The sequence below is a fragment of the Achromobacter sp. UMC46 genome, assembly GCF_014170335.1.
GTDB lineage: Bacteria > Pseudomonadota > Gammaproteobacteria > Burkholderiales > Burkholderiaceae_B > Achromobacter.
Genome location: NZ_LZZS01000037.1, coordinates 1 through 57,671 on the forward strand (window position 1 = coordinate 1; position 57,671 = coordinate 57,671).

Annotated in this window: 49 protein-coding genes, 1 tRNA gene and 3 pseudogenes (1 of these 53 running past the window's edge); 41 read left to right on the plus strand and 12 right to left on the minus strand. The window is 63.7% G+C overall.

Going from position 1 to position 57,671, the window contains the following annotated elements; all coding sequences use genetic code 11:
- The coding region (locus A9973_RS27015) for an IS3 family transposase (protein ID WP_183014007.1) at positions 1–215 on the plus strand (215 nt) is incomplete at its 5' end.
- A gap of 77 nt (positions 216–292) precedes the next feature.
- Here A9973_RS27015 and A9973_RS27020 read toward each other — a convergent pair.
- Complete coding sequence (locus tag A9973_RS27020) at positions 293–3,187, minus strand: valine--tRNA ligase (RefSeq protein ID WP_183016707.1); 2,895 nt, start codon at positions 3,185–3,187, stop codon at positions 293–295.
- Between the two features lie 404 nt (positions 3,188–3,591).
- Here A9973_RS27020 and ndk point away from each other — a divergent pair, with 404 nt between their 5' ends.
- The 20 genes and pseudogenes from ndk (at position 3,592) to A9973_RS27120 (ending at position 25,625) form a co-directional block, all read left to right on the plus strand.
- Positions 3,592–4,017 carry a nucleoside-diphosphate kinase gene (gene ndk, locus A9973_RS27025; RefSeq protein WP_054427443.1) on the plus strand — a complete coding sequence of 142 codons (426 nt, stop codon included), beginning with the start codon at positions 3,592–3,594 and terminating at the stop codon, positions 4,015–4,017.
- 44 nt (positions 4,018–4,061) lie between these two features.
- Entirely contained in the window at positions 4,062–5,216 is a 1,155-nt protein-coding gene (gene rlmN, locus A9973_RS27030) for a 23S rRNA (adenine(2503)-C(2))-methyltransferase RlmN (RefSeq protein WP_046803686.1), read from the plus strand.
- Positions 5,213–5,707, plus strand: a complete 495-nt coding sequence (locus A9973_RS27035) for a helix-turn-helix transcriptional regulator (protein WP_183016708.1) — start codon at positions 5,213–5,215, stop codon at positions 5,705–5,707. Before rlmN ends, A9973_RS27035 begins: the two co-directional genes overlap by 4 nt.
- A gap of 13 nt (positions 5,708–5,720) precedes the next feature.
- Positions 5,721–7,007: a flavodoxin-dependent (E)-4-hydroxy-3-methylbut-2-enyl-diphosphate synthase gene (gene ispG, locus A9973_RS27040; RefSeq protein WP_183016709.1), complete on the plus strand. Its 1,287-nt coding sequence runs from the start codon at positions 5,721–5,723 to the stop codon at positions 7,005–7,007.
- Between the two features lie 55 nt (positions 7,008–7,062).
- Positions 7,063–8,349 (plus strand): histidine--tRNA ligase, encoded by a 1,287-nt coding sequence (gene hisS, locus A9973_RS27045; RefSeq protein WP_183016744.1) that lies wholly within the window; start codon positions 7,063–7,065, stop codon positions 8,347–8,349.
- 3 nt (positions 8,350–8,352) lie between these two features.
- The gene (locus A9973_RS27050; RefSeq protein WP_183016710.1) at positions 8,353–8,991 is read left to right on the plus strand and encodes a tetratricopeptide repeat protein; all 639 of its coding nucleotides are present in this window, start codon (positions 8,353–8,355) and stop codon (positions 8,989–8,991) included.
- A 5-nt stretch (positions 8,992–8,996) separates the two neighbouring features.
- Positions 8,997–10,154 carry an outer membrane protein assembly factor BamB gene (gene bamB, locus A9973_RS27055; RefSeq protein ID WP_183016711.1) on the plus strand — a complete coding sequence of 386 codons (1,158 nt, stop codon included), beginning with the start codon at positions 8,997–8,999 and terminating at the stop codon, positions 10,152–10,154.
- A 25-nt stretch (positions 10,155–10,179) separates the two neighbouring features.
- A complete protein-coding gene (der, locus tag A9973_RS27060; protein WP_183016712.1) occupies positions 10,180–11,532 on the plus strand; it encodes a ribosome biogenesis GTPase Der in 1,353 nt (450 codons plus the stop codon).
- 3 nt (positions 11,533–11,535) lie between these two features.
- The gene (hisC, locus tag A9973_RS27065) at positions 11,536–12,609 is read left to right on the plus strand and encodes a histidinol-phosphate transaminase (RefSeq protein WP_183016713.1); all 1,074 of its coding nucleotides are present in this window, start codon (positions 11,536–11,538) and stop codon (positions 12,607–12,609) included.
- 158 nt (positions 12,610–12,767) lie between these two features.
- Positions 12,768–13,004 carry an RNA chaperone Hfq gene (hfq, locus tag A9973_RS27070; protein ID WP_006218585.1) on the plus strand — a complete coding sequence of 79 codons (237 nt, stop codon included), beginning with the start codon at positions 12,768–12,770 and terminating at the stop codon, positions 13,002–13,004.
- A gap of 81 nt (positions 13,005–13,085) precedes the next feature.
- Positions 13,086–14,195 (plus strand): annotated as a pseudogene (gene hflX, locus A9973_RS27075) (GTPase HflX); the annotation flags it as partial.
- The gene (gene hflK / locus A9973_RS27080; protein ID WP_183016715.1) at positions 14,161–15,465 is read left to right on the plus strand and encodes an FtsH protease activity modulator HflK; all 1,305 of its coding nucleotides are present in this window, start codon (positions 14,161–14,163) and stop codon (positions 15,463–15,465) included. The pseudogene hflX and the gene hflK, both read left to right, overlap by 35 nt.
- Positions 15,466–15,483: 18 nt before the next feature.
- Entirely contained in the window at positions 15,484–16,386 is a 903-nt protein-coding gene (gene hflC / locus A9973_RS27085) for a protease modulator HflC (protein WP_105559771.1), read from the plus strand.
- A 264-nt stretch (positions 16,387–16,650) separates the two neighbouring features.
- The gene (locus tag A9973_RS27090) at positions 16,651–17,808 is read left to right on the plus strand and encodes an ATP phosphoribosyltransferase regulatory subunit (protein ID WP_183016716.1); all 1,158 of its coding nucleotides are present in this window, start codon (positions 16,651–16,653) and stop codon (positions 17,806–17,808) included.
- A gap of 76 nt (positions 17,809–17,884) precedes the next feature.
- Complete coding sequence (locus tag A9973_RS27095; protein WP_006218590.1) at positions 17,885–19,180, plus strand: adenylosuccinate synthase; 1,296 nt, start codon at positions 17,885–17,887, stop codon at positions 19,178–19,180.
- An 83-nt stretch (positions 19,181–19,263) separates the two neighbouring features.
- Positions 19,264–19,806 carry a phosphoribosyltransferase gene (locus tag A9973_RS27100; protein WP_183016717.1) on the plus strand — a complete coding sequence of 181 codons (543 nt, stop codon included), beginning with the start codon at positions 19,264–19,266 and terminating at the stop codon, positions 19,804–19,806.
- 443 nt (positions 19,807–20,249) lie between these two features.
- Positions 20,250–20,462 (plus strand): 30S ribosomal protein S21, encoded by a 213-nt coding sequence (gene rpsU, locus A9973_RS27105; protein WP_006218592.1) that lies wholly within the window; start codon positions 20,250–20,252, stop codon positions 20,460–20,462.
- Positions 20,463–20,481: 19 nt separating this feature from the next.
- Complete coding sequence (gene dnaG / locus A9973_RS27110) at positions 20,482–22,539, plus strand: DNA primase (RefSeq protein WP_183016718.1); 2,058 nt, start codon at positions 20,482–20,484, stop codon at positions 22,537–22,539.
- Between the two features lie 731 nt (positions 22,540–23,270).
- On the plus strand, positions 23,271–25,538 hold the full coding sequence (rpoD, locus tag A9973_RS27115) for an RNA polymerase sigma factor RpoD (RefSeq protein ID WP_183016719.1): 2,268 nt from the start codon (positions 23,271–23,273) through the stop codon (positions 25,536–25,538).
- A gap of 8 nt (positions 25,539–25,546) precedes the next feature.
- Positions 25,547–25,625: transfer RNA gene (locus A9973_RS27120), tRNA-Ile, on the plus strand.
- A 56-nt stretch (positions 25,626–25,681) separates the two neighbouring features.
- On the opposite strand, the gene A9973_RS31400 is transcribed toward A9973_RS27120, so the two are convergent.
- The 3 genes from A9973_RS31400 to A9973_RS27130 form a co-directional block, all read right to left on the minus strand.
- Entirely contained in the window at positions 25,682–25,891 is a 210-nt protein-coding gene (locus tag A9973_RS31400) for a tyrosine-type recombinase/integrase (protein WP_370539543.1), read from the minus strand.
- Positions 25,884–26,255, minus strand: coding sequence for a hypothetical protein (locus A9973_RS31280; protein WP_255469310.1), 372 nt, complete (start codon positions 26,253–26,255; stop codon positions 25,884–25,886). Before A9973_RS31280 ends, A9973_RS31400 begins: the two co-directional genes overlap by 8 nt.
- Before the next feature lie 406 nt (positions 26,256–26,661).
- A complete protein-coding gene (locus A9973_RS27130) occupies positions 26,662–28,875 on the minus strand; it encodes an autotransporter outer membrane beta-barrel domain-containing protein (RefSeq protein ID WP_183016745.1) in 2,214 nt (737 codons plus the stop codon).
- A gap of 1,259 nt (positions 28,876–30,134) precedes the next feature.
- Here A9973_RS27130 and A9973_RS27135 point away from each other — a divergent pair.
- Together A9973_RS27135 and A9973_RS27140 are read left to right on the plus strand one after the other, a co-directional pair.
- A complete protein-coding gene (locus A9973_RS27135; protein ID WP_183016720.1) occupies positions 30,135–30,566 on the plus strand; it encodes a VOC family protein in 432 nt (143 codons plus the stop codon).
- Between the two features lie 72 nt (positions 30,567–30,638).
- Positions 30,639–30,808 (plus strand): annotated as a pseudogene (locus tag A9973_RS27140) (IS3 family transposase); the annotation flags it as partial.
- A gap of 427 nt (positions 30,809–31,235) precedes the next feature.
- Here the strand turns inward: A9973_RS27140 and A9973_RS27145 are convergent.
- Positions 31,236–31,529 carry a hypothetical protein gene (locus A9973_RS27145; RefSeq protein WP_183016721.1) on the minus strand — a complete coding sequence of 98 codons (294 nt, stop codon included), beginning with the start codon at positions 31,527–31,529 and terminating at the stop codon, positions 31,236–31,238.
- A 48-nt stretch (positions 31,530–31,577) separates the two neighbouring features.
- A complete protein-coding gene (locus A9973_RS27150) occupies positions 31,578–32,240 on the minus strand; it encodes an SOS response-associated peptidase (RefSeq protein ID WP_183016746.1) in 663 nt (220 codons plus the stop codon).
- A 130-nt stretch (positions 32,241–32,370) separates the two neighbouring features.
- Between A9973_RS27150 and mdtD the strand changes: the two genes are divergently transcribed.
- From mdtD to A9973_RS31285, 11 genes and pseudogenes are all read left to right on the plus strand, one after another.
- Positions 32,371–33,765, plus strand: coding sequence for a multidrug transporter subunit MdtD (gene mdtD / locus A9973_RS27155; protein ID WP_183016722.1), 1,395 nt, complete (start codon positions 32,371–32,373; stop codon positions 33,763–33,765).
- 377 nt (positions 33,766–34,142) lie between these two features.
- The gene (locus A9973_RS27160; RefSeq protein ID WP_105559780.1) at positions 34,143–34,409 is read left to right on the plus strand and encodes a hypothetical protein; all 267 of its coding nucleotides are present in this window, start codon (positions 34,143–34,145) and stop codon (positions 34,407–34,409) included.
- Positions 34,406–35,815 carry a pilus assembly protein TadG-related protein gene (locus A9973_RS27165; protein ID WP_370539544.1) on the plus strand — a complete coding sequence of 470 codons (1,410 nt, stop codon included), beginning with the start codon at positions 34,406–34,408 and terminating at the stop codon, positions 35,813–35,815. Before A9973_RS27160 ends, A9973_RS27165 begins: the two co-directional genes overlap by 4 nt.
- Positions 35,812–36,447: a TadE/TadG family type IV pilus assembly protein gene (locus A9973_RS27170; protein ID WP_183016723.1), complete on the plus strand. Its 636-nt coding sequence runs from the start codon at positions 35,812–35,814 to the stop codon at positions 36,445–36,447. Before A9973_RS27165 ends, A9973_RS27170 begins: the two co-directional genes overlap by 4 nt.
- A gap of 41 nt (positions 36,448–36,488) precedes the next feature.
- The gene (locus A9973_RS27175; RefSeq protein ID WP_255469311.1) at positions 36,489–37,223 is read left to right on the plus strand and encodes a hypothetical protein; all 735 of its coding nucleotides are present in this window, start codon (positions 36,489–36,491) and stop codon (positions 37,221–37,223) included.
- A complete protein-coding gene (gene cpaB / locus A9973_RS27180; RefSeq protein ID WP_183016725.1) occupies positions 37,220–38,071 on the plus strand; it encodes a Flp pilus assembly protein CpaB in 852 nt (283 codons plus the stop codon). The genes A9973_RS27175 and cpaB overlap by 4 nt, the downstream gene beginning before the upstream one ends.
- A complete protein-coding gene (locus A9973_RS27185; RefSeq protein WP_183016726.1) occupies positions 38,068–39,432 on the plus strand; it encodes a type II and III secretion system protein family protein in 1,365 nt (454 codons plus the stop codon). The genes cpaB and A9973_RS27185 overlap by 4 nt, the downstream gene beginning before the upstream one ends.
- A 4-nt stretch (positions 39,433–39,436) precedes the next feature.
- Positions 39,437–41,125: an ATPase, T2SS/T4P/T4SS family gene (locus A9973_RS27190; RefSeq protein WP_255469312.1), complete on the plus strand. Its 1,689-nt coding sequence runs from the start codon at positions 39,437–39,439 to the stop codon at positions 41,123–41,125.
- Complete coding sequence (locus A9973_RS27195; protein ID WP_183016727.1) at positions 41,122–41,967, plus strand: type II secretion system F family protein; 846 nt, start codon at positions 41,122–41,124, stop codon at positions 41,965–41,967. Before A9973_RS27190 ends, A9973_RS27195 begins: the two co-directional genes overlap by 4 nt.
- 47 nt (positions 41,968–42,014) lie before the next feature.
- Positions 42,015–42,884: a type II secretion system F family protein gene (locus A9973_RS27200; RefSeq protein WP_183016728.1), complete on the plus strand. Its 870-nt coding sequence runs from the start codon at positions 42,015–42,017 to the stop codon at positions 42,882–42,884.
- 65 nt (positions 42,885–42,949) lie between these two features.
- A pseudogene (locus A9973_RS31285) lies at positions 42,950–43,114 on the plus strand (DUF192 domain-containing protein); the annotation flags it as partial.
- A 6-nt stretch (positions 43,115–43,120) separates the two neighbouring features.
- Here A9973_RS31285 and A9973_RS31290 read toward each other — a convergent pair.
- Both A9973_RS31290 and A9973_RS27210 read right to left on the minus strand, forming a co-directional pair.
- On the minus strand, positions 43,121–43,924 hold the full coding sequence (locus A9973_RS31290; protein WP_255469313.1) for a BPSS1780 family membrane protein: 804 nt from the start codon (positions 43,922–43,924) through the stop codon (positions 43,121–43,123).
- A 63-nt stretch (positions 43,925–43,987) separates the two neighbouring features.
- Positions 43,988–44,956, minus strand: a complete 969-nt coding sequence (locus tag A9973_RS27210) for a homoserine kinase (RefSeq protein ID WP_183016730.1) — start codon at positions 44,954–44,956, stop codon at positions 43,988–43,990.
- A gap of 184 nt (positions 44,957–45,140) precedes the next feature.
- Here A9973_RS27210 and dusA point away from each other — a divergent pair, with 184 nt between their 5' ends.
- The gene (gene dusA, locus A9973_RS27215) at positions 45,141–46,157 is read left to right on the plus strand and encodes a tRNA dihydrouridine(20/20a) synthase DusA (protein ID WP_183016731.1); all 1,017 of its coding nucleotides are present in this window, start codon (positions 45,141–45,143) and stop codon (positions 46,155–46,157) included.
- A 55-nt stretch (positions 46,158–46,212) separates the two neighbouring features.
- On the opposite strand, the gene A9973_RS27220 is transcribed toward dusA, so the two are convergent.
- Positions 46,213–46,671: a CBS domain-containing protein gene (locus tag A9973_RS27220; RefSeq protein ID WP_183016732.1), complete on the minus strand. Its 459-nt coding sequence runs from the start codon at positions 46,669–46,671 to the stop codon at positions 46,213–46,215.
- Between the two features lie 37 nt (positions 46,672–46,708).
- The gene (locus tag A9973_RS27225) at positions 46,709–48,022 is read right to left on the minus strand and encodes a YihY family inner membrane protein (protein WP_183016733.1); all 1,314 of its coding nucleotides are present in this window, start codon (positions 48,020–48,022) and stop codon (positions 46,709–46,711) included.
- A 17-nt stretch (positions 48,023–48,039) separates the two neighbouring features.
- On the opposite strand from A9973_RS27225, the gene A9973_RS27230 reads away from it, so the two are divergent.
- The 3 genes from A9973_RS27230 (at position 48,040) to A9973_RS27240 (ending at position 50,829) form a co-directional block, all read left to right on the plus strand.
- Positions 48,040–48,411, plus strand: coding sequence for a DUF2069 domain-containing protein (locus tag A9973_RS27230; protein ID WP_183016734.1), 372 nt, complete (start codon positions 48,040–48,042; stop codon positions 48,409–48,411).
- Positions 48,408–49,895: a YdiU family protein gene (locus A9973_RS27235; protein WP_183016735.1), complete on the plus strand. Its 1,488-nt coding sequence runs from the start codon at positions 48,408–48,410 to the stop codon at positions 49,893–49,895. Before A9973_RS27230 ends, A9973_RS27235 begins: the two co-directional genes overlap by 4 nt.
- 214 nt (positions 49,896–50,109) lie before the next feature.
- Positions 50,110–50,829: a response regulator transcription factor gene (locus A9973_RS27240; protein WP_105559797.1), complete on the plus strand. Its 720-nt coding sequence runs from the start codon at positions 50,110–50,112 to the stop codon at positions 50,827–50,829.
- A gap of 26 nt (positions 50,830–50,855) precedes the next feature.
- On the opposite strand, the gene A9973_RS27245 is transcribed toward A9973_RS27240, so the two are convergent.
- Complete coding sequence (locus A9973_RS27245) at positions 50,856–52,337, minus strand: sensor histidine kinase KdpD (RefSeq protein ID WP_255469314.1); 1,482 nt, start codon at positions 52,335–52,337, stop codon at positions 50,856–50,858.
- 89 nt (positions 52,338–52,426) lie between these two features.
- A complete protein-coding gene (locus A9973_RS27250; protein WP_183016737.1) occupies positions 52,427–54,319 on the minus strand; it encodes an EAL domain-containing protein in 1,893 nt (630 codons plus the stop codon).
- 608 nt (positions 54,320–54,927) lie between these two features.
- Here A9973_RS27250 and A9973_RS27255 point away from each other — a divergent pair.
- The 3 genes in view from A9973_RS27255 to A9973_RS27265 are tightly spaced (at most 44 nt apart) and all read left to right on the plus strand, a layout consistent with a single transcriptional unit that may run on beyond the window.
- Complete coding sequence (locus A9973_RS27255) at positions 54,928–56,310, plus strand: GGDEF domain-containing phosphodiesterase (protein ID WP_183016738.1); 1,383 nt, start codon at positions 54,928–54,930, stop codon at positions 56,308–56,310.
- A 36-nt stretch (positions 56,311–56,346) separates the two neighbouring features.
- A complete protein-coding gene (aroC, locus tag A9973_RS27260; RefSeq protein WP_183016739.1) occupies positions 56,347–57,414 on the plus strand; it encodes a chorismate synthase in 1,068 nt (355 codons plus the stop codon).
- A gap of 44 nt (positions 57,415–57,458) precedes the next feature.
- Positions 57,459–57,671: the 5' portion of a M48 family metallopeptidase gene (locus A9973_RS27265; protein ID WP_183016740.1), read on the plus strand. Its footprint extends 615 nt past the window's final position; only the first 213 of its 828 coding nucleotides appear in the window; its start codon is at positions 57,459–57,461; the stop codon falls past the right edge of the window.

The following is a 57,671-nucleotide window of genomic DNA, read 5'->3' on the forward strand; positions in this document are numbered from 1 at the left end:
TGTCACGCAAGGGAAACTGCTTGGACAATGCCGCCATGGAGAGCTTCTTCGGGACGTTGAAGGCCGAGTTCTTCCACCTGAACCGCTTCGAGAGCATCGACCAGTTGCAGGTGGGCATCAGGCAGTACATCCGTTACTACAATCACGACCGCATCAAGCTCAAGCTAAAAGGCCTGAGCCCGGTGCAATACCGAGCTCAGGCCTTCGGGCTTTAGCTTCTGACCGTCCAACTTCTGGGGGTCAGTTCAAACCAGTTCCGGGGTTTCTTGTTTCAGCAGGGCTGGGCAGCCGTTCAGTCGCCCAGCTTGGCGCGCTGTTCGCGCACCTTCTGCAGGGTTTCGCCGAACTGCGCCATGCGCGCCTTTTCCTGCTCGACGACCGCCGCCGGGGCGCGTTCGACGAAGCTGGCGTTCGACAGCTTGCCGTTGGCCTTGGCGATCTCGCCTTCCAGGCGCGCGATCTCCTTGTCCAGGCGAATGCGCTCGGCCGCCACATCGATCTCGACGTGCAGCATCAGACGGCTGGCGCCCACCACCTGGACCGGCGCGCCGGCGTCCGGCAAGACGTCCAGCACGTCGACCTGACTCAGCTTGGCCAGCGCGGCCAGGTACGGCGCGTTGCGCTTGAGCGTGGGCGCATCGCCCTGGGCGCACAGCGGCACCTTCAGGGCGGGCGACAGGTTCATTTCGCCGCGCAGCGCGCGCACCGCTTCCACCTGGGCCTTGAGCTCGGCCACGTCGGCCTCGGCCGCGACATCCACCGCGTCCGGGTTGGCTTGCGGGTAGGGCTGGACGCTGACGCTGTCGGCCACGCCTTCCTTGCGCTTGCCCGCCACGACGGACACCTTCTGCCAGAGCTCTTCAGTGATGAACGGAATGACCGGGTGGGCCAGGCGCAGCACGCATTCCAGCACGCGGATCAGCGTGCGGCGCGTGCCCAGCTGCTGGGCGGGCGTGCCGGTCTGGATTTGCACCTTGGCCAGTTCCAGGTACCAATCGCAGTACTCGTCCCACACGTAGCGGTACAGCGCATTGGCGATGTTGTCGAAACGGTAGTCGGCGAACCCGCGCGCCACATCGGCTTCCAGCGTCTGCATCTGGCTGATGATCCAGCGGTCGACGAACGAGGTCTCGCCGGCGTCTGGGCCAGTCAGGTCATGGCCTTCGGTGTTCATCAGCACGAAGCGCGTGGCGTTCCACAGCTTGTTGCAGAAGTTGCGGTAGCCCTCGCAGCGCTTCAGGTCAAAGTTGATGTTGCGGCCCAGCGTGGCGTAGGCGGCCATCGTGAAGCGAAGCGCGTCGGTGCCGAACGCGGGGATGCCGTCCGGATACTGGCGGCGCGTGGCCTTTTCGATGGCGCCGGCCTGCTTGGGGTTCATCAGGCCATAGGTGCGCTTCGCGACGAGGCCGTCCAGGTCGATGCCGTCGATCAGGTCGACGGGGTCCAACGTGTTGCCCTTGGACTTGCTCATCTTCTGGCCGTCGGCGTCGCGGATCAGGCCGTGCACGTAGACGTGCTTGAACGGGATCTGGCCGGTCATGTGCGTGGTCAGCATGACCATGCGGGCGACCCAGAAGAAGATGATGTCGAAGCCTGTGACCAGCACGCTGGAGGGCAGGTAGCGTTGCAGGTCCGGCGTGTTTTCCGGCCAGCCCAGCGTGGTGAAGGGCACGAGGCCCGACGAGAACCAGGTGTCCAGCACGTCTGGATCGCGCTTGAGCTCGCCCGTGACGCCCGCGGCGCGGGCCTGTTCGATGGCGCCCGCTTCGTCGTGCGCGACGAAGATCTGGCCGTCTTCCGAATACCAGGCCGGGATCTGGTGGCCCCACCACAGCTGGCGCGAGATGCACCAGTCCTGGATGTTGTTCAGCCACTGGTTGTAGATGGTGGTCCAGTTGTCCGGATAGAACTTGATGCGGCCGTCGGCCACCACTTCCAGCGCGACTTCGGTGATGCTCTTGCCCGGATTCAGGGTGCCTTCCGGGGCCGGCTTGCTCATCGCCACAAACCACTGGTCCGTCAGCATGGGCTCCAGCACGACGCCGGTGCGGTCGCCCTTGGGTTGCATCATCTTGTGCGGTTCGATCTTGACCAGATAGCCTTCGGCATCCAGTTGGGCGACAACGGCCTTGCGGGCTTCGTAGCGCTCCAGGCCCTGGAACTGCTTGGGGCCGTTTTCGTTGATGTGCGCGTCCAGCGTGAAGATCACGATCAGGGGCAGATCGTGGCGCATCGCGCAGGCGTAGTCGTTGAAGTCGTGCGCGCCGGTGATCTTCACGCAGCCCGTGCCGAAAGCGGGGTCGACGAAATCATCCGCGATGATGGGGATGTTGCGGTCGCACAGCGGCAGCTCGACTTCCTTGCCGATCAGGTGCTGATAGCGCGGATCTTCGGGGTGCACGCACAGCGCGCCGTCGGCCAGCATCGTTTCCGGGCGGGTCGTGGCGATGGTCATGCCGCGCAAGGTGACGGTCTGGCCGTCCTTGTCGACGATGGTCTGCGGGCCGTCGACGAAGGGGTAGAGAATGTGCCACATGTGGCCATCGGTCTCTTCGGACTGCACTTCCAGGTCGGACACGGCGGTCAGCAGCTTCGGGTCCCAATTGACCAGGCGCTTGCCGCGGTAGATCAGTCCCTGTTTATGCAGGCGTACGAAGGTCTCCACCACGCCGCGCGACATGCGGTCGTCCATGGTGAAGTATTCACGGGGCCAGTCGGCCGACGCGCCCAGGCGGCGCACCTGCTCGGTGATGGCATTGCCCGACTTTTCCTTCCATTCCCAGACTTTTTCCACGAATTTCTCGCGGCCGAGGTCGTGGCGGGAAACCTTCTGGGCGTCCAGCTGTCTCTCAACAACGATCTGGGTGGCGATCCCGGCGTGGTCGGTGCCGGGGATGAACACGGTGTCGTCGCCCGCCATGCGGCGGTAGCGCACCAGGCCGTCCATGATGGTCTGGTTGAACGCGTGGCCCATGTGTAGGGTGCCCGTCACGTTGGGCGGCGGGAACTGGATCACATACGGCTGGCTTTCCGTCCCCGTTTTTACGTGCTGGCCCGCCGCGAAGTAGCCGCGCTTGTCCCACTCGGCGTACCAGCGGGATTCCAGTTCGGAAGGTTCGAAGCTCTTGGAGAGTTCCGGGATGTCGCTCGCGGGATTCGCGGCGTTCGGGGGAGCGGCTTGAGTCATTACAGGGTTCCGGCAAACAGGGCGCCCGGCGTAGGGATACGGGCAGCAAACCGCTCATTTTAAGATGTAATGCGGTCTTCTCAGCGTGTTAGAATACCGGGTTACTGTAAACCTTTTAGAAGTCCCTGAATTCATTAAGGATTCCTTCGGAAATGCGCACGGAAAAGTCCGCGTTTCAGAAATCCGAAGCAGAATTGAGGGCGGTCCGATCGGTAGGCAGTGTCGAATCCCTGCCTTGGCCATGTGGTTCAGGACGGCCCGGAGCGTTCAGTAGAACTGTTCAAACAATCCGGACCGCCTGTGCGCCAATCGCGCGATGACACTTCAAGGGTGACACCGACAAGTGCAGAGCCACGCCAGGCAATTCATCAGAAACCAGTCAGAAATCAGCTTTCGGAGTTCCTATGTCCATCCAACGCACCCTCTCGATCATCAAGCCCGACGCCGTCGCCAAGAACGTCATCGGCCAGATCGTCGGCCGCTTCGAGCAAGCCGGCCTGAAGGTCATCGCCGCCCGCCTGGCCCAGCTGTCGCGCGCCGACGCCGAGCGCTTCTACGCCGTGCACTCGGAACGCCCCTTCTTCAAGGACCTGGTTGATTTCATGATCTCGGGCCCGGTCTTCGTGCAAGTGCTGGAAGGCGAAGAAGCCATCCTGAAGAACCGCGACCTGATGGGCGCCACCGACCCGAAGAAGGCTGCCCCCGGCACCATCCGCGCCGACTTCGCCGACAGCATCGACGCCAACGCCGTCCACGGCTCCGACGCTCCGGAAACGGCTGCCGTCGAAATCGCTTTCTTCTTCCCCGAAATCAACATCCACAGCCGTTGATTTTCCCGGAAGCACTGTTTTAGTTTTTTAGCGTTACCCAGGTCATGGAATCCGTCGAACGAATCAATTTGCTGGGGCTGGATGGCTCCGCCCTGTCCGAACTTGTCGGGCAGTGGGGCGGTAAGCCTTTTCGCGCCCGTCAGCTGCAGCGCTGGATGCACCAGCGCGGCGCCGATTCGTTCGACGCCATGACCGACCTGGCCCGCGAATTCCGCAGCCAGCTCGCGTCGAATTGCCGCATCGAAGCCTTGCCCGTCAATATCGAGCAACGCTCGACCGACGGCACGCGCAAGTGGCTGTTTGATGTGGGGCAGGGCAATGCCATCGAAACCGTCTTCATCCCCGAAGACGACCGCGGCACCCTGTGCATTTCCAGCCAGGCCGGCTGCGTGGTGAATTGCCGCTTTTGCTCGACCGGGCACCAGGGCTTCAACCGCAACCTGAAAACCAGCGAAATCATTGGCCAGCTGTGGTGGGCCAAGCGGGTGCTGGAAGCCGACATCGGCACCGCCCGCCTGGAAAGCGCCAAAGCCACCGAAGACACGCGCGTCATCAGCAACGTGGTGATGATGGGCATGGGCGAACCCCTGCTCAACTACGACCAGGTTCTGCCGGCGCTGCGCCTGATGCTGGACGACAACGCCTACGGCTTGTCCCGCCGCCGCGTCACGGTGTCCACGTCGGGCGTCGTCCCCATGATGGACCGCCTGTCGCAGGACTGTCCGGTGGCGCTGGCCGTCTCGCTGCATGCGCCGAACGACGCGCTGCGCGACGAGCTGGTGCCGCTGAACAAGAAGTACCCGCTGAAAGAGTTGCTGGCGGCTTGCGAACGCTATCTGGCGTTTGCCCCGCGCGACTTCATCACGTTTGAATATTGCATGCTGGACGGCATCAACGATACCGACCAGCACGCCAAGGAACTGATCCAAATTGCACGCCAGCTGCGCTGCAAGCTCAATCTGATTCCGTTCAACCCCTTCCCCGAGTCGGGCCTGAAACGCTCCAACTCAGCACGCGTCAAGGTGTTCGCGCAGCGTCTGATGGACGCGGGCATCATCACGACCGTGCGCAAGACCCGGGGTGACGACATCGATGCAGCTTGTGGTCAACTGGCCGGAGAAGTGCGGGACCGCACTCGGATTACCGAGCGCAACGCCGCACAGCGCCAGACCATACCAATTAAACAGGTGCATGCATGACGCAGGATTTCGCTTCTGCAGTTTCTGAAACGCCCGCCAGCGCTGCGGGCAACGTGGGCTCGGCATTGCGGTCGCTGCGCCAGTCCAAAGGCTGGTCGCTCGACGAAGTGTCCAGCCGCATCAAGTTTTCCACGAAGCAGATCGAAGCCCTTGAAAACGAAGCGTGGGCGGACTTGCCCACGGGCGTTTCCCTGCGCGGCCTGGTCCGCAACTATGCGCGCCTGCTGGGCGCGGATTCGCAAGCCATCGTCGATTCGCTGGATCCTAAGGCCCGCGTCACCGGTCCGGTGAAGCTGAGCCCGGGCGCCCTGCATTCGGCGCATTCCATCCCCCAGTCCAGCGCCGACGACGACCGTTCGTCGTCAACCTCCTGGGGCTGGCTCATCGCCATTGTGCTGGTGCTCGTCGCCGGCGTGGCGTATGCCTTCTGGCAAGGCTGGTTGCCGCAGCATTGGCTGCCGTTCGACTGGCTGCAGAAGCCGACCAAGTAACCCGGTTCCACCGATGCAAGATTCCTCTCTGCCTTGCCAGGATGCGCCGCCTCCCTCCGTGGGGGCAGCGATGCGCCGCGCCACGCGTTCGGTGGCGGTGAAGTGGGGCGACCGTGTCGTGATGGTGGGCGGCGACGCCCCGGTCGTGGTGCAGTCCATGACCAACACCGACACCGCGGACGCCATCGCCACGGCGATCCAGGTCAAAGAGCTGGCGTTGGCCGGCTCCGAGCTGGTCCGCATCACGGTGAATACGCCCGAGGCGGCCCGCGAAGTGGTCGCCATCCGCGAACAGCTCGACCGCATGGGCATGAACGTGCCGCTGGTGGGCGATTTCCACTACAACGGGCACAAGCTGCTGACGCAGTTCCCCGAGTGCGCGCAGGCGCTGTCCAAGTACCGGATCAACCCCGGCAACATGGGCGGCGGCAAGCGGCGCGATGATAATTTCGCGCAAATGATCGACGTGGCGTGCCGCTACGACAAGCCGGTGCGCATCGGCGTGAACTGGGGCAGCCTGGACCACGAACTGATGGCGCGCAAGATGGACGAAAACAGCCGCCGCGCGCAGCCCTGGGAAGCTCAGGCCGTGATGCGCGACGCGCTGGTCGTGTCGGCCATCACCAACGCGCAGCGCGCTGAAGAACTCGGCTTGCGCCGCGACGCCATCATCCTGTCTTGCAAGGTCAGCCATGTGCAGGACCTGATCACGGTCTACCGCGACCTGTCCGCCCGTTGCGACTATCCCCTGCACCTGGGCCTGACCGAAGCCGGCATGGGCAGCAAGGGCATCGTGGCATCCACCGCGGCGCTGGCGGTGCTGCTGCAGCAGGGCATCGGCGACACCATCCGTATCTCGCTCACGCCGGAACCCGGCGGCGACCGCAGCCGCGAAGCCATCGTGGCGCAGGAAATCCTGCAGACGATGGGCCTGCGCGCGTTCACGCCGATGGTGGTGGCGTGCCCCGGTTGCGGCCGCACCAGCAGCACGTTCTTCCAGGAGCTTGCTGATAGCATCCAGTCCTACCTGCGCCGCCAGATGCCGGTCTGGAAAGCACAGTACCCGGGCGTCGAAAGCATGAACGTCGCGGTCATGGGCTGTGTGGTCAATGGGCCGGGCGAAAGCCGTCATGCCGATATCGGAATCAGTCTGCCGGGAACGGGCGAAGTGCCCGCGGCGCCGGTATTCGTGGACGGCGAGCGCACGGTTACGCTCAAAGGCGACCACATCGCCGAAGAGTTCCAGGCCATCGTCGAAGACTACGTGGCGCGCCGTTATGGTGCGCTCGCCTCTCATTAAAAGAAAGGGTGTAGCCGCGGGCGCGCCAGCAGGCGCGTGACGCGGCATGATCAAGATGACTCAAGCTTTCCAGAAAGTGGCCGCCATACGCGGCATGAATGACGTGTTGCCCGGGCCGAGCGCCCGCTGGGAACAGTTCGAGGAAATCGTGCGCGGCTGGCTGCGCGGCTATGGCTACCGCAATGTGCGCACGCCCGTGCTTGAGCATACGCGCCTGTTCACGCGCGGCATCGGTGAAGTGACCGACATCGTCGAAAAAGAGATGTACACCTTCACCGACGCGTTGAACGGCGAATCGCTGACGATGCGTCCCGAAATGACGGCCGGCATCGTGCGCGCCTCCATTGAGCACAACATGCTCTATGACCGTCCGCAGCGCGTCTACTCGATCGGTCCCGTGTTCCGCCACGAGCGCCCGCAACGCGGCCGTTATCGCCAATTCCATCAGATCGACGTCGAAGCCCTGGGCTTTGCCGGCCCCGACGTGGACGCCGAGCTGATCGTCATGCTGGCCCGCCTGTGGAAGCTGCTGGGGCTGAAGGACGTGCGCCTGGAACTGAACTCGCTGGGCCAGCCCGCCGAGCGCGCCGCGCACCGCGCCGCCCTGATCGAGCACCTGGAAAAGCACCGCGACATCCTGGACGAAGACGGCCAGCGCCGCCTCTACACCAACCCGCTGCGCGTGCTGGACACCAAGAACCCCGCCATGCAGGAAATGGCCGACAGCGCGCCGCGCCTGTTCGATTTCCTGGGCGAGGAATCTCGCGCGCACTTCGACGGCGTGTGCCAGCGCCTGACGGACGCCGGCATCGAATACAGCCTGAATCCGCGCCTGGTGCGCGGCCTTGACTACTACAACCTGACGGTGTTCGAGTGGGTCACCGACCGCCTGGGCTCCCAGGGCACGGTCTGCGGCGGTGGTCGCTACGACGGCCTGGTCGAACTGCTGGGTGGCAAGCACGCGCCCGCGGTCGGCTTCGCGATCGGCATGGAGCGCCTGCTGGACTTGTGGGAACAGAGCGTGCAGCTGGACGCGCCGGCCGAATGCGACGTCTATGTCGTGCACCAGGGCGAAGAGGCCCAGCGCCTGGCCGCCCGGGTCGGCGAAGACCTGCGCGACGCCGGCCTGTCGGTGATCGTCCATGCCGGTTCCGCGGGTTTCAAGTCCCAATTCAAGCGCGCTGATGCCAGCGGCGCCAAGGTTGCGGTTATTCTTGGCGCCGATGAAGTCGCGTCGCAGACCGCCAGCGTCAAATATTTGCGCGCGGATGCCCAGGGCGACGCCGCTCAGCAGCAGGTCCCGCTGACGGACCTGGCTGCGGTACTGAACAACAAGGGTTAAGGCATGGCATACGATCTCGAAGAACAGGAAAAACTGGACGCAATCAAGGCGTGGTGGGCCCGTTACGGCACGCTGATCGTCACGCTGTTTGCCGTCGTGGCGCTGGCCTGGGGCGGCTGGTGGGGCTGGAAGGCCTATGAATCGCACCGCGCCAATCAGGCCATGGGCTACTTCGAAGCGCTGGAAGACGCGGCCCGCCTGGGCGGCGCCGATTCCGCGGTGCGCATCAAGACGGCTGCCGCCACGCTGCGCGAACAGTACCCGGCCACCGGCTACGCCGCGCGCGGTGCGCTGGTCGCGGCGCAGGCGCTGCAAGCCCAGAAGGACGAAGCCGGCGCCCGCGAGCAGCTGGAATGGCTGGCCGCGCAAGGCAAGAACCCGTCCATGCAATCGGTGGCGCGCCTGCGCCTGGCCGGCATGCTGCTGGATCAGAAGCAATACGACGCTGCGCTTGCGCAATTGAACAACCCGCCGGCCGCCTTCGCCGCCTTGTACGCGGACCGCCGTGGCGATATCCTCGCTGCGCAAGGCAAGCGCGACGAGGCGCGTGCGGCATGGCAAAGCGCCATTGATGGCCTGGGCACGGCAAATCCGATGACCCAGGTTGTGCAGTTGAAATTGGATGCCTTGAGCGGAGCGTGACTGTAATGCGTAAATTTGCACCTGGTCGTACGTGGCGTGGCGCCGTTTGCCTGGCAAGCTTGCTTGCGCTGGGCGGATGCGGCTTGTTTTCCCACGATGACGGCCGTTACGATCCCGCCCCGCTGACCGAGTACAAGGCTGGCATGTCCGTGCATCAGGTCTGGTCGACGTCGATCGGCAGCGGTTCCGGCCTGGGCTTCGCGCCCACGGTGCTGGGCAGCGCCGTCTACGCCGCCACGCCGGATGGTTCGGTGGGCAAGTTCGACCTGCAAAGCGGCCGTCCCCTCTGGAAGGCCAAGACCGACGGCAAGCTGTCGGCCGGTGCCGGCAGCGACGGCACCACCACCGCGGTCGCCTCGCCCGATGGCGACGTGATCGCCTTCGACGACAATGGCAAGGTGAAGTGGAAGGTCCGCGCCACCAGCGACGTCACGATCCCGCCCGTGGTGGGCTATGGCATCGTTGTCGTGCGCAGCGGCGACTACCGCATCCAGGCGTTCGACGCCAACAGCGGCGAACGCGTCTGGAACGTGCAGCGTCCGGGTCCGTCGCTGGCATTGCGCAGCGTGTCGCAGATGGTGCTGGCCGAAGGCTTGGTCATCACCGGTCTGCCGGGCGGCAAGCTGATGGCCATCGCCTCCGACAGCGGCAACGTGCAGTGGGAAGGCACCGTGGCCACACCGAAGGGCGCAAGCGACCTCGAGCGCCTGACCGACGTCGTCGGCGTTCCGCGCATCGCGGGAAATCTCCTTTGCGCCGTCGCCTATCAAGGGCGTATCGTCTGCTTTGACGTCACTGCGGGCGGCCGCCCGTTGTGGGCCAAGGACTTCTCCAGCGTCAGCGGCGTGACGCTGGACGAGCGTTTCGCCTATTCGGCGGACCAGAACAGCGTCGTCAGCGCGTTTGCGCTGGATAGCGGCGGCAATGTCTGGAAGCAGGCGGCGCTGAAGAACCGCCAAGTCACCGCACCGGCTATGCTGGGGGGTGCGCTCGCAGTAGGCGACCTGGAAGGCTACTTGCACTTCCTGTCGCGTAGTGACGGCAGCCTGATGGCGCGGCTGTCCGTGGGTGGAGGCGCCGTCGTTTCGCCGCCGCAAACCACCCCCCAAGGTGTGCTGGTCCAGACGGGCAATGGCAATCTCGTCATGATCGGCGCCAACTAAAACCTATAGAACAAAGCCTTACACCGTGTCTTTCAAGCCTGTCGTTGCCCTGGTCGGTCGCCCCAATGTGGGGAAGTCGACCCTTTTCAACCGCCTGACGCGATCGCGTGCCGCATTGGTGGCCGATTTTTCCGGCCTGACCCGCGATCGCCATTACGGTGAGGGCAGGGTAGGCGAGATCCCGTTCATCGCTATCGATACCGGCGGTTTCGAGCCCGTCGCCAAGGACGGCATCCTGCTGGAGATGGCCCGCCAGACCCGGCAGGCCATCGCCGAAGCGGACGTGGTGGTGTTCCTGGTGGACGCCCGCGCCGGCCTCAACGCGCACGATCACGAAATCGCCCAATTGCTGCGCAAATCCGGCCAGCAGCGCGTGCTGCTGGCGGTGAACAAGGCGGAAGGCATGGGCCTGGGCCCGGCCATCTCCGAGTTCCACGAACTGGGGTTGGGCCAGCCTTATCCGATTTCGGCGGCGCACGGCGATGGCATCGTCGACCTGATCGAACTGGCGCTGAAAGACCTGGCCGAACCGCCTGCCGAAGAAGAGGTCGTCGAGGACGGCGAGCACGACCACCGCATCAAGCTGGCGATCGTGGGCCGCCCGAACGTCGGCAAGTCGACGCTCATCAACACGTTGATGGGTGAAGAGCGCGTGATTGCGTTCGACTTGCCCGGCACCACGCGCGACGCCATCGAAATCGATTTCGACCGCGATGGCCGCCGCTACACGCTGATCGACACCGCCGGCCTGCGCAAGCGCGGCAAGGTGTTCGAAGCTGTCGAGAAGTTTTCCGTCATCAAGACGCTGCAGGCCATCGAGGCCAGCAACGTCGTGCTGCTGATGCTGGATGCGCACACCGAGATTTCCGAGCAGGACGCCCACATCGCGGGCTTCGTGCTGGAAACCGGCCGCGCCGTCGTGGTTGCCATCAACAAGTGGGACGGCCTGGACGGCGAGGCAAAGGAACGCATCGAACGCGAATTCCAGCGCAAGCTGCGTTTCCTGTCGTTTGCCCGCATGCACACCATTTCGGCGTTGCGCGGGCAGGGCATCAAGCCGCTCTTGAAGTCCATCAATATGGCCCACGCCGCAGCGTTCGCCAAGTTGTCCACGCCCAAGCTGACCCGTGAACTGCAAGCCGCCATCGAGCAGCAGCAGCCGCCGCGCAAGGGCATCTTCCGTCCCAAGATGCGTTATGCGCACCAGGGCGGGCAAAACCCGCCGCTGGTCGTCATCCACGGCAACGCGCTGGACGCCATCCCGGATTCGTACCGCCGCTATCTGGAGACGCGTTTCCGCAACGCGTTCGATCTTGCCGGCACGCCGTTGCGCATCGAGTTCAAGTCTTCGCACAACCCCTACGCGCAGGAAAGTTGATCCATGAGCCGTTTCTGGAGTCCCGTGGTCGGGACGCTCAGTCCCTATGTCCCGGGCGAGCAGCCCAAGCTTCAGAACCTGATCAAGCTGAACACCAACGAGCACCCCTACGGGCCGTCGCCCAAGGTGCTCGACGCCATACGGGCGGCCTGCGACGACACGCTCAAGCTATACCCAGACCCGTCCTCGGACCGCCTTCGCCAGACGATCGCCAGCACGCTGGGCGTGCAGCCGGGCCAGGTGTTCGTGGGCAACGGTTCGGACGAGGTGCTGGCGCACGTCTTCCTGGCCTTGCTCAAGCATGAGCGTCCGCTGCGCTTCCCGGACATCACTTACAGCTTCTACCCCGTCTATTGCGGCCTGTACGGCATCGAATACGAAACCGTGCCGCTGACGGCAGACTTCCGCATCGACGTGGAAGACTACCTGCCTCGGGCAGACGTCCAGGCGGGCGCCATCATTTTCCCGAATCCCAATGCGCCCACCGGCCGCGCGCTGAGTCTGGCCGAGGTCGAGCGCATCGTCGCCGGTAACCCCGACGCGGTCGTGGTGGTCGACGAAGCCTACGTTGACTTCGGCGGGGAATCGGCGGTGGGGCTGGTTGCGCGCTACGACAACCTGCTCGTCGTGCAGACGCTGTCCAAGTCGCGTTCGCTGGCGGGGCTGCGTGTCGGCTTCGCTGTCGGCAGCGCCGCGCTCATCGACGGGCTGGACCGCGTAAAGAACAGTTTCAACTCCTACCCCATCGATCGCCTGGCATCGGCCGGCGCAGTGGCGGCATTGGAAGATACAGAGTACTTTGAGAAGACTCGCCACGCCGTGATCGAAACCCGGTCGCGGATGACGGCGGGCCTGGAGTCGCTGGGTTTCGAAGTGCTGCCGTCGGCCGCGAATTTCGTGTTCGCGCGGCACCCCTCCAAAGACGCTTCGGGTCTGGCCGCCGCTTTGCGCGAGCGCAGCATCATCGTGCGTCATTTCCGTCATGCGCGCATCGATCAGTTTCTCCGCATTACCGTGGGCACGGACGAGCAGGTAGACCTGCTTCTGAAGGGGCTCGCGGAGGTCCTGCAAGCGTGACGGTCAGGGGCTTTTCAGCTTGAAAACTCTGGTGTCACTTTTGCTTCCTGGCCAAGTAGCACGGGCCGGGAAAACCCTGTAGAGTACGTATTTCGGTGTGCTCCACCAGTACAAAAAAGCACATCATCACTCAATAACAAACAAATGGAGCCTGGCCAATGAGCAATAAAGGGCAAACTCTGCAAGATCCGTTCCTGAACACGCTGCGCAAGGATCATGTGCCCGTGTCGATCTACTTGGTGAACGGTATCAAGCTTCAAGGGCAAATCGAATCTTTTGATCAGTACGTGGTGCTGTTGCGCAACACGGTTACGCAAATGGTCTACAAGCATGCCATTTCCACCGTTGTTCCCGCCCGTGCCGTGAATTTCCAGGTGGAAGTCCCTGCTGAGTAATCTCGCTCCAGCTGTACCTTTTTTTGCCCGCCAGACGGATGACGTCGGCGGGCATTTTCGCTTTGGCTCCAATATGGTGCATGTATGCGCGCTCTGATTATCAGCGTGGATCTGGGTGATCCGGACTTCACGGCCCACGCCGAAGAATTTGCCATGCTGGCCAAGGGCGCGGGCGCGGAAGTCGTCGGCACCCTGACCGCACGGCGCGACCGGCCCGACGCCAAGTTCTTCATCGGCTCCGGCAAGGCAGACGAAGGCGTCGCGATGGCGCAAGCCTTGCTGGCCGATATCGTCCTGTTCGATCAGCCCTTGTCGCCTGCTCAGCAGCGCAACCTGGAGCGCGTCTTCAACTTGCGCGTGGTGGACCGCGTCGCGCTCATCCTGGACATCTTCGCGCTGCGCGCGAAGAGCCACGAGGGCAAGTTGCAGGTCGAGCTGGCGCAGTTGCAGCATCTGTCCACGCGCCTGACGCGCATGTGGAGCCACTTGGAGCGTCAGCGCGGTGGTATCGGGATGCGCGGCCCCGGTGAATCCCAGCTTGAAATGGACCGCCGCATGATCGGCGCCAAGGTCAAGACGCTGCGCGAGCGCCTGGATCGCGTTGAGCGCCAGCGTGTGACGCAGCGCCGCGCGCGCGCCCGCGGCGGTGTGCTGTCGGTTTCGCTCGTGGGTTACACCAACGCCGGCAAGTCCACGTTATTCAACGCGCTGACGCGCGCGGACACCTACGCCGCCGACCAGCTCTTCGCCACCCTGGACACGACCACCCGCCGCATCTGGATCGAAGGTTCGGGGAACGTTGTGATATCGGACACGGTCGGATTCATTCGCGACCTGCCTCACGACCTGATCGCCGCGTTCCGGGCGACCCTGGAAGAGACGGTGCATGCGGATCTGTTGCTGCATGTGGTTGATGCAGCCAGTCCGCAGCGTGACGAGCAGATTTTCGAAGTCAACAAAGTCCTCGCTGAAATCGGTGCCTCCGCCGTCCCCACCATCCTGGTATACAACAAGATTGACCAGGCTGGATTGGAACCCCGGGCGGAGCGCGATGCACATGGTACGATTGCGCGAGTATTTGTAAGCGCCTCCGAGCGCGCCGGTCTGGATGCGTTGCGCGGGGCAATTGCGGAGACCGGACAGATTGTGGGAAACAATGCCGCGAATTATCAAACTCTTCAATCTGAATGACCCCGGTTGGGGTCGTGGGAACAACAATGGCTCCGAGCCGCCGCCGAAGCGGCCTCAAGGCAATGGAGACGGCCCTCCCGACCTGGACGAGGTCTGGCGCGATTTCAATAATCGCATCGGATCCCTGTTCGGTCGCAAGGGCGGTGGCGGTGGCAACAACCGCCCCGGCAACCGTGGCGGCATGACCCCGCCTTCGCCTCGTGGCGCGCGCATCGGCCTGGGCGTCATCGCTCTGGTCGCTGTGGGCATCTGGGCGGCCAGCGGCTTCTACATCGTGCAGGAAGGCCAGGTCGCGGTCGTGACCCAGTTCGGCAAATACAAGAGCACGTCGCAGGCCGGTTTCCAATGGCGCCTGCCGTACCCGATTCAAAGCCAGGAAATCGTCAACGTGTCGCAGCTGCGCACGTTCGAAGTCGGTTTCCGCGGCGGTTCGCGCAACAAGGTGCTGCCTGAAGCGCTGATGCTCACGACGGACGAGAACATCGTCGATATGCAGTTCGTCGTCCAGTATCGTCTGCGGGCCGACGGCGCGCCGGACTATCTCTTCATGACGCGCGATCCGGACGAATCCGTCCGCCAGGCCTCTGAAACGGCCATGCGCGAAGTTGTGGGCAAGCAATCGATGGACTTCGTGCTGTACGAAGGCCGTACGATGGTCGCCACGCAAGTGCAGGCGCTGATGCAACAGATCCTGGACCGCTACCAGAGCGGCGTCCAGGTCAGCACGGTCGCCATCCAGAACGTGCAGCCGCCCGAGCAGGTGCAAGCCGCCTTCGACGACGCCGTCAAGGCAGGTCAAGACCGCGAGCGCCAGATCAACGAAGGCCAGGCCTACGCCAACCAGGTCGTGCCGCTGGCCAGTGGCCAGGCTTCGCGCATGACTGAACAGGCCGAAGGCTACAAGGCCAAGGTCGTGGGCGACGCGCAAGGTAATACGTCGCGCTTCACCAGCATCCTGGGTGAATACGAGAAGGCGCCGCAAGTCATGCGCCAGCGCATGTACCTGGAAAGCATGCAGGACATCTTCACGCGCGCCAGCAAGGTCATGGTCGACACCAAGAGCAACAACAACATGTTGTACCTGCCCTTGGACAAGATCATGCATCTGGCCGCTCAAGACGGCAGCAAGTCCACTGTCGGCAACCCGGGTTCGCCTGCGTTGATCAGTCCGCCGGTCCAGCCGCCGTTGCGTAGCGGTGCGGTTCCGGTGCCTCAGTCTTCCGGCAGCAGCAATAGCAACACGCTGCCCCGCGACCGTACGTCGCGCTAACCCGGAGGAGTCCTGATCATGCAACGTTTTATGCCCATCCTGGTCGGCCTGCTCATCGTGCTGGCCGCCCTGTCTTCCTGCGTCTTCGTCGTGCGCGAGCGCGACTACGCCCTGGTGTTCTCGCTGGGTGAAGTACGCAAGACCATCAGTGAACCCGGCCTGTACTTCAAGGCCCCGCCGCCGTTCCAGAACGTCGTGACGCTCGACAAGCGCGTTCTGACCATCGAAACCAACGAAGCCGAACGCATCCAGACTTCTGAAAAGAAGAACCTGCTGATCGATTCCTACGTCAAGTGGCGTATTGCGGATCCCCGTCAATACTACGTCTCGACGGGCGGCAACGAGCGCGTGGCGCAAGAGCGCCTGCAAGCGCTGATCCGCGACGCGCTGAACGCATCGGTCAACGTGCGCACGGTGCGCGACGTGGTGTCGACCGAACGCGACAAGATCATGGCCGAGATCCTGACGAACGTGGCCAAGCGCGCCGAGCCCCTGGGCGTGCAGATCGTCGACGTGCGTCTGCGCCGAATCGAGTTCGCGCCGGAAATTTCGGAATCGGTGTATCGCCGCATGGAGGCGGAGCGTACACGCGTCGCCAACGAGCTGCGTTCCATCGGTGCCGCCGAAGGCGAGAAGATCCGCGCCGAGGCCGACCGCCAACGCGAAGTGATCGTGGCCCAGGCCTATGCCAAGGCCCAAGGCATCATGGGTGAAGGCGATGCCGCGGCTGCTTCGATCTACGCGCAGGCCTACGGCAAGAACCCGCAGTTCTACACGTACTACAAGAGCCTGGAAGCCTACCGCGCTTCGTTCTCGAAGCCGGGCGACGTGCTGGTGGTCGACCCCAGCTCCAGTTTCTTCCAGTTCATGAAGGACCCGGCTGGCGCAGCGCTGGCGCCGGTCACCGTGCCGGCCAAGTAAGGCGGCGCGCGTAGCGGAACAGAAAGCCCCTTGGAAATCCAAGGGGCTTTTTACTGGCGCGGCGTCCGGCGGAACGGGGTGCCGCAGCAATGGGGGACAGCTTCGTTCGCCGGTAATCCCGGCTGGCGCTGCCCGCTGACTCATGTACAATACCCCGTAAGCTAGAAAACATTCCGCAGCGGCTGAGCGGGCTTACGCCCCCTCAGCCGCTTTTTCGTTTGGGCGACGCCCACGCATCACTTGGCGTTCTTCAGGTAAACATTCATGGGTAACTGGTTGCTGCCCGAGAGCCTTGCCGACGTACTTCCGGCAGAGGCCCGGCGCATCGAGGAACTGCGCCGCGAACTTCTCGATCTGTACCGTACTTACGGCTTCGAGCTGGTCGCGCCGCCCCTGGTCGAATACATCGATTCATTGCTGTCCGGCACCGGTAGCGATCTGGATCTGCGCACTTGCAAGCTGGTCGACCAGTTGACCGGACGCACGCTGGGCGTGCGGGCGGACATGACTCCTCAGGTCACGCGCATTGATGCGCACTTGTTGAACCGCGCCGGCGTGACCCGCCTGTGCTATTGCGGCAACGTGCTGCACGCCCGCCCGGCGGACTTGCTGTCCAGCCGCGAGCTGTTGCAGATCGGCGCCGAGATCTACGGTCATGCCGGTTTCGAAGCCGATCTGGAAATCATCCAGCTCGTGCTGGAAACGGTGGCGATCGCCGGGGTGCGCAACCCCCGTCTGGACTTGTGCCATTCGGGCGTGGTTCGCGCCATCCTGGAGTCGGACCCGGCTGCCATGGCGGTGTCGCAGGAAATCATCCGCTTGCTGCGCGAGAAAGACGTGCCGGGCCTGGGTGAGCTGGCCCAGCGCGCGCCGGGCATGCGGGACGAGACGCTGAAGGCGTTGCAGTTGCTGCCGAACCTGTATGGCGGCCCGGAAGTGCTGAAGGCGGCGCGTCGCGATCTGCCTTTGCTGCCGGGTGTCGCCGTTGCGCTGGATGCCTTGCAGGTGGTGGTGGATGCGATGCCGAATGTCGCGTTCAGTGTCGATCTGGCCGATGTGGGGGGCTATGGCTACCACTCCGGCGTGAAGTTCGCGCTGTATGCGGAAGGCTGGCATGACGCGCTGGTCAGCGGTGGCCGCTATGACGACGTCAGTCGGGCCTTTGGCCGGGCGCGTCCGGCTACCGGCTTCAGTCTGGATTTACGCAAACTGGCGGCAGGTTTGCCGCCAGCGGAACGGGCGCGTGCGGTTCGCGCGCCTTGGGGGCAGGCCCCCGCTCTGACCGAGGCGGTTCGCCGCCTGCGCCGGTCAGGGGAGATTGTCGTTCAGGTATTGCCCGGTCACGAGCAGGATCAGGACGAATTCGTTTGCGATCGCGAGCTGGCGCTGCAAGATGGCGCCTGGACGGTCAGAACGCTGTGACTAACTCCCTCTTGGAAACAAGAGGGCCGCGGGGAGATTTCCGGATTTCCCGAGAAACTCGATATTGATTCGTAACATGAGCAAGAACGTAGTCGTAATCGGCACTCAATGGGGTGACGAGGGCAAAGGCAAGATCGTCGATTGGCTGGCGGAATCCGTCCAAGGCGTGGTCCGCTTCCAAGGCGGTCACAATGCCGGCCATACGCTGTGGATCAACGGCAAGAAGACAATTCTTCGCCTGATCCCGTCCGGCATCATGCATCCCGGCGTCACCTGCTTTATCGGCAACGGCGTTGTGCTGTCCCCGGAAGCCCTGCTCAAGGAAATCGAAGAGCTGGAGGCGGCTGGCCTGGATGTGCGCTCGCGCCTGCAGATTTCCGAAATCTGCCCGCTGATCCTGCCGTACCACGTGGCCATCGACAAGGCGCGCGAAGCGCGCAAGGGCGAAGGCAAGATCGGTACGACCGGTCGTGGCATCGGCCCGGCCTACGAGGATAAGGTTGCCCGCCGCGCGTTGCGCGTGCAGGACCTGTTCAATCCTTCGCTGTTCGACGAGAAGCTCGCCGAAGTGCTGGATTACCACAACTTCGTGCTGACCAAGTACCTGGGCGCCGAAGCGGTTTCCGCCAACGAAGTGCGTGATCAGGCCATGGCCCTGGCTCCCGCCATCGCACCGATGGTCAAGGACGTGTCCAGCAACCTGTACGCCATGCAGCAAGAAGGCAAGCGCATCCTGTTCGAAGGCGCGCAGGGCGCATTGCTGGATGTGGACCATGGCACGTACCCGTTCGTCACCAGCAGCAATTGCGTGGCTGGTGCGGCGTCGGCTGGCGCTGGCGTGGGTCCGCAGCAGCTGGACTACGTCCTGGGCATCACCAAGGCCTACACGACCCGCGTCGGTTCGGGCCCGTTCCCGACTGAGCTGGTCGACGAGATCGGTACCCGCCTGGCCACGATCGGCAAGGAATTCGGTTCGGTCACCGGCCGTCCGCGTCGTTGCGGCTGGTTCGATGGCGCCGCGCTGAAGCGCTCGGTTCGTCTGAACGGCATTTCCGGCCTTTGCATCACCAAGCTGGACGTGCTGGACGGCCTGGAAACCATCCAGTTGGGCGTCGGTTACCGCGTCAACGGTGAATTCCGCGACGTGCTGCCGTATGGCGCCCACGCCGTTGCCCAAGCGCAACCGGTGCTGGAAGAGCTGCCGGGCTGGTCGGAATCCACCGTCGGCATCACCGAGTACGACAAGCTGCCCGAGGCGGCCCGTCGCTACCTGGAGCGCGTTGCCGAAGTCTGCGGCGTGCCGATCGACCTCGTGTCGACCGGTCCCGACCGCAATGAAACCATTGTCCTGCGTCATCCCCTGAAGGGCTGACATCGGGTTAATATTCCAAAGGCCGCCGCCGGTCTCATACCGGCGGCGGCCTTTTCGTATCTTTAAGCAGGAGATGCTTGCCTATGAGCACGCCGACCAATGATGACAGCCATCTGTGGGTGACGTGGGACGATTACAACCGCTTGATCGAACGCCTTACCTTGCAGGTGCATCAATCGGGATGGAAGTTCGACAAGATTCTTTGTCTGGCGCGCGGCGGTATGCGCGTCGGTGACGTAATGTCCCGTATTTTCGATGTGCCGCTGGGTATCCTGGCCACGAGCAGCTACCGCGAGGCGGCCGGCACGAAGCAAGGCGACATGGATATCGCCCAGTTCATCACCATCACGCGCGGCACGTTGTCCGGGCGGGTGTTGCTGGTGGACGACATGGTCGATACCGGCAAGACCTTCAGCAAGGTCTATGACCACCTGAAGAGCCAGTTCGCCGATATCACCGAACTGCGCAGCGCCGTGCTGTGGTGGAAGGGGCATTCCCAGGCGACGCCCGACTACTACGTCGACAAGCTGCCGACGAACCCCTGGATCCACCAGCCGTTCGAAGACTACGACAGCCTGCGCCCGCATCAACTCGAAGCCTGGATCCGCAAGGGTTTCAAGAGCTGAATCCGGTTGCCGGTCAGGGGAGGGGCGCAGGGCGGCTTCCTGGCGCCAAGTGTCCCTCCTAGTAGTCAAGATGGTCATGACCATGCTAGAATCGCTGGTTATCGCTAAACCGAACTTGGCTTGTTACTCTTTGGGTAGTCTTTGGGTAACGGAAACAGCCAGCGGAAATCCGGGTAGTGGATAAGAAATGGAAAAACAGAAGGGCCCGCGCATCGCGCGTGCCAGCCTGCTTTTCTAGCTCTGGTCCTAGTTCCGGGTTGCGCTCCAAGGTTCCTCGTTTCCGCGGTACTTTCCTTTGTGTTGTGGTTGCGTGCCTGGTCTGCCAGCGCATGCCCATGGGGCGAAGGGATGTTTTCGCGGACCTGGACCCGCGGCAGCGTTGCTGGTAAGCAAGCCAGGTTTGTCATCAACTTTTGTTACCCTACAAGCAGGCCAATCACTTTATGCCTATCGTTCGACTGAAGGAAAACGAACCGTTTGAAGCCGCTCTGCGCCGCTTCAAGCGCACCATCGAAAAGACCGGTTTGCTCACCGAGCTGCGTTCGCGCGAGTTCTATGAGAAGCCCACGGCAGAGCGCAAGCGCAAGCATGCCGCCGCTGTGAAGCGTCACTACAAGCGCATCCGTAGCCAACAACTGCCCCCGCGCCTGTATTGATTTTTGATTCCCGAATCTATTGATTCCAGAATCATTCATCCAGGATCTACTCGCCCGAGTCGACGTTGTCGACGTAGTCGGGCGATACGTGCAGTTGCGAAAGGGTGGGGCCAACTTGCTTGGCCTGTGCCCCTTTCATAACGAAAAAAGTCCGTCGTTCACTGTCAGCCCCACCAAGCAGTTCTACCACTGCTTCGGCTGTGGAGCACATGGCAGCGCCATCACTTTCCTGATGGAACACACGGGCACCAGTTTCCCCGAAGCCGTGCGTACGCTCGCGGCTTCGGCGGGAATGACGGTCCCCGAAGAAAATCGCAGTCCACGCCAGCAGCAGGAATCCGCGCGCCGTAAAGCCGAGGAATCCCGCCATACGCAGGTGCTGGATGCCGCTCAAGCACACTATCTGAAGCAGTTGCGCGCATCGCCCGCGGCGATCCGCTATCTGAAGCAGCGCGGCCTGACCGGCGAAATCGCGGCGCATTTCGGTTTGGGGTGGTCGGGTACCGACCGCCACGGCCTGTCGCAGGTTTTTCCCAATTATGACGACCCCACGCTGGTGGAGTCGGGGCTTGTCATCGAGTCCGAAGACGGCCGTCGCTATGACCGTTTCCGCGAGCGCGTCATGTTTCCCATCCGCAACGTGCGGGGAAGCCTGATCGGGTTCGGCGGACGCATCATTGGCAAAGGCGAGCCCAAGTACCTGAATTCCCCCGAAACTCCCCTGTTCTCGAAGGGCCACGAGCTCTACGGACTGTGGGAGGCGCGCCAGTCCATCCGCCAGGAAGGTCAGGTGATCGTGGTCGAAGGCTATATGGACGTCGTCGGCCTGGCGCAGCAAGGCATCGCCAACGCGGTGGCCACGCTGGGCACGGCCACCACGCCCGACCACGTGAAGAAGCTGCTGCGCACCAGCGACAAGGTGATTTTCAGTTTTGACGGCGACGGGGCCGGCCGGCGCGCCGCCTGGCGTGCGTTGCAGGCTTGCCTGCCGGTGCTGCGGGACGATATTGCGATCCGTTTCCTGTTCCTGCCGACCGAGCACGACCCGGATTCCTATGTGCGCGAATTGGGCGCCGAAGCCTTCCGCGCCTGTCTGGCCGATGCGGTGGCGCTGTCGCGCTTCCTGCTGGACGAACTGGCATCGCGGCACAACATGAACGAGGCCGAAGGGCGCGCCAGTTGCCTGCATGAAGCCAAGCCGTTGCTGGCGTCGATTCCCGAGTGCGCGCTGCGTGTGCAGATCGAGCGGGAAATGGCCAAGCTGGTGCAGTTGACCCCTGAAGAAATGGCGCAGATCCTGGCGCAACAGCCTGCCAAGCCCTTTGCGCCTGCAGCGGCGCCCAAGGCGGCAGGCGAAGCGGCCGGGTCCGCTGGGCCGGATCATGACGGCGGCCACCCGGATACGGGCTATGACTTTGCCGGGCACGATTTTCACGACATTCCTGCCGAAGAGCCCGATTTCGCCGACTACGGCCAATTTCCGTCGCAAGGCGGCGGGGAGTTCTCGGGCGGTGGCGGCCAGCGCGCTGGCGGCAAGCCGGAATGGAAGGGCAAGAGCGACTGGAAAGCCAAGGGCGACTGGAAGGGCGGCGGCAAAGGCAACTGGAAGGGGCGCCGCGACAACGATGTCGGGGGCTTCGAAGGCCGCCGCACGATGCCCTCATTGGCCAAGCGCTTGCTTGGGTTGTTGCTGGCGCATCCCGAACTGGTGGACTCCATGGGAGACCAGCAGCTTGAAGTCATCGACCATGGCCCCCATCTAGGATTGGTAAGGGACTTGATCATGCTGGCGCAATCCAGCGGCGCGCGCCATGTGGGCGCCTTGCTGGAAGCTGCCGAGCCTGATTCGGACCTGGCGACGGTATTGAAGGGTTTGCGAGCAGACATCTTGTCGCAGGAAGACCTTCCCGACCCGCAGACCGAGTGGGATGATGCGTTGCGGCGCATCGAATTCGACTCGGCCAAGCTGGAAATGGCCAAGTTGGCGGCCGCCGGATTGGCCTCGGACGACGCGCGCAAGCGCTATCTGGAGCTTTCGAGCCGCATGGTCACGTTGAAAGGTGCCGGGATACGCTAAATGCGCTAAAATCAAAGGTTGTCCGCTTGCCGAGGGGCGCTTTGCGGGCCAGTATGCCCCATTGATGCGTTTTCAGTTGATTGTTGCTTAATTCTTCCTGAATATGCTGATAGTCCTGGCGCGAAGTAGGGTAATGCAGGGCGGACGTGAAGGGTAGCGAAGTGGGTCGGACAGCCGATTGTGGAATCTATTCCTGCGGCCTGAATCTAACCCAGTATCAGCGGTGATGTTTGAAAACGCAATGTGTTGGAAGACGCTTTGCGGTTGAAGATTTTTGAAGATGTGTAGTGCCATTTGACCCGCAGAAATTATCAGGTCCGCGCGTCAAAATTGTTACATAGTTAATTAATATAGCTGATAGCTGAGCGGTGAATCAGGCAGTTCAACGGCGTGTCGTTTCGCGTAGCGTGAGTGGTCTGGGTGCTGTGTCTACATAAGCTGCTAGGGGCAAGTCTCCATAAGCAAGCAAAGCCTATTTATAGGCAGGCAGCCCCCCCAAACGCCCGAAATCCGCTGCGGAATGAGGTCATGCACGTCAGGCGCCCCAACGGTATTGCACCGCAACGGCGTCAAGCGGGCTCGCAAGAGCTGGCGCTGCGAACAACGCAGCCGCATGGACTCTGCCGATTCACCAGTTTTACCCGTATTTTGCGCTGCGCTGGGCCGCCGTCCAGGGCGGCTTTATGCGGTGCAACATGCCCAAACGGGTTGCGACGACCACGGAAGCGACTATGACCAAATCCACCGGCAAATCCTCCTCTGCAATTGATGCGGCTGAACTCAAGGCCCCTGCGGCCAAGCGCGCCGTAAGCATGGCGGCGGAAAAAGCGCCCGCCAAAACGGCGGTGAAGGTCGCCAAGCCCGCTGCCAAGACGGCTGCCAAGAAGGCAACCAAGACGGCTGCGGCTGACAAGCCCGAGAAAGTGACGAAGGCTCGCGTCAAGAAGGCCGAAGACAAGCTTGCCGACTTGGTCGGCACCGCGCGTCCGGCAGTCCCCAGCGGCCGCCGTCCGGGCCGCCCCGCGAAGAATGCGAACAACGATTCCGATGGTTTCGACGACACGATGGACGGCGAAGGCGAAGTCCTGCCCGATCTGAAGCCGCCCAAGCGCGGCGGCAAGCGCGGCAAGGCAGATGCCAAGGATCTGATCGCCCGTGGCCCCGTGACGCCGGAAGAATACGAAGCGCGCCGCAACCGCCTGAAGCAGCTGATCAAGCTGGGCAAGGACCGCGGCTACCTGACCTACGGCGAAATCAACGACCATCTGCCTGACGACCTGGTCGACGCCGAAGCCATTGACGGCATCATCAGCACGTTCAGCGACATGGGCATCGCGGTCTATGACCAGGCCCCCGACGCCGAAACGCTGCTGATGAGCGAAAACGCGCCGGTTGCGTCCAACGACGACGACGTCGAAGACGAAGCCGAAGCCGCGCTGACCACCGTCGACTCCGATTTCGGCCGCACCACCGACCCCGTGCGCATGTACATGCGCGAAATGGGTTCGGTCGAGCTGCTGACCCGCGAAGGCGAAATCGAGATCGCCAAGCGCATCGAAGACGGCCTGAAGCACATGGTCATGGCCATTTCGGCCTGCCCGACCACGATCAACGAGATCCTGGCCCACATCCTGCGCGTGCGGGAAGGCCAGGCGCAGATCGACGAAGTGGTCGACGGCCTGGTTGATCCGGAAGACGGCGAAGAATATGCCGGCGCCGGCGTGACCGCCGACGAAGACGAAAGCGACGATGGCCCCGCCGGCGGCATGTCCAGCAAGCAGCTGGAAGACTTGCGCGTCAAAGCGCTGGCCAAGTTCGACGAAGTCAGCAAGCAGTTCGACAAGATGCGCCTGTCGTACGAGAAGGACGGCTACAAGTCGGACATCTACGTGCGCGCTCAGGAATCCATCCAGAACGAACTGATGGGCATCCGCTTCACGGCCAAGATGGTCGAAAAGCTGGCCGATACGCTGCGCAACCAGGTCGAAGAAGTGCGCCAGCTTGAACGCGCTGTCCTGCATACGTGTGTGGACCGTGCCGGCATGCCGCGCACGCACTTCATCAAGGTCTTCCCGGGCAACGAAACCAACCTGCAGTGGGTGATGGACGAAGTCGCCGCTGGCCATCCGTACGCCGAGACGCTGGAACGCCAGATTCCCGCCGTGCAGGAATTGCAGCAAAAGCTGATCGACCTGCAAACGCGCGTCGTGCTGCCGCTGAAGGACCTGAAGGACGTCAACAAGCGCATGGCCACTGGCGAAGCCAAGGCCCGCAAGGCCAAGCGCGAAATGACCGAGGCCAACCTGCGCCTGGTGATCTCGATTGCCAAGAAGTACACGAATCGGGGCCTGCAGTTCCTGGACCTGATCCAGGAAGGCAACATCGGCTTGATGAAGGCCGTGGACAAGTTCGAATACCGCCGTGGCTACAAGTTCTCGACGTACGCCACGTGGTGGATCCGTCAGGCCATCACGCGTTCGATCGCCGACCAGGCGCGCACCATCCGTATTCCGGTTCACATGATCGAAACGATCAACAAGATGAACCGGATCAGCCGTCAGATCCTGCAGGAAACCGGCGCCGAGCCGGATCCCGCGACCCTGGCGCAGAAAATGGATATGCCGGAAGACAAGATCCGCAAGATCCTGAAGATCGCGAAGGAACCGATCTCCATGGAAACGCCGATCGGTGACGACGATGACTCGCACCTGGGCGATTTCATCGAAGACACGTCCACCCTGGCGCCTTCGGATGCGGCGCTGCACGGCTCCATGCGTGATGTGGTCAAGGAAGTGCTAGACTCTCTCACCCCGCGTGAAGCCAAGGTTCTGCGTATGCGTTTCGGCATCGAAATGAGCACCGACCAGACCCTGGAAGAAGTGGGCAAGCAATTCGACGTCACGCGTGAGCGCATTCGCCAAATAGAGGCTAAAGCGCTGCGCAAGCTGCGTCACCCCAGCCGGGCCGACAAGCTGAAGAGCTTCCTGGAAGGGCAGTAACGTTTCCTGGGCCTCTAGCTCATGCTTGGTTAGAGCAGCGGACTCATAATCCGTTGGTGCCGAGTTCGACTCTCGGGGGGCCTACCAATAGATATGCGGGTCTTGGAGCAATCCAAGGCCCGCTTTCTTTTCCGCAATTCCGATTACCGAGTGGGCGCGGCTTTGTCGCCCTTGCGTCGCCTTACGTACTTCTCGGTGGTTGTGACCGAGCCATGCCCGAGCTGCTTCTGGGCCTGCCGAATGTCCCCGGTCGACTCGGTCTTGTCGGTGCCCGCCTTGGCGCGTAGGTCTCGGAATTGGAAGCCTGCTTTGGGCACGCCCGCCGCCTTTCTGGCCTTGATCCGCTTAATCACCTGAGCCCGGCCGTTGGCCCGCCAGGTAGGCGAGGTCCATCGCGTCCTGCAGCGGCTCGTCAGCGGCTACATGCACGCGCCCATAGGTGTCGTCCTCGACGTAGGTATCGCGCCCACGCTCCTTGTTCTTGCGCACGCCCTGAGCCGGGTTCGGCGCATCGGTCAGGCCTATTTCTCGGGCGTAGTTGAAAATGGCGCTGAACAGCGCAATTTCCCGGTTGGCGCGAACGTGGTCGGCGTCGGGCGGAACCGGGCGGCCCTTCTCGCGGAACCAGTCCGCTGACTTCGCCATGCGCCAGCGGATGTAGCGCGTCACGTGCACGGGCTTGATCTGCTCCATATGCACCGGCGGCTTGCCGCCCATTTACCCGTGGGAGGTCAGCCGCAGCTTGCTGAGAGGCCGGGTCACTCCGATCCAGGCACAGCGCCTGCCGATACCCCGCACGCGGGGCATGAGCCGAGGCTGTTAACCATTCGAAATTTCTGATGGTGCTAGGTGGTTCGAGATGGGGGGAGACTATTGAGGCGATTCAGGGCTCAGTCTCGCGATGACAAGGTCATGCCCAGAGCGGTGTACCCAGCGTTGAGAAAGCGCTGGTGCATTGGGGAGACAGGGGGATAACCAGGGAGCGGAATGCTCCCTGGAGAAGTCGTGGGCAATCAGGCCCTGGACGGAACCTATGGTGTCACGCTGTCGGACCAGAACTCAAAGTTGATCCGTGTCGTCTCGGAGGCGGCGCCCCGTGTCGGTTGGTGGACGCCCGCCAGGCTCAGAACACCCAGCGCAGATTGACCGAGGCCGTCTGATCTCGATTGCCGCCGCCAAACTGCCCGGCATAAGCCAGACCCAGGGTGGTGCTACGCGAAATCAGCGTATCGAAGCCTGCCTCCACCAGGGCCGCGTCGCGCGCGATGGGTGCGCCCGTAACGGTGAAGGATTCGCCGGCATCGAACGCGAGGCGGCTTTCGGGACGCACATCGCCAAAGGCATGGCGCCAGCTCAGGCCGCCCGACACGGTTCCCTCCAAGGAGCCCAGAGTCAATTCCTGGGTGGCACGTAGGCCTAGTGTGGTGGTCGTGGTGTTGTTGCGCGTCGAATCACCCGACAGCGCGACGCTGCCGCCGGATTCGCTGAAGCTACGGGTGCGCTGACCGGCCCAGGCCAGGCCGGCGTAGGGTTCGAGGGTGAGACCGCGTGCGGCCCCGAAAGCGTAGCCTACTTCGCTGAACAACTGCGTGGTGTTGGCGCCGTAGTTTGCATCCAGGGTTTGATTCAGGCCTCCGGCATTGATGCTGCGTTCGGTGTCGATGTCGTGCCAGGTGTACGAAGCGCCTGCCATCACGTTGAGCTGGCCTGCACCCAGCGCGATGGCATTGCCGCCATAGAACACGGCGCTGTAGCTCGACACATCGGCCTTGCTGGCCAGGTCATCGACGCGCTGCTTCGAGTCGGTGTAGCCCAGCGCGCCGCCCAGGCGCCAGCCATTGCCCACGCCGTGGTCGGCGCCCACGAATACGCCGCCGGTGTGCTGGCGCACGGCCGACGTGTCGCCTGTGGCGCCGATGCGCTGCCAGTTGCCCACGATCTGAGCCCAGGCCGGGCGGGCCAGGGACGAGGGCAGGGTCGCCACCGAGGGTGCCGCGTCGCTTGCGCCGGTGGCCGCTGTGGGTGCGCCCGGGGCGAGGCCGGCATTCAGATTGCTGCGCAACCGGTTGAGCGGTAAGTTGCGCACGGTGGACGACAGATTCCACAGACCCGAACTCACACCCGCATGCATCTCGCCAGAAAGGCCTGCGAAAAAGTCCTGCGGCGCGCCTTGCGGCAGGCCGATGGCGGCATCGTAGACGCCGTGACCGGCGCCCAGGGTTTCAGCGGCGTCCGCGACTGCACGGGCGTTGCGGCCGCTCACTAGATCGGCGAAGCGGATCTTGGCAGGCGGGATGCTGGGTGGCGTGACGGCCGGGGCTTCAGGGGTGACGGGCGGCGTGACCGGAGACGACGCGCGCGCGAGCGTCAGGGTTACGTCGCGGTCATCCGCGGAGTAACTGAGCGTGGGCGTCAGGTAGGCAAGGTTGCTGGTGACGCCGGTGAACTGGGTGCCAGTCAAGGTGCTATCGGCGTGGAGGATGATCTGGCTGAACGTCTCGCTGTAGGTGCCCGGCGCCGCCTGAACCTCGACCCTGGCCTGATTGACCACGGCGTTGCCGGTGACGTCGAGGCGGTCGAAGGCGGCCGGGGTGGCTCGGACGAGGAACACACCGCCCGAGCCGAGCGATACCGAGCCGTTGACGACGGCGGTTCCCGTGCTGCCGGTGCCGATCTGCAGTCGGTTGTCGGTGCCGATGAAGATCACGTTGCCGGTGGTGGTCGACGTCGGATGCAGTGTGAGAGTATTGCCTTGACCGTTGATCAGCACCGCTTCGCGGCGGGTGACGCCGTCGCTATCCAAACCGCCTCCAATGGTGCCGGTCTGGATGATGCTGCCGAAATTGCCGCTCACGCGCACGCCAATGCCACCGAAGCTCAGTCTGGCACTGAGGCCGGCATTGCCGCCATGCATCGTGCCGGTGTTGGTTACGGTGGCGCCGTTGCTGGTCACGATCAGGCCAGTGCCGCCGGAACCGCCGGATCCTATGGTTGTCACTCCCGCTACGCCATCAAGCACCATGCCCGGGGAACCGCCACCGCCGCCCCAGATGATCCCGCTATTGGTGAAGATAATGTTGGCGCCCGTCAATTCGGCACCAGTGCCCCCATTACCACCCCGCATCGACGCCGGGTAGGCGGAGCCGGCGGGGGAGCCAAGATTCCAATTGATGGTTCCCCCCGCGCCGCCGCCACCACCGACGATCACGCCGGCATTGGAACTGTCCGAGCCGTGGGAAAAGGTCCCGCCTTTGCCGCCATCACCGCCAATGGCTTCCGCAGTTGGGTTGCTGTGGACGGCAAGGTCCCCACCGTACCCGCCCCCGCCGCCAATCATGATGCCGCCTGCTCCAACGGTGAGGAGTCCAGCAGGGCCGCTCTCGGCGCCGTTAGTGCCCGAGGTGGACACATCGGAACGCGAGGGCCCGTTTGTACCGGGCAAGCCACTAAACGTACCGCTCGCGGCCGGCTGGAACCATGAGCCGCCATTGCCGATGCCGACGGAGCCCACGTAAGAACTCCCTCCGTCCGCGCCGCCACCTTGGCCGGCCGCGTAGCTCGTCAGTGGAAGATGGATCAACGAGGCCGCGAGTAGCGTGAGTGTTAATTGGGTCGGTTTTGAAGGGGGCATTGTGAGAAGGAATAGGTTGAGAATGGACTGTGTTGCGTCGCGTTCAGAGAGGGGGGGGGTGAACTTGGTGGTGCAAATATTATCGACAATAAGTAACTCATGCTAATAAAAAGTTCCGACCCCCACGACAAGGTGGAACTCATTCGGTGCAGAGCCGCATAACTAACTCAAAAGCGTCGATCCTTGTCACGCCTAGCTAATCCTCTGCGTACGGAAGGCGTATCGGCAGCAGCAATGGTTCCAAACGGTCCGCAGCAGTAGGCAGTACAGGTAACAAAACGTGATTTAAATTTCTTAATGGAAATGGCTAACGTGATCTTCCAGACCGTCGGCTTCGGCCAGCGCTGACTCGCAACGCTGGCCGAAACCCGCTTTTCAGCGGTTCGGGTGCCGGGATTCCAACCGGCATGACCATTTCTGTTCTTGGCTGTCTGCGCCTCACCCTATTGACCGTGAACCGCGCTATGGCGGACTGGATACGGCGGAATGCCGCGCAGAGCCGCGGCCTTGCCCGTGGGTGCGATTGGGCCGGACGAACACCCCACATAGGCGGGTGGCTGTCATCGCGGGCCACGGGGAACCCTTCGGCACTGATCTGTCGCTGGTGCTCGGCCAACTGATCGCGGGCTGTTGCGGTCGCCGCCTCGCTGGCCTGGGGCGCGGCAAATGCCAGCTCCAGCCAATAGCCCTTCGCGAACATTTCGGCATCGCCCGCCTGCACGCCCTTCGCGCGCAGCTTGGACAGCATGGTGCGCAAGGCTGTTCATTCGCGTTCGGCTGTTTCCAAGCCGGATCCGTTGTCGAAGGGGGCGCCACGGAACGACTATGCCGAGGCGAATACCTGGGCCTGCTCCATAATGGCGTCGATTTGCTGCTCTGCCTCTTGGGGGCATAGGATTGGTTCATTAATAGTCTTTGTATGATTCCCGACGCTAAAAGCAATTTCAAAGGGAAGGGGAGAGAACGTGGAAAATGGTCGTGCGCAGCTGGTTCCCGAATTGCTCGTCACCGATGTTTCGGCCAGCCTAAAGTTCTGGACTGAGCTCTGCGGCTTTTCAGTCATGTACAGCCGCAAGGAAGATGGATTTTTCTATCTTGATTTGGCGGGGGCGCAGGTGATGCTTGTAGAAGTGCGTGGCGAAAACGGTTGGATAACCGCGCCGCTCAACATGCCGCTCGGTCGGGGCATCAACTTCGAGATCAAGGTGGACGCTGTGCAACCAACCATAGCGGCCCTAGCAAGTGCGGATTGGCCGCTATTTCGGCCAGTAGCTGAGCAGTGGTACCGAAGCGATGCTGTGGAAATCGGCGTTCGCGAATTCCTGGTACAGGATCCTGACGGCTACCTCCTGCGCTTTTCCGCGCAGATCGGTCAACGGCCGTACCAGGGTGCCTAATCGTGTGCTGCCGCCTGGGCGGCGTTGTGCTGCTCGGTCATACTGACACTCTAATAGAGGTAGGGTGCGATTCGCACGGTAGAGCAGTTACGCAAAGAGAACGAATACCTGCGCGCCGAGGTAGCGTACCTAAAAAAATTGAAGGCCTTGCTTCAGGCCAAAGAGCAAACCGCGCAGAAAAAGCGCGGATAGTGCATGAGTTGAGGCAAGGCCACGATCTGACACTGTTGTTGCGGTTCGCGGAGATGCGAGCCACTGCTCGGCGGCCATTGATCTTCAGTCTCTGCGAAAACAAGTTCTTAAATTTGGTGCGTTTGTCGCGTCGAGGTCACGGCAGGCCCGTTACTCATATCAGGGATGAAATTCAGAGAGTGGCTTCGCCGAACGAGGACTGGCACGACGTTTCCACGGGGCATGGGGCGCAGGTCAATGCCGCTTTAAATCTGTGAACTGCAGCCGGGCTACGGAAGGGCATCATTGCGAACACTTACATTGCTGTTACGACTGAGCGGCTAGGATTCCGAGATTCGAAAATTGGAGGCCGATCATGAACAGCGAAAAACCGTCTCCCGAGCCGAACAAGCGGCGCTGGCCGTTCGGGTATGGCGAGGAACGATATAGCGGGTAACCGCTGACGCTTCAATGAATGCCAGCCCAGCCTGGCGGTGCCTAGCGTGGCGCCATCCCCTTTCTTAATCTGTCCGGTGCTTCCATCAGCGATGTCGCCATCCCGTCCCGTTCCTGGACACAGGGCTCTTCCCGCAAGCCTTTCATGAAGTCGTCGTAGAGCTCGCCGGTCAGGCCGGCTGGCCGCTTCAAGTCGGCGGATAGTTGGTAGGCGCGCAGCAGCACGGACCGTAGCCGTTTGACCTCCCATAGCAATGAGATGACGTCGGCGTTCCAGGGCTGGCGCTCGCGAATGTTGCGCAGGTCGGCGTGGGTAAGGGGATCTTTGAACGGCATGGCGGAAAATACTGTTTGTATATCCAGTATATTCCACAAAAAACGGGGTCACTCCAATGCCGTGGCGATCAACAGGCGGGCGGGGTACGGCACCAGGAAAGTGCGGGTTTGATGTACCGGCGCGGTCAGCCAGTCACCATAGGCGCCTTCCGGCAAGATGACGATCATCCGTTTTTCGTCGCCAGCCCGTTGATAATGCTTGAACAGCGGGTCGTCGTCGGCATTGATCGTCAGCATGGCATAGCCCTCGCGGATCTGGCCCGCGGCGTCGCGCCAACGGTCCCAGAGTCCGGCGATGCCCAATGGTGCACCGTCCTCACGGGTAAACCGGGTGGGCACCACCGCGCCGGATCGCCAGTCGGGTTCAAAGATCGCGTCCGCCGGAATGATGCAGCGTCGCGCCTGGCGCCAGGCGTTGCCGAACATGAACGACGTCGCAGCCGTTTCGCTGCGCGCGTTGAACGTGGACAGTTTGGCGGCCTTGTCCAGGCCATCGGGGCGGGTCAATGCCGAGATCAGGCCCCAGCGGCCGGTGATGGCCTCGCGTTCGGGCACCGCCTCGTCGCCGGCGTCATGTTCCGGCGGGCGGCGCACGAACACACCTTCGTAGCGTGGCCACATATCGTATTTTCCCATCACCGGTTTGGCGCGTACACCGAACTTCTGTAGCAGCAGTTCGGCGTCCTTCAGCGTCTGATAGTGTGAACACATGCGCGCCTCGTCGTTCGGGACTGTCCGAATCAGTATACGAGGAGGCCGCGCACGCACCATACGGTTTATCAGTCGGTGTTTCAGCCTGTTTGTCAGCCGTCCGTTGGCATTGGCGCAGTACGATTCGTCCATGGTTAAACCTTCATCCCAGCAGGCCCTGCTTTGGGTCGTCGCGGCCTGCTTTTTCATGCAGACGCTGGACACCACGATTGTCAACACGGCGTTGCCGGCCATGGCCCGCAGCCTGGGCGAGGACGCGCTTGCGCTCAAGCCGGTCGTGGTGGCCTACACGTTGACGATGGCCATGCTGACGCCGGCCTCGGGCTGGTTGGCGGACCGCTATGGAACCCGTCGCGTGTACCTGGCGGCGATCTTGATATTTGCGATGGGTTCGGTGTTTTGCGCCTTGGCGCAAACCTTGACGCAGTTGACGGTCGCACGCGTGGTGCAGGGCGTGGGCGGTTCGATGCTGTTGCCGATCGGGCGTTTGGCCGTGCTGCGTACCGTGCCGGGCGACCAGTACATTTCCGCCTTGGCTTTCGTATCGATCGCGGGGCAAGTCGGTCCTATTTTTGGACCGACCTTGGGCGGATTGCTAGTACAGGTGGCAAGCTGGCATTGGATCTTCATGATCAATGTGCCGATCGGAATCGCGGGGTTGTTTGCCGTGCGCAGATATTTGCCGGAAGACGCCTTGTCTGACGTGGCGCCGTTCGATGTGTTGGGTTGCACCTTGCTGTCGTTGTGCATGGTGACCTTTTCGCTGGGGTTGGACGTGCCCGCAGGGGACACGCGCTTGGCGTGGTCGGCGGGCTTGTTCGCGCTAAGCGCGTTGACCGTGCTGCTGTATGTGATCCATGCACGCAAGCGCCAGAATCCGCTCTTTCAACTGAGCCTGTTTCGCGAACCGAATTTCAGTGTGGGACTGGTCGGAAATCTGGTGTGCCGCATCGGCAGCAGCGCCGTGCCGTTCCTGCTGCCGTTGCTGCTGCAATTGCAGTTGGGCTATACCCCGTTGCAGTCCGGGCTCATGATGTTGCCGGCTGCGATTGCCGGCACGATAACCAAGCGCTGGATCGCGCCGCTGGTTCGGCGGTTCGGGTATGACGTGTTTTTGCTGGTCAACACATTGCTGGTCGGCGCGTCGATTGTCTCTTTTGCTCTGATTTCGCCCGGGTGGCCGCTGGCATTGCAGGTGGCGCAGCTTGCCTTGTTCGGCGCGACCAATTCCATGCAGTTCGCGGCCATGAACAGTGTGACCCTGAAAGGCTTGAGCAAGCGGGATGCCGCCAGCGGCAACAGCCTGTTCTCGATGATCCAGATGCTGGCCATCGGGCTGGGCGTGACGATAGGCGGGGGCTTGGTCGGCATGTTCTCGGGCGAGGCCAACGCCGCCTTGGGCCGTGCGTTCACACTGAGCTTTGTCTGCGTAGGCGTGATCACGCTGTTGTCGGCGTGGGTGTTTCGCCAATTGGACATGTCGCAATTGGGGCGCCCTGCCGAGAATCGTCCGGCAGCCGGCTAGGTAGTTTGCCGTGCCGAAAACCAGCGCTGAAATGGAAGAGCGCCCCAGCTCGAGATGAGTCTGAGGCGCTCCTGCCCGGCTTCGCACGCGATGGGTGTCAGACAGCCCGGCAACTCAAATCTACTGCCGGGGTAGGGCCTCGGCAATAGGGAAAACCCTGGAAAATTAGCGGGTTACAAGATTTTCGGGCTGCGGCTGCGTCCCCGGAATCGTCCCTGGCATGACGCCACGTGGGGCGATTTTTCTCTCCTTCGGAAGCCGTATTCGGGTGTGTCAATACACCCGTGCCCGTTTTGCCCGCCTCGGCATCCGCGAATTGTCGTCCCTGCTTGCCACGCCGACACTGAGTCCCACATTCATTGCATCGGAGAGCAGACATGTGGGGCATTCGTAAGCGTCAGTTGGGCCAGGGCATGACGGAATACATTGTGGTCGTCGCGCTGGTGGCAGTGGCGGCGATCGCTGTCTATCAATACTTCGGGCAAGTCGTGCGTTCGCAAACCGCCGCCATGGCCCGGGAACTTGCGGGCGAAGACGGCAGCACTCAAAGTCGCGCGGCGCAGCAGGCGGCGCAGAAGGCGGCAGCCCAGACCAAGGCTCGTTCGCTCAAGTCCTTCACCGGCAATGCCGCGGATGCGAAGTGACGTTACGTGGGCGCACGTGGGCCTTCCATCAACATGGCCAGGCATTGGTGCTGGGCATGTTGATGGTGTCGGTCGCCGTGGCGTCGCTGGTTGTGCTTTACAACCTGGGCCAGACGGTCGAGGGCAAGGTCCGGCTGACGCACGCCGCAGATGCCGCGGCCTATAGCGGCGCGCTGGAGCAAGCGCGCGCGCTGAATGCTATCGCGTATGTCAACCGCACGCAGATCGCACATCAAGTCGCGATGGCGCATCTGGTCACGCTGGCGGCGTCCGCGCAGTACGGCGGAGCGCTGCAATCACAGCGCTCCCGCGGCAACCCGCCAGTCAGCCTGATCGCGATGCTGTTCGGGCCGGACATGGCGCTTGCCTATCGGGCAGGCCAGGCGCTGCCGAACGCCGAGGCGCGACTGGCCAGCGCGTTCGCGCAGCACGATCGTGTCGTGCATCAGGTGCTGGAAGCCGCGGCGGCTTCCGCGATGACGGAACTGCCTGCCTCGCGCGGCCGTGTCATGCGCAAAGTGCTTGCCGCCAATTTCACGGAAGGAACCGTCAAGGGCGAAGACAGCGCGCAAGGGCTGACGTTGCAGATGCTGTCGGATGCCTGGCCGGGGTTCATCGAACGGCAGGTGGCCACGCGCAAATCGGGCCTGCGGCCGACAGTCGAGCAAGCGGTCGAGCGCTTTGGGTTCCTGAAAAAAAGGAATTCCACGCGTCGCAATCCCTGGGTGGTCAGCACGCGTTGCCCGCTTAACCGGCATGAACTGCGCCGCCGCGGGTCCACGTGGCTTGGACCGGATGGACGCTGGGGGGCCTTGGATACACAGTCGTTCCATGCGTTGCGATCCAACCGATGGATCGGTTGCTATTACCGGGAATACGCAATGGGCTGGGGCACCGCGCAGGGCCAGAAGATCAAGGCGCCTGAAGGCGTGGATTACGTGGACGAACCGCCCATCGATTTTTCGCAAGAGGACTTCTGGCGGTGGGCAGAGCAATCGACGTCCTGGGACCTTTTCAGCGGCATCACCAATCCCATGGCCAATTCATACGCGATGGCATCCGCGCAACGATGGCCGGGCAGGGGCTTGCCGGCTTATCGCGAAGTCGCCGCGTCGCGCCTCCAGGATCCTCTGCGTTTTGCTGTGGTCGTCAGCATGGCGGGTGCCGTATTGAAAACCACGGATGCGGACAGCGCGCTGGCTTCGCCGGGCGGATGGTTCAGCTATGCAGGTTTGGGACGGACGGGCGCCATCATCGCAACCAGCGCCGCCGAGACCTATTTCTTGCGGCCCGAAGCTCGCGCTGATGGCCGCAGCGAATTGGCTACCTTGTTCCGGCCCTACTGGCAGGCGCGCTTGTCCGCAGTCAGAACCCAGGAAGTCTTGCTTGGCAGGAGGTCGCCATGAAGGCGCACGGCGGGTCAGGGCGCGGCTTAGCCAGCCAACAGGGTCAGGCGGTAGTGGAAGCGCTGTTGTTGCTGCCCTTGATGGCCATGATGGTTTGGGCCGTGAGCGGGATCGGCAATCTGCAATTTTCGGCGCAGCAGATGTCGCAGGCCAGCCGCAAGGCGGCGATGGCTGGGGCGTTGGGGCAACCGCTGGAGCCGGCGTGGTCCAGCGCATCGTCAGCGTTGAAGAGCCAGGCAACAGCATTGTCCGGAATCGCCTCGCCCCGCGTGCGCGTCTTGCAGGACGAATGGTTTGGCGTGGGTTTGCGGTGGTTGTCGGTGCAAGCGAGAACCGCGCCCGTTCGTCATGACGCTCTGTTGGCGCCGTCGATTGTCCGCCAGACCCGGGTGGCGATCGGAGCCGGGTATGCGCACGGGGATGCCGATGCGCGTCGTCGTATCGCCGGTGCGCCCACGGCTTGGCGGCAGGCTGAGCGCGCCTCTTTGGCGCAGGCGCGCCGGGTGGGAGCGATTGCGCAACGCATGGATGGCCCGTGGGGCCGGGCCGCGGTGTCGATGGATTGGCTGTCGCCTTGGGCGGACTTGGCGCCCGCGGACCGTTTGGGCAAACGTGGAGGGTTGATTCGATGAATGCATGCTCGGCTTGCGGGTTTCGATGGAAACGGCGCGCGATGGCGGATCTGCGCCGCCTGATGCTGGCCAGCGGTTTGATGGCCGGGGCAGTGGGGCTGCCGGTGGCGATGGCCTCGGACGATAGGGCCGTGACGAAACCCGGCGCGGCGTCTTTGAGCCGATTGCGATTTCCCGAGGGCTCCCGACATGCGCTGCTGGCCGATCGGATGTGGCTATACGGCCAACCGGCCAAGGTCCTGGTGTTTGACGTGCCGATGAAATCCTCCGATTTGATCCGCCACCTGTCCGCGCAGCAATCCGGATTGGCTGATTTGAATGTGTTGCCTGGCCAACTGATCCTTTCAGGACGGATCGGCGATGAGCAATGGGTGGCGCAGATGGAGGCGGCCGGTTCGGGGCGTACGGTCGGCAGCATCTCTTCATTGCGCTTGCCGGCATTGCCCCAGGTTTCGTCGCAGACATCGGCCCAGACCCTGCCCCAGGCCGTGTTCTCGCCGCCTACGCCTGCCTGGTTGCCCGAAGGTTCACGGTTGAGGTTGGACTTCGTGGTCACGGACGAGGGCGTCAGGGTGTCCGAGCGCATCTGGCAGCATGCGTTCGCACCGGTGCGGATGATGTCCGTTTTGGAAGCGCGCCTGTTGATGGATGGCTGGCGGCGTCCGGCGGACGACGGCAAGACGCAATCCTGGGAGCGGGGTCGCCAACGCTTGCGGATTTCGGTCGTGCCACTTGGTACCGGTAGCGGCCTTCGGGTCACGGGGTGGACGTCATGAAGGCGTTGATTCTCCATGGCGCGCAGCGGTTGCGTCGTTTGGGCGTATATGGGTTGGCGTTGACGGCGGGCCTGGTGTCGGCGTGGGCCGTGCGCGAGCATGTGCAGCAGCGGGTCCAGGCGCTAGAGGCGCAAGCGCGCACGCCGGTCGTTGAACGTCTGGTCGCGGCCTATGACTTGCCCGTGGGCACGCGGTTGGAAGACATGCATCTGGCTGTCCGCGAAATTCCTGCCCAGTGGGCGTCCAGCGCCAGTCTGGATCCGCTGGATCTGGGCAGCCTGCTGGGTGCGACCTTGGCGGCGGAAGTGGCGCATGGGGAGCCCGTGCTGAAAACCCACCTGACTTTCACTGCTCCGGCGCCTGCATTGGCGTCGCGGCTTCGGTCCGGCCAACGGGCGCTTACCGTCGCATCAGGCGATCTTGGCGGCTTGGCAGAAATGCTGCGCGCCGGCGATCTGATCGATATCTACGTGAGCTTTTCACACCGTCAACGCGAGCTCACCGTGCCGTTGCTGCAGGGGATGCGGGTGCTGACTGTGGGGGCAGAGACCGACCCTGATGGCGGCGGCGTCGGCAACATTACGTTGGCCGCCGAGCCGGAGGAAGCGGTGCGCTTTATCGCCGCCAGGCAGGCGGGCACCCTGACGGCCATGCTGCGCCACCGCGATGATGCGGCAGCGGTGAAAGCATCGACCCAGACGGATCTGGCGTCGCTTGTGGGGCTGGCGCCCGAGCCCAAGCCGATTCCAGGCGTGACCATCCTGTACGGGGATCGGGTGGATGCGCAAGCGCTTGCCGTTCCCGCAGGGCACGCCGCAACGAACGGCTTCGAAACGGGCCAGCCATGAGACGCATCCTGTTGATTCTTGGCGCAGTGGGGCTGTGTCTATGGGCGCCCACGGCTTGGGCCGAGATGGAGGTGCTGGAACTTCAAGTCGGCGAGACGCGTGTGTTGCCGCATCCCGGTGTGACGAGAGTCGCTATCGGCAATGGTCAAGTGCTGAGCGCCATTGCGGCGGAAGGCCGCGATGTGGTGATCTTCGCGCGAGCGGAAGGCGTGTCTTCGGTTCACGTCTGGACGGGAACGGGGCGGACGACCGCTTACGAATTGCGGGTTGTCGCCGCCGGTGCGCCGCGCTTGCGCGCGGAGGTCGAGGCCTTGCTTGCCCGTATCCCCGGCGCGCGCAGCACCAGCGTGGGTGAGCGCATTCTGATCGAGGGCGACGATTTGTCCGACGACGACCGGGCCCGTATCGCTGCCTTGGCCGAACGGTATCCCACCGTGCTGGACTTCACCGGGCAGGTGGGCTGGGACCGCATGGTGTTGCTGGATGTGCAGGTGGTCGAAATTCCCACCTCTCGGCTGCGCGAATTCGGCGTGCGCTGGGATGGCGTGACGCAAGGAGGGATCAATGCGGGTCTGGCCTGGGACGCGGGGGCGCTGGGTCGCATGTCCCGGCCGGGCGAATCGGTGATCGAAACCGCCGGACCGGTATCGTCGGCCGCGGGCTACTTCGGCGTCAATGCGTTGTTGTCCGCCCGTATCGCCGCGCTGGCGCAAACCGGCGAGGCCGTGATGTTGGCCCAGCCGCAACTGCTTGCGCGCAGCGGCGCCAGCGCCACCTTCCTGGCAGGCGGGGAAGTGCCCTATGTGTCGACCGATTCGCGCGGCAATCCCACGACCTTGTTCAAGCCGTACGGCGTGTCACTCAACATCACGCCGCGCATCGATCGCAACGGTGTCATCCGTTCCTTGATCGAGGTGGAGGCCAGTTCGGTGGACTCGTCGCTTAGCGTGCCGGGTGGTCCGGCATTGCGCACGCGCCGCGCGTCCACCGAGTTCAACGTGCGCTCGGGCAATACGCTGGTCATCGGGGGCTTCCTGTCGCGAGAGCAGGGGCAGGAAGTCAACGGTTTGCCGTGGTTGCAGAACATTCCCATTCTGGGCGCCTTGTTCTCGTCGCGCCGCTTTCAGCAGCGCGAAACCGAGTTGGCGATTTTCGTCACTCCCAAGATCGTGTCACAAAGCGAGCCGGCCATGGCGGACCGGATACGGCGGGGCCGCGACATGCTGGATGCCACGTTTCCGGATCCCCCCCGGTTGGGCACGGCGGTGCCGTCGGTGGCTGGTGGTTGGGATCCCTATTCGGGGGCGGGATCCCAGTGGACCGCACGCGGTGATGTGGCTCGGAACCTTCCTGGAGAGTAGGGCGATGCTTGATATTGAAATGACATTCGAAGATGCGGGCGTACGCCGCCTGGTGGCTGCGTCACCGGTATTGGTCGGGCGGAGCGCGCAGTGCGGTCTGCGTATTGCGAACTGGCGAGTCGGCAGGCAGCACGCTCGCCTGTCGCGCGAAGAGGAAGACGTCGTCCTGGAGGATCTGGGCACGCTGGCCGGCACGATGGTGAATGGCGTCCGGGTGGTGAGGCATGCGCCGGTGCTGCCCGATGACGACATCTTGATCGGCCCCTGCCGCCTGAGGGTGCGATGGGCATCGCCCGTGGAAGCTCCGCAGACCGGTGTGCAGGCGGATGGGCCGCCTGCGCCCGTTGAGACGGATTCCCTGCTCTCCGCACCCCCCGAGCATGCGTCAACACCCGTGCAGCCGGTGGCGCCGCAACGGCTGCTGGAACGCCGGAGGCTGCATGCGGCGCTGCTTGAGGGATTGGACCTGCGACGACGCGACGTGGCGGGCATGAGCGACGGCACGTTGCGCGCGGAGGCGGAACGCCTGCTGACCCAGATCGTGGCCACGGATGCGGACCTGTCCGCCGATGTGGATAGAGCCGCCTTGTGCCGCGAGGTGCTGGACGAAGCCGTCGGCCTGGGGCCGCTGGAACCCTTGCTGGCGGCGCCCGACATTACTGAAATCATGGTCAACCGCTATGACGAGATCTATGTCGAACGTGCCGGGCGGCTATGGCGGCATCCTGCGGCGTTCACCAGCGAGCAATCCGTGCGCTGGGTGATCGAGCGCATCGTGACGCCACTGGGCAGGCGTATCGACGAGAGTTCGCCCATGGTCGATGCCCGGCTGCCGGATGGGTCGCGCGTGCACGCCATCATCCCGCCTGTCGCCATGAAAGGGGCAAGCCTGACCATCCGCAAGTTTCCGCAGCGTCGCCCCAAGATGGCCGATCTTATCGCGGCGTCGTCGCTCAGCGACGGCATGGCGCGGTTCCTGGCGGCATGCGTCCGGATGCGCAAGAGCCTGGTGGTGTCTGGCGGAACCGGCTCGGGCAAGACGACACTGCTGAACATTCTTTCCAACGAGATTCCGGATGGCGAACGCGTCGTCACCATCGAAGACGCGGCGGAATTGCGGCTGAACCACGATCACCTGGTGGCGCTGGAGGCCCGTCCCGCCAATCAGGAAGGCAGGGGGCATATCGACATCCGCGAACTGGTGCGCAACGCGCTGCGCATGCGGCCCGACCGGATCGTCGTCGGTGAATGCCGGGGGGCGGAAGCATTCGATATGTTGACGGCCATGAACACCGGGCATGAAGGCTCATTGACGACCTTGCACGCGAATTCTCCGCGAGACGCCCTTGGCCGGCTGGAGTCGATGATCCTGATGGCCGGGCTGGACCTGCCCTTGTCGGCCGTGCGTGAGCACATTGCAGCCAGCGTGGACCTGGTGGTGCAGCAAGCCCGTCTGGCGGACGGGCGGCGCGTGGTGATGTCGATCGTCGAAGTCGCGGGGATGGAAAGCGGTCGCATCCAACTGCTGGAATTGTTCCGGTACGACCGCGCGGCAGGCTTTCTTGGGTGCGGCGCCTTGCCCGGCTTCGCGCGGGAATGGAACGACGAAGGCATGACGCTGGACCCTGGCTGGTTTGCGGAGACCGGCGGCAAGCCTCCGGGCCAGACGGGTGTCGCACAGGGGTTGCCGTGATGTGGTTGGCGGCGGCGAGCGCGATGTGTTGCGTGGCGATTCTGGCCTGGCATGCCCAGGCCTGGTTCTCGCCCGCGTTGCGCCGGTACCGCGAGCTCTATACCCAGGACGCTGGCGTCCGCTTGAGCGAAGTGTTCCTGTTCATCGATCCGGCGCAACTGTGGGTCGCTGCCGTGGCGTGCGCCGTGCTGGCGGCGGGGCTTGCATTGTCTGTGACGGGCAGCGGCATCGTGGCTGGCCTGTCAGCGGGGCTGGCGTCCCGCGTGCCTCGCTGGACGGTCGACAAGCTGCGACGCCGGCGAGCAGACCGCTTCGAGCAGCAGTTGCCGATGGCGTTGTTGATGCTTGCGTCGGCATTGCGTGCGGGCGTTGCGCTGGCGACGGGGTTGCGGCACATCGTGGAGCAGAGCGGCGCACCGCTGGCGCAAGAATTCGGTTTGATGCTGCGTGAGCAGCGCATGGGCGTGCCGTGGGATACCGCGCTGGAAAACCTGCATGCCCGGATGCCGGCCGATTCCACATCGCTGGTGGTAGCCGCCATGCGTATCGCCGCCCAGACGGGCGGAAACCTGGCCGAGGCCCTGGAGAGCATTGCGCAGACCTTGCGGGCGCAGTTGCAGCTGCAGGCGAAGTTGCGGGCGCTGACCTCCCAGGGGCGCCTGCAAGCCTGGATCGTCGGTGCGTTGCCATTGCTGCTGCTGGCGGTGCTGGACCAGTTGGAGCCGGAGATCATGGGGCTGCTATGGAACACGCCGATGGGGTGGGGCGTGCTGGCCATCATTGCCGTGCTGGAAACGGCCGGGGTCGTGCTGATCCGGCGCATCATCCGGATCGACGTTTGATCCGGCGGGGATCCGATCCCGGTATCAAATAGGGAAGAGGGGGCGCGATGTGGTTGCAATTGGGCATGTTGACGACGGCGCTGGGCGTTGGCGGGCTGGCGTGGTTTGCGCTGCGCCCGCTGTTGCAGGACAAGCAGGACGCGGCCGCCTCGTTGCCGTGGTGGTGGCGGGCTGCCTGGCCCTGGGTGGCGGCCGTCGCCCCATGGGTGGGGCCGCTTTGCTCCTGGCGCTTGCGCATCCGGCTGACGCGGGCAATCGAACAAGCTGCGTTGCCGGCCGGCGTGGGCTATGCCCACATCGCGGCATTGTGCGCAAGCGCCGCGGCAGGCGCGGGAAGCCTGGCGGCGGCAATCGCAGCGCTGGTAGATCCCGCCCCGGCCGCCTGGGCGCCCTGGATGATTGCGGCGGCGTTGGCGGCCGGCGTGGCCCCCGGGCTATGGCTACGCGGCCTGGGCGAGCGCCGCCGGCGCAGCATCGAAAGGGATTTGCCTTTTGTATTCGACATGATGACGCTGTGCGTGGAGGCGGGCTTGAGCGTGCAGGGCGCACTGCAACTGGCGGCGCAGAGCGGGCCGCGTGGCGCGTTGCGGGACGGCCTGGCGGACGCACTGGCGGAAATGCGGGCGGGGGTGTCCAGGGCAGCGGCGATCAAGGCCCTGGCCGACCGCTGCAATAGTCCGCTGGCGCGGAATTGGGCCGCGGCCCTGGCGCAGGCGGAATCGCTCGGCATCAGTCTGGGGCCGGTGCTGCGCGCGCAGGCCGCGCAGTGCCGCAACGACCGCCATGTCCGGGCGGAGCAACTGGCCATGCAGGCGCCGGTGAAGATGCTGCTGCCGCTGATCGGGTGCATATTCCCTTGCACATTCATCGTGCTGGCGTTCCCGATTGCGGTGCAACTGCTTCAAGGCGTGCAATGAACGGCCTCCGCCCGCTGCCGGCCGACCGTCTTAGGTTCGTGCGTGTGGCGACCTGGTGCGGCCGGATGCGTGGTTTGCTGGGACGCCAGCCGCCTGGGCGGCGGACCGGGATTCTGCTGATGCCCTGCGCCAGCGTGCATACCTTCGGGATGCGCTACGCCATCGACGTGGCATTCGTGTCGCGCAAGATGCAGGTGATCGGGGTGCGCAGGGCGTTGGCGCCCTGCCGCATTGCCCTATGCTTCGGCGCTGTGGCCGTTGTCGAGATGCGAGCTGGCGCGATCGATGCCGAATACGGAGGTATAGGCAGGATAGAAGCTGCAATACAGCACGCCGCCCGCCGCGATGTTGAACGGGATCTGCAAGGTGCCGGCGAACTGGGGCGACAGGCCCATCGTGACCAGCAGGCCGGCGCACAAGTCGATGAACAGGAACACCAGGGCCCAAGTGGCGCCGTACACCAGGAAGGGCCACTTGTTGCGCCAGCAGGCGATACCGGAGAAGAACAGGGCCTGGATCATGCGCAGGCCGTGCCAAGCCACCAGCACCGGCGCATGCCAGAACAGTGCTGCGATCACGACATAGATGATCGCGAAGATGGTCAGCGGAACGCGCATGGCCATCAGGATGGGGTCCAGTGAGCGCTCGACGGACGCGATCCGGTAGGCTTCGGCCATCGAGTCCATGAAGGGCAGGAAGGTCAGCAGCCCGGCCACCATGCTCAGCCCGGCGTACATCAGGCCCATCAGGAACAGCTTCCTGAACACCCCTGGCTGCTTGAGGGGTTTGCCCCACATGGACGGCAGCATGACGCGGTCGGCATCCACGTGCTTGCACGCCGAAAGCGTCATGAGGGTGATGATGGGCATGAGCGCCACGACCAGAATCGGTCCGACTGGGGGCGTCGCGCTGGCGAAGACGACCAAAAGACTGATGAACATGGCCCAGGTGAACATGGCCAGAGGTTGCTTGCGGAACAGACGGAAACCGTCTCGGACCCAGTGCCAGCCGGATGTCGCGGGTAGGAATGCTGCTTGCATGGCTCTCTAAAGGGGTGATCTCTCAAAAGGGACGCGCTAACCCCATTATGGGGGGCATAACGGTTACGGCAATATTGGCAAGCCAGGGCGGTGGCGTGCTTGCAACACTCTTTCGAAGTGCCGCGGGTCGTGGGGCTTGAGCGTTTGGGCCGGGCGGGGCAGGAAATAGTCGTACAGGCGGGATATCCAGAAGCGCAGGGCGGCGCCGCGCAGCATCACCGGCCAGACTTCGCGCTCGGCGTCCGTGAACGGACGCACGCCGGCGTAGGCGGCCAGCCAGGATTGCACCAGTTCGGGGACGAATTCCCCGGTATCGCGGTCGATGCACCAGTCATTGACACTGACCGCCACGTCGAACAGCCAGGTGTCGCAACCGGCGAAATAGAAGTCGATGATGCCGCCCATGAGCGGGTCTTCGAAGGTGCCGGCGAATAGGACATTGTCGCGGAAGAGGTCGCAATGGGCCGGGCCGGTCTGCAGTGACTGCCAGGCGGGCGTGCCGGCCGCGGCTTGCTGGGCGGCAAGTTCCGACTGGAGCAGCCCGGCTTGGCCGGCATCCAGGAAAGGCATGACCTTGGGCGCCGTTTCCAGCCACCAGGACAGGCCGCGCAGGTTGGGCTGGTGGATCGGGAAGTCCTGGGCGGCAAGGTGGGCGCGCGCCAGGGTGGCGCCGGCCAGGGCGCAATGCGCGGCGCCCGGGGCGGGTTCGTAGCCGCCGGGCAGGCGCGAGACGATGGCGCAAGGCTTGTCGTGCAGCCTTGTCAGGCGGGTGCCGTCGCGCAGGTTCTGGGGCTGTGGCACCGGGATGCCGCGCTGGGCCAGGTGGTACATCAGTTCGATGTAGAACGGCAGTTGGGCCTGCGTCAGGACTTCGAACAGGGTCAGGACGTATTCGCCCCGCGTCGTGTACAGGAAGTAGTTGGTGTTCTCGATACCGGCCGTAATCCCTCGAAGCGAAACCAGTTCGCCCAGGTCGAATTGCGCCAAAAGGGCGCGCGCGTCGTCGTCGGATACGGGAGTGAATACGGCCATTGATATAGAGGGGTGAGGGGGTTAACGGACGCTCGGCCATGCCTGTTCGGCGGCGGCGGCGCAATTTTAGACCACATAGCGGGCGGGGTTGCGATGATCGCCTGCACGCGGGCGCGTTCCCCTGCCGGACATAATCCCGCTAAGCCCGTAAAATACTGCATCCCCTTGTTTTGTAGAGTGATTCTTGGACTCCCCCGACTGGCGGCTGTGCGTCGCCCCGATGATTGACGTGACCGATCGCCATTGCCGCTATTTCCATCGGCTGCTGGCGCCCCGCGCACGCTTGTATACGGAAATGATCACCACGGGCGCGCTGCTGCACGGCAGTGTCCCGCGTCATCTGGATTTCGACGAAGCCGAGCATCCGGTGGCCCTGCAATTGGGCGGCAGCGAACCCGACGCGTTGGCGCAGGCGGCCAAGCTGGGCCGCCAATGGGGCTACGACGAGATCAACCTGAACTGCGGATGTCCGTCGGAACGCGTGCAGAAGGGCGCATTCGGCGCCTGCCTGATGGCGGAACCGGCGCTGGTCGCGGACTGCATGAAAGCCATGCAGGACGCCGTCGACATCCCGGTTACCGTCAAGCATCGCCTGGGGCTGGATTACGAGGAATCCTACGCGTTCGTCCGGGATTTCGTCGGCAAGATCTACGACACGGGATGCCGGATTTTCATCGCCCATGCCCGCAACGCGGTGCTCAAGGGCTTGTCGCCCAAGGACAACCGCGAAATTCCGCCGCTGCGCTACGACGTGGTCAAGCAATTGAAGCTGGACTTCCCGGATTGCACGTTCGTGCTTAACGGCGGACTGGCTGATGCCGACCAATCCGTCCGAGCGGCGGACGAATTCGATGGCGTGATGCTGGGCCGGGCGGCCTGGCATACACCGCGTGTGCTGTCGGAGGTGTCGTTGCAGCTGTGGCCGTCCGTGCGTTTGCCCAGCGACGCGCAAGTGGTGGACGCCATGACCGAATACGCGGCGCGGCAAGTCGCCAAGGGCGTGCCCTTGCGCGTGATGACGCGGCCGATGCTGGGCCTGGTGAACGGGCAATCGGGCGCGCGCCGCTGGCGCCGCATGCTGTCCGATCCGGCGCTGCTTGCTGCGAACAACCCCGAATTGATCTACGACGCCTGGCGCAGCCAGCGGCAGGCGCCGGAAATGCGCGGCGCCGCGTTCGAAGCGGCGCCGGCAGGGGTGTAGGCCAACGGAACAACCACCGCGCGGCAGGCGCCGTGCGGGCTGGCCTGACAGACGGTCAGGACTTGGCCGGTTCGGCGCTTTCCGTGGGCCAGTCGCGGATGTAGGCCTTCAGCATGTTGTTTTCGAACTGCTGGGCCGCCACGATGGCCTGGGCCATGTCGTAGAACGAGATCACGCCCATCAGCGTCGGGCCATCCATGACCGGGATGTAGCGGGCGTGCTTTTCCAGCATCAGGCGCTGCACTTCGTCGGCGCTGGTGTTGGGCGACACGCTGACCGGCGCGTCATCCATGATCGAACGGATGGTGGTTTCTCCGGCCGCGCCATGGGCGTGCATGTGGCGGATGATCTCGCGGAACGTGAGCATGCCGGTCAGGGTGCCGAATTCCATGATCACGAGCGAGCCTATGTCCTGCTCGCTCATGGTTTGCACGGCCTGGGACACAGGCATGTCGGGCGACGCCGTATAGAGCGTATGGCCCTTGACGCGCAAAATCTCGCTGACCTTCAACATCGGTTCCTCCTGGGCGGACTACGCCCGAATGCATTTGCTATTTCTTGTTCGCTTCCAATTGCAATATTGGAGCGACGCCATTTTCGGTATTCTGCGCTTCTCCGCACAGTTCTTCCAGCGTAGGCGTATTTTGCTGGGAAATCACGGCGGAAGCGACTCGCAGTATCTCGGGGTCGTTGCGGACACGGGGTTGGCTGCGGTCCAGCAGGAAATGGTCCACGACGGGCGCCATCGAGGTGTCGCGCGCGTCGCAGGTCAATACCCAGTTGTCTTCGGGGGTGCGCGTCGCCAGCCCCATGGCGTTCAGCGTTTCCAGCACTTCGTTCAATTCATCCTGGTGCAGGCGCAACTGCGACGCCAGCTCGTTGGCGGGCAGGCCGGGCGGGTTTTCGGATTGCACGCGCCGCAACGCGCGCAGGGCGTCCAGGGCGTCGACGAATTGCGCGCCGGGGTAGCGGTTGATTTCCCAACGGCCCAGCCGGATCAGCGGCGCGCTCGAGGCCAGCGTGGCGCCCAGCAGCACGGCCAGCCAGGACAGGTAGATCCACAGCAGGAAGATCGGCAGGGTGGCAAACGCGCCGTAGATGACGGTGTAGGTGGGAAACCGGGTCAGGTAGTACGCAAACCCCGACTTCATGATTTCCAGGACGATGGCTGTCACGCAGCCGCCCACCAGCGCATCGCGCCACAGCACGTCGCGGTTGGGCACCACGACGAACAGGGCGGCAAAGCCCAGTGCGGTCAGGATGAGGGGAATGAAGGAGATGGCGACGCTGACGATCTCGGGCACCTCCGCCACCAGCCCCAGCGACTCGCGCGCCACGAAAGAGGTGGCCCAGAGGCTGGCGCCTGCCAGCACCGGCCCCAGCGTGATGATGGCCCAATACACCAGCGCCCGTTGCGGCAAAGGACGCTGCCGCGAGACATGCCAGATGTCGTTGAAGGCCTGATCGATCGTCATGATCAACAGCAGCGAGGTCACCAGCAGGAACGCGCCGCCGATCGCGGTAAGGCGCGATGCCTGGCGCGCGAACTGGTTCAGGTATTCCATGATGTTGTCCGAGACGGACGGCGGCATCAGGCTGTTGGTCAGGAAGTCTTCCAGGGCAACGCGGAATTCCTGGAACACCGGAAATGCGGTGAACAGGGACAGCACCACGGCCAACATGGGCACGATGGCCAACACCGTAGTGAACGTGAGGCTGGAGGCGACCTGAAGCAGCTTCTCTTCATTGGCGCGCTGTACGGTGAACCGGAAGACGCGTCCGGCCCTCGCGACCCATGAAGAGCGCGAAGTCGAGGGCTCGGTGGCCGCCGACGTAGCGGCGGCAGGCTCGGCGGGGCGATTCATCAGGCGATAATAGCAGCATGAATCCTGAACTCAACCCCCGTTTGCGCCTGCTGGCCTCGGTTTCACTGTTCGCCCTGATCGTCCTTTGCGTCACCTGGGAAACCGTGGTGGCGCCGGTGCGGCCGGGGGGTTCCTGGATGCTGCTGAAAGCGCTGCCGCTGGCGTTTCCGCTGCGCGGCATCCTGCGTGGAAACCTCTATACCTATCAGTGGGCGTCGATGCTGTCGCTGCTGTATCTGATGGAAGGCGCTGTGCGCGCCATGTCCGATCCGGCCCCGCTCTCCGTGCTGATGGCTTGGGGCGAGATCGTCCTGTCGACCACCTTTTTCCTCAGCGCCATTTTCTATGTGCGCCCCGCCAAGCGGGCCGCCAGGAGCCAACGCGCATGACTGCCCATTCCTTGTCTGAACTGCATGTCGTCAATACGTTCGCGGCGTTGCCCGCCGCGTTCTATACCCGGCTGACCCCACAGGGGCTGAACCAGCCGCGCCTGCTCCACGCCAACGCCGGCGCAGCCAAGCTGATCGGACTGGATCCCGCAGTGCTGTCCACGCCGGAATTCCTGGCCGTGTTCTCGGGTTCTGCACCCTTGCCTGGCGGCGATACGCTGGCGGCCGTCTATAGCGGACACCAGTTCGGCGTATGGGCCGGCCAGTTGGGTGACGGGCGCGCCCATTTGCTAGGCGAAGTCGAAGGGCCCGACGGGGGATGGGAACTGCAATTGAAGGGCGCGGGCATGACCCCGTACTCCCGCATGGGCGACGGCCGGGCCGTGCTGCGGTCGTCGGTGCGGGAATACCTGGCCAGCGAAGCCATGCACGGGCTGGGCGTTCCGACCACGCGGGCGCTGGCGCTGGTGGTGTCCGACGACCCGGTCATGCGGGAAACGGTGGAAACCGCCGCCATCGTGACGCGCATGTCGCCCAGTTTCGTACGCTTCGGCTCGTTCGAGCATTGGTCGTCGCGCCGCCAACCTGATTTGCTGAAGACGCTGGCGGACTACGTCATCGACCGCTTCTACCCGGAATGCCGCGAATCAGCCACGGGCGAGCCCTTGAGCGAGACGGCGCCCTACATCAACCTGCTGCGCGCCGTCACGCGACGCACGGCGCTGCTGATGGCGGACTGGCAGGCCGTGGGTTTCTGCCACGGCGTCATGAATACGGACAATATGTCCATTTTGGGCCTGACGCTGGACTACGGTCCGTATGGGTTCATGGACGGATTCCGCTTGGGGCACGTCTGCAATCATTCGGATTCGGAAGGGCGCTATTCCTGGAACCGGCAGCCGTCGGTGGCGCTATGGAACCTGTATCGTCTGGGCGGCAGCCTGCATGCGCTGGTGCAGGATGCCGAGGGCCTGCGCGCCGTGCTGGACGAATTCGAAGCCGTTTTCACCCGGGCCTTCCATGATCGGATGGGCGCCAAACTGGGCTTGGCCGCCTGGCGTCCCGACGATGAGGCGCTGCTGGACGACCTGTTAAAGCTGATGGATGCCAATCAGGCCGATTTCACCTTGTCCTGGCGGCGTCTGGCCGATGCCGTGCAGGGGCAGCGCAGCGCGTTCGAGGACCTGTTCATCGACCGCCCTGCGGCAGCCGCCTGGCTGGACCGCCTGCTGGCGCGCCAAGCGCAGGACGGACGCCCCGCGCAGGAGACGGCCCTGGCGATGAACCGGGTTAATCCCCTCTATGTCTTGCGTAACCATCTGGCCGAAGAGGCGATCCGGGCGGCGAAAACCGGCGATGCCAGTGAAATCGAGACACTGATGAAGCTGCTGCGGGCGCCTTTCGAGGCCCAGCCGGGGTATGAGCGCTATGCGGGACTGCCTCCGGATTGGGCGGGTAGCCTGGAAGTCAGTTGCTCTTCTTGATGCCGTCGCGCGTCAATCGCAAGAGAACGCATACCAAAATATTGTGATTTACGTGAAAAAGCAGTGAAAGAGAGTGAAATATCGCGTTTTTTTTCACTGCAATCATTCGTTTCCATTGTAAATCTCGTAAGATTGTCGCCTGCGGGACACTCGGGATGGCTTGCCGCATCCTTGGGGCATTTGTCGACAATTTTCAATATAAAGCACTCTGAATATGCCTGGCGCAGATGGTTTGCTATGTATCGGTCTGCTCGAGGATGATGCCGACTTCCGGGAGGAGTTGGCATTAGGCTTGGGCGGCTATGGTTTTCGGGTGGCGTTTGCTTGTGACAATGCTGCGGCGTTCTATCGCCGCCTGCAGGAGCAGCCGTGCGACATCGTTATCCTTGACGCGCACTTACCGGGCGAAGACGGTTTTTCCGTCGCGACCCGGTTGCGCGCATTGAGCCCGGTGGGCATCGTCATGTTGACCGGTCGCAGTGCCCTCGAAGACCGCGTGCGCGGACTGGAAGGCGGCGCGGATGTCTACATGACCAAGCCCGTGGACCTGCTGGAACTCAGTTCCGTCATCCGCAGCCTGGCCCGCCGCATGCGCCTGGCCAAGGCCCCGCGTCCCGCGGATGCGGAAACGCGCGCGTCGGCGGACAGTACCTGGTCCCTGCAGGACGGCGGTTGGATACTGGTGGCGCCCGATGGCGCTTCCTTGCACCTGAGCGCCCAGGAACGGACCTTCCTGATGGCCTTGATGGATGCGGCGGGCAGCGCGGTCAGCCGCCAGGTGCTGGCCGAACTCTTCCTGCCGGACAGCCCGGGCGGTTTTGAACTGCGCCGCATTGATGTGCTGGTGAGCCGTCTGCGCGCCAAAGCGCAAAGCGCCGGCCTGAAGCTGCCGGTGCTGTCGGTGCGCGGCCAAGGCTACGTCTTCGCCGCCTGACCCGATCGGGATTTTCGCGTGCGCGGCTAGCCCGCCGGGGCCTGGGCTTGACCTCGGGCCTCCGGGCCCTGGGCCGGCAGGGTGACGATGAATCGGGTGCCGACGCCCACCTTGCTTTGCATGGTCAGCGATCCGCCCTGGTTCTGGCAGATGCGGCGCGCCAGATACAAGCCAATGCCCATGCCTTGGGTCTCGCGATGTGCCGAGCGCCGGAAATGCGGCTCGAAGATCCGCGCCTGTTCCTCTTCCCCGATGCCCGGGCCGCGGTCGATGACGGCCAGCCAAGCCATCGGGGTGCCATCGGGACAAGTCTGGCCCGTCTCGATCTTGACGGGTTCATTGGCTGGCGAATACTTGATGGCGTTGTGGATCAGGTTGCGCACCACCACGCTGGTCAGCGGCCGGTCGCAATACGCGGGTAGGGCGCCGCTGGCCTGAATCGTCAACGCATGCGCGGTGTCCGGCTGCATCGCCGTCACGACGTCGCGTGCGATGTCGGCCAGATCGGTCTGTTCGCCGCGCGGAGTCCAGGCCTGTTCGCCCAGGCGATCCTGGTTCAGCAACTGGTCCATCAGTTCAGTCATCCGGCCGACCGAGCGGTGTATCCGGTCCAGCCGGTTGCCGACGGCCTCGCCGCTATCCGACAGGATCATATCCAGCGATTGGGCCGCCGCGCTGACGATGGCCAGCGGCGAGCGCAATTCGTGGGAAATCAGCGCGTTCATCTGGCGCTGCGTGTCCAGGGCGCCTGCCAGCTCGGCCAGCCGCAACTCGCCTTGAGCCAGATGTTCGACGTCGGCGGGGTCATGCGCGGGACGACTAGCAACGGTCGGCGGGCGGGCCTGACGGGCAAGCGCCAGGCCGAAGAGGGTGCCCGCAACCAGCAGCAGGCGCACCAGTTCGATCGGTGTGCCGGCGGTGTCGGCGCCGTTGGCGCGCCAGGCATCGTTGCCCAGCATCCAGGCCGACGCGGCATACACGCCGGCGAATGCCAGCGCCGTCCCGCGTCCGCTTTTGCGCAAGGCCGCACGCGCGGCGAACCAGAGGGCCAGCGGCACGCTCAATGCGGCGCACAGCCCGGCGATCACGGCGGGAATCGAGCCGTTTTCGGTTTCATAAACGAAGATCAGCGCCAGTGCCGCAACGGCCGCCAGCGCGACGCTCAGGCCGCGGCAGGCCGCCGCCAGTTTCGAGGCGTGGGGCAGGTCGGTCAGCAACGGGACGGTCAAGGCCAGCAAGGCCGCGAAAGATCCCGCTTGCAACGCGCCGGGCGGCAGCATTTCGGGCAGTGATCGGAACAGGCCTTCGATCAGCATGAAGGCGCCGCCGGCGCCGTAGAGGGATTCACGGGTGGCGCCCCAGGCGACGAGGCATGCCAGGCTGCCTGTGATGGCGACGCCGGCGGTCACGCCAAGCTGCATGTCTTCGTGGGGGGCGCTCAGGCCCCACGCCAGTGCGGCACCCGGCCAAAGGATGGCGCACGACAGGGCGCATAGCAGGGCGCCCAAGCGCGATAGTGCCGCTTGCAGCCCGGCCTGGGGGCGTCGTGCAGGGTGATGGCGAAAACGCCAGCGGGTGCGAAGAAACAATCCTTCCGTCAACTAGGAACCCATTGGTGATCCGGCGAGAGGTCGCGCGTATGGGAGAAGTTTACGACAGCCCCGCGTATCGCGCGGACGCCCAGGCTTTCCAGAATGGCCTGAGTGGCCAGATCGGGGACGTCTTCGGCGTAGACGTCCATGTCCATCGTCGTGGCCGTGGCGACCACGGTGGCGGCCAGATGCTGGCTGCCGGGGCTGTGCAGCAGACCGGTAATGAAACTGCCGCACAGCTTCAGGTAAGACACCGGATACTCGTGCAGGCGCTCCATCGCGCCGAACTGCTGCGACAGCCGCGATATGCCCATCCGGGCGCCCGCAGCCGTGACGATGTCGCACAGTTGGCGCACGTCCCCCCCTTGTTCGACCAGGCCGGCGGCATCGACCTCGATGATCAAACGCCGGGTCAACGCGGGGCGGTCGGCAAGCATCCTGTCCAGTCTGGATAGGAAAGACGTTTTCGCCAGCGAGGCGAGTGATATGGGGACGGTCAGCGCGCCGGAATGGGTGAACAGCCAGTCCAGGCCCAGACGGACGGCCTGGATGTCGCATTCGGCGGACAGGCCCAACCTGACCGCGGGCGGCATGAAGATGGACGCCGGCACCGGATCCCCGCCAGATGTGTCATGCAGCGTCAGGCTGGCTTCGTGGTGCAGCAATGCGCCGGATACGGCATGCAGGGGCTGGATGGCCAGCGAGAACCGGTGCTGCTCCAGGGCGGTGGCCAGGGCGTCGTGCCAGCTGTATTCACCGATGCGGGTGCTGTCGGCGGCTTGGCTGGCCGGCGTGATCTGGTCGTCGTCGGCGCTTTCGGCGCACATCAGGGCGTGGTCAAGCCGGGCCAGCGTATCGCTCATGCTGTCGCCGGAGGCGAAAGCGGTCATGGCCAGGGCCCAGCGGCACCACCCATATTTGTCCATCGGCACGCGCAGCGAACGCAGTTCGCGGCGAACCCGTTCGGCCAGCAGGCTGGCTTGAGGGGCCGACGTGCGGGGCATCAACAGCGCGAAGTCCGATCCGCTGATGCGCGCGATCTGTGCAGACGGCCCGCCGAATTCCGCGATCAGCTTGCGCAAGCGGTCGGACGATGAACGCAACCATTGATCGGTGAACGCGCGCGACAAATGCCGATTGATTTCCGCCAGGTCGCGCTGGCGGAACATCAGGATATGGCCGCCGGCATCCGGGGTCTTGTCAGCCAACGCGAGCCTGAACTGATCGACGAAGTGCTTGCGGTTGGGCAGGCGGGTGACGGTGTCCCGGTAGATCTCGCTTTGCAGGGATTCGATCTTCGCGTTCTGCTCCTCGACCGTCGCGGCCACCCGGCGCTGCGCGTCGACCAGGGCCTGGTCCACACCCGCCAGTTCACACGATCCCGTCAGCGTGCCGCGGTTGCCCGGGTCCAGGGCCCGCACGCGTTCGCAGATGTCGCGCGAGGTCCGGACTTCAATCCACCGAACCAGGTTCAAGGCGAACAGCGCCCAGAATATCCCCGCCACCAGCACCAGCCCAAAGATCCTCACGCCGCCTTGCCATAGCGTGTCGCGCGCCAACCGCGCGTCCGCCTGCACCGTGACGGTGCCACGGACGCCGCCGTCGGCCGAGGCGAAGGGCTGCGACACGGCGGGTGCCTGCAAGTTCAGCCAGGCGTTGCGCCAGTCCCCGTCCCGGGTTGCGGGGTTTTGGCGTGTTTTGTGCTCGGCGACAACGATCCCCCCTTCATCGGTGATACGGACGACCGCATACAGCCCTTGTTCAAACAGTTCGTCCGCCAAGGCGGCACGGTCCACCGGGCTGGCCGTAGCGTGGGACAGCGCCCAGGCCAGGGCGCTGGCGCCGCCTTCGCTTTGCTGCGTGAGTTGCGCATTCAGATAGCGATGGGCGGCAAGCATCCCCAGCGCCTGGGCGCCGAGCAGGATGAAGCCGATCAGAAGGGCTGTGCAAAAAAGTAACCGGCGGAATGTCGACATGTGTTTGGGGTTCCCTTTTTGGACGGCATGCCTGCTCGCGTGGAGGGTTGGCGGGCGCCCGATGAAAGGGGCCATCGAGCAGCGAACGTGCCCGACGGGAAAAAACCTGGATAAGAAACGTGACACACGTTACTAGTACCTCAGTGACGCCGCTTACACTGTAATTCGGCATGTCACAGAGCGTACAGAATATTACGAAATTCGCTACGACATCAGACGACCTGTGCAATTATTTCGATCGTGATAATTGCCTTGATGAGAACTATTGAGACAGGGCGTATTAATTTTTGGGCTTTGGCTGTCGTAGTAAGGGTAGGGCATGGATCTATGGACCGGCCAGCGAACGCTATCCAGGGACCGACATGATCATCCATGAGCAAGCAGAGAGCCTTAGGATTTCAAGGAAAAGAGGCGCGTTGCCTCTGAAGTGTGGCGTTTTTTTGCGAAAATAATGCATAATTTAAAAAATGTTACAGCCCTTGGGTTCTTTCTTGGACCGCAACGCCAGGGGTTTCTAGATAGGGGGCTCCGTGCGTGAGAGTTACCTGCTCGCACTGTGCCTGACGCTCGCAGGCGCACTTGCGGCGATAGGCGTGTTTTTCGTCCGCAGGGAGCGTGCATTGCGTCAGCGGCTGACGCGCGACGAATTGACCGGCGTCCTGAGCCAGCAGGAGCTGCATCGTCGCGCGCGCGTTTGGCTGGCCCAAACAGAAGGGCCGGCACGCCGGGGCGCCTTTTTCCTGGTCAGCCTCGAGCAATACGCCGAAATCAGCGCCATGCTGCGCGCGGGCGAAGACCAGTCGCTGCTGGTGCAGGTGGCCAATCGCTTGGGTCTGATCACTCGTACCCTGGGCGGCATGGTGGCGCGTACCGGCATCGACAGCTTTACGGTCTGTGTGCCTGAAGTCGACGAAGTGGGTGCTGCGCAGGTGTCGGCCAAGCTGCTTGAGGACTTGAGCGCCCCGTATGAATTAGGGGGGCGTCCCCTGATTGCCGTCTTCCGGGTCGGGGCCGCGCTATATCCCGATCACGGGCGCACTGTGGAAGAAATGCAACGCTGCGTGCAAGTGGCGATGGTGCCGTTGAAAGAGCGTGGCGGCCCCGGCTGGAACCTGTTCGATTTCCGGCTGCTGGCGCGCCACCGTGACCAGCAGGGGCTGGAAAACGATTTGCGCCTGGCGCTGACGACGCCCGCCATGGAGCAGTTCGAACTGTTCTACCAGCCGGTTTGCGATAGCGGAACCGGGGTGGTCCAGGGTTGCGAGGCCCTGTTGCGCTGGCATCACCCGGTATTGGGCAGCGTGTCGCCGGCCGTCACCATCGAATTGGCCGAACGCAGCGGGCTGATCGTCCCGCTGGGTGCCTGGATTCTGGAGCGGGCGTGCTCGCAGGCCGCCTTGTGGCCTCCGGCCTGGCGAGTCCACGTGAATCTGTCGGTCAAGCAGATGAACGAAGACGGGCTGGTGCAACTGGTGTCGGACGTGCTGGCGGCCACCCGGCTGTCGCCGCAAAAACTGGTGCTGGAAATCACGGAATCGATCTTCATCCTGCATTACGAGCGGCACGTGAAGATCCTGAATACGCTTCGCGCCAAAGGCATCGGCGTGGCGCTGGACGATTTCGGTTGTGGGTATTCCAGCCTGAACCACCTGCGCCATCTGCCCATCGACTGGGTGAAGATCGACCGCAGCTTCATCTCGGCGCTGGAATCCGACGCCTGCAGCCGGGAAGTCGTATCCGCGCTGTTCGGGTTGTGCCAGGCCATGCGCCTGCCCGTGGTGGCCGAAGGTGTTGAAACCGAAGGACAGCGCGAAATCCTCAAGTCCCTGGGATGCCGGGAGATGCAGGGCTTCTTGCTGGGACGCCCGGCGCCGGCCTCGGAAATCCAGGCTTTGGCTTCGGCGATGTCATAATCGGGGTTGCTCGCAAAACCGACCTGTTGACTTCCTATGCCCGGCAATACCCTAGGTACCCTTTTTACCGTCACGAATTTCGGCGAATCCCACGGGCCGGCCATCGGTTGCGTCGTGGATGGCTGTCCCCCGGGACTGCCCCTGGACGCCTCCGACATCCAGCTTGAACTGGATCGCCGCCGCCCCGGCACGTCGCGCCATGTCACGCAGCGCCAGGAAGCCGACCAGGTCGAAATCCTGTCCGGCGTCTACGAAGGGGTCACCACGGGCACGCCGATCGGCCTGCTGATCCGCAATACCGACGCGCGCAGCAAAGACTATTCGAACATCGCCGACACGTTTCGGCCGGGCCATGCCGACTACGCCTATTGGCGCAAGTTCGGCGTGCGCGACCCGCGCGGCGGCGGCCGCTCGTCCGCGCGCCTGACCGCGCCCACTGTCGCGGCCGGCGCCATCGCCAAGAAGTGGCTGGCCGAGCAGTACGGCGTGAAAGTGCGCGGCTACATGAGCCAGCTTGGCCCGGTCGCGATTCCTTTCGTGTCGTGGGACGAAGTCCCCAATAATCCGTTCTATGCGCCCAACGCCGAGGTCGTCCCGGAACTGGAAGCCTATATGGACCAGTTGCGCCGGGATGGCGATTCGGTCGGCGCCCGGATCGAAGTCGTGGCGGAAAACCTGCCTGCGGGCTGGGGCGAACCCATCTACGACCGCCTGGACGCCGACATCGCGCATGTGATGATGGGCCTGAATGCCGTCAAGGGCGTGTCCATCGGCGCAGGCTTCGACTGCATCGCGCAGCGCGGGTCCGAACACGGCGACGAGATCACACCCGACGGTTTCCTGACCAACCATGCCGGCGGCGTGTTGGGCGGCATTTCCACGGGCCAGCCGATCACCGTGTCGCTGGCCATCAAGCCCACGTCCAGCATCCGCGTCGAGCGTCGTTCGGTCAATCGCGCGAACGAACCCGTCATAGTGCAGACGCTGGGGCGCCACGACCCCTGCGTCGGCATCCGCGCCACGCCCATTGCCGAAGCCATGCTTGCCCTGGTGCTGATCGACCATGCGCTGCGCCATCGCGGACAGTGCGGCGATCCGCTCTGACAGGCGGGCGTGCCCGTTCCTGCCACCGTCCGCTGGAGACCGACATGAACCGTAAACGTCATCTATTGCGCGGCACGGCCGTGACGCTTCTGCTGGCCGCCCTGGCCGGCTGCACCGGCATGAACACCACGCAGTCCGGCGCCATCGGCGTCAACCGCACGCAGTACATGTCCAGCCTGGTGCCCTCGCAAGCGCTCGAGCAAGAGGCAAGCCAGCAGTACACGGACATCCTCAAACAGGCTCAGGGCAAGGGGCTG

What these genes read in the sequence shown, in the direction of transcription:
- A9973_RS27130 (WP_183016745.1), bottom strand. Translation starts at nt 28,875, where the DNA reads ATGATTGGCGGCGGGGGCGGGTACGGTGGGGACCTTGCCGTCCACAGC.
- hfq (WP_006218585.1), top strand. Translation starts at nt 12,768, where the DNA reads ATGAGCAATAAAGGGCAAACTCTGCAAGATCCGTTCCTGAACACGCTG.
- aroC (WP_183016739.1), top strand. Translation starts at nt 56,347, where the DNA reads ATGCCCGGCAATACCCTAGGTACCCTTTTTACCGTCACGAATTTCGGC.
- A9973_RS27150 (WP_183016746.1), bottom strand. Translation starts at nt 32,240, where the DNA reads ATGTGTTCACACTATCAGACGCTGAAGGACGCCGAACTGCTGCTACAG.
- rlmN (WP_046803686.1), top strand. Translation starts at nt 4,062, where the DNA reads ATGGAATCCGTCGAACGAATCAATTTGCTGGGGCTGGATGGCTCCGCC.
- A9973_RS27090 (WP_183016716.1), top strand. Translation starts at nt 16,651, where the DNA reads ATGGGTAACTGGTTGCTGCCCGAGAGCCTTGCCGACGTACTTCCGGCA.
- A9973_RS27240 (WP_105559797.1), top strand. Translation starts at nt 50,110, where the DNA reads ATGCCTGGCGCAGATGGTTTGCTATGTATCGGTCTGCTCGAGGATGAT.
- A9973_RS27220 (WP_183016732.1), bottom strand. Translation starts at nt 46,671, where the DNA reads ATGTTGAAGGTCAGCGAGATTTTGCGCGTCAAGGGCCATACGCTCTAT.
- A9973_RS27095 (WP_006218590.1), top strand. Translation starts at nt 17,885, where the DNA reads ATGAGCAAGAACGTAGTCGTAATCGGCACTCAATGGGGTGACGAGGGC.
- A9973_RS27190 (WP_255469312.1), top strand. Translation starts at nt 39,437, where the DNA reads ATGCTTGATATTGAAATGACATTCGAAGATGCGGGCGTACGCCGCCTG.
- A9973_RS27185 (WP_183016726.1), top strand. Translation starts at nt 38,068, where the DNA reads ATGAGACGCATCCTGTTGATTCTTGGCGCAGTGGGGCTGTGTCTATGG.
- rpsU (WP_006218592.1), top strand. Translation starts at nt 20,250, where the DNA reads ATGCCTATCGTTCGACTGAAGGAAAACGAACCGTTTGAAGCCGCTCTG.
- A9973_RS27225 (WP_183016733.1), bottom strand. Translation starts at nt 48,022, where the DNA reads ATGAATCGCCCCGCCGAGCCTGCCGCCGCTACGTCGGCGGCCACCGAG.
- A9973_RS27100 (WP_183016717.1), top strand. Translation starts at nt 19,264, where the DNA reads ATGAGCACGCCGACCAATGATGACAGCCATCTGTGGGTGACGTGGGAC.
- A9973_RS27050 (WP_183016710.1), top strand. Translation starts at nt 8,353, where the DNA reads ATGGCATACGATCTCGAAGAACAGGAAAAACTGGACGCAATCAAGGCG.
- cpaB (WP_183016725.1), top strand. Translation starts at nt 37,220, where the DNA reads ATGAAGGCGTTGATTCTCCATGGCGCGCAGCGGTTGCGTCGTTTGGGC.
- ndk (WP_054427443.1), top strand. Translation starts at nt 3,592, where the DNA reads ATGTCCATCCAACGCACCCTCTCGATCATCAAGCCCGACGCCGTCGCC.
- hflC (WP_105559771.1), top strand. Translation starts at nt 15,484, where the DNA reads ATGCAACGTTTTATGCCCATCCTGGTCGGCCTGCTCATCGTGCTGGCC.
- hflK (WP_183016715.1), top strand. Translation starts at nt 14,161, where the DNA reads ATGCCGCGAATTATCAAACTCTTCAATCTGAATGACCCCGGTTGGGGT.
- hisC (WP_183016713.1), top strand. Translation starts at nt 11,536, where the DNA reads ATGAGCCGTTTCTGGAGTCCCGTGGTCGGGACGCTCAGTCCCTATGTC.
- A9973_RS27210 (WP_183016730.1), bottom strand. Translation starts at nt 44,956, where the DNA reads ATGGCCGTATTCACTCCCGTATCCGACGACGACGCGCGCGCCCTTTTG.
- A9973_RS27035 (WP_183016708.1), top strand. Translation starts at nt 5,213, where the DNA reads ATGACGCAGGATTTCGCTTCTGCAGTTTCTGAAACGCCCGCCAGCGCT.
- A9973_RS27175 (WP_255469311.1), top strand. Translation starts at nt 36,489, where the DNA reads ATGGCGGATCTGCGCCGCCTGATGCTGGCCAGCGGTTTGATGGCCGGG.
- bamB (WP_183016711.1), top strand. Translation starts at nt 8,997, where the DNA reads ATGCGTAAATTTGCACCTGGTCGTACGTGGCGTGGCGCCGTTTGCCTG.
- A9973_RS27235 (WP_183016735.1), top strand. Translation starts at nt 48,408, where the DNA reads ATGACTGCCCATTCCTTGTCTGAACTGCATGTCGTCAATACGTTCGCG.
- A9973_RS27160 (WP_105559780.1), top strand. Translation starts at nt 34,143, where the DNA reads ATGTGGGGCATTCGTAAGCGTCAGTTGGGCCAGGGCATGACGGAATAC.
- mdtD (WP_183016722.1), top strand. Translation starts at nt 32,371, where the DNA reads ATGGTTAAACCTTCATCCCAGCAGGCCCTGCTTTGGGTCGTCGCGGCC.
- rpoD (WP_183016719.1), top strand. Translation starts at nt 23,271, where the DNA reads ATGACCAAATCCACCGGCAAATCCTCCTCTGCAATTGATGCGGCTGAA.
- A9973_RS27170 (WP_183016723.1), top strand. Translation starts at nt 35,812, where the DNA reads ATGAAGGCGCACGGCGGGTCAGGGCGCGGCTTAGCCAGCCAACAGGGT.
- A9973_RS27020 (WP_183016707.1), bottom strand. Translation starts at nt 3,187, where the DNA reads ATGACTCAAGCCGCTCCCCCGAACGCCGCGAATCCCGCGAGCGACATC.
- hisS (WP_183016744.1), top strand. Translation starts at nt 7,063, where the DNA reads ATGACTCAAGCTTTCCAGAAAGTGGCCGCCATACGCGGCATGAATGAC.
- ispG (WP_183016709.1), top strand. Translation starts at nt 5,721, where the DNA reads ATGCAAGATTCCTCTCTGCCTTGCCAGGATGCGCCGCCTCCCTCCGTG.
- A9973_RS27230 (WP_183016734.1), top strand. Translation starts at nt 48,040, where the DNA reads ATGAATCCTGAACTCAACCCCCGTTTGCGCCTGCTGGCCTCGGTTTCA.
- A9973_RS31280 (WP_255469310.1), bottom strand. Translation starts at nt 26,255, where the DNA reads ATGGGCGGCAAGCCGCCGGTGCATATGGAGCAGATCAAGCCCGTGCAC.
- A9973_RS31290 (WP_255469313.1), bottom strand. Translation starts at nt 43,924, where the DNA reads ATGCAAGCAGCATTCCTACCCGCGACATCCGGCTGGCACTGGGTCCGA.
- A9973_RS27145 (WP_183016721.1), bottom strand. Translation starts at nt 31,529, where the DNA reads ATGCCGTTCAAAGATCCCCTTACCCACGCCGACCTGCGCAACATTCGC.
- A9973_RS27200 (WP_183016728.1), top strand. Translation starts at nt 42,015, where the DNA reads ATGTGGTTGCAATTGGGCATGTTGACGACGGCGCTGGGCGTTGGCGGG.
- A9973_RS27250 (WP_183016737.1), bottom strand. Translation starts at nt 54,319, where the DNA reads ATGCTTGCCGCCCATCGCTATCTGAATGCGCAACTCACGCAGCAAAGC.